Here is a 57671-nt window from a genome sequence, read left to right as displayed (position 1 = left end):
GCGATTCCGGCAGGGCGGTCAAGGCCAGTTCGAGCTTGCCGGCCGCGTGCTCGCGCGCCAAAAATTCTTCGAACAATAAGGCCTGCGCGCCCAGGGCCTCGGCGTCCGGGCCCAGGCCCATCACCAGGAATTCGTCGCGCAGGCTCAAGAGGCAGGACGGTTCCAGCCCGACCACCGGTACGCCGCGCGCCACGAACGGGCGCATCGCTTCCACCACGCGGCGCGCCTCCGCCTTGGCCTGGTCGACCAGGCCGCTGGCGAGATACGTGCGCCCGCAACAAAGGGGGCGCCCAGGCTCGGCGTCAAGCGCGGCCGGCCGCGCCACGTGCACCTTGTAGCCGGCCGCCTGCAGTACCAGCAGCGCGGCCGCGGCGTTCTCGCTCTCGAAGTAATTGTTGAAGGTATCGGCGAACAGCACCACGTCGGCCTGCTCCGGTGAGAGGATGGGCGCGGCCAGGCCGGCCATGAAGGTGTCCCTGCGCCAGGTCGGCAACGAGCGTTTTGCGGAAAATCCGAACAGCTTCTCGGACAATCTGGCCGCCCCCGGCAGCGTATCGCGCAGGTTGGCAATCCACGGCAGGCGCGCCGCCCATGGCGCCCAGCGCGGCAGGTTGGCGATGAGTTTGTCCTTGAAGGGCAGGCCGTGTTTTTTCTGCCAGTGGTACAGGAATTCGGTCTTCATGCGCGCCATGTCGACACCGGTGGGGCAGTCGCGCTTGCAGCCCTTGCAGCTGACGCACAGCTCCAGCGTATCGCGCATGGCCTGGGAGGTAAAACCGTCTTCGCCCAGCTGGCCGGACAGGGCAAGGCGCAGGGTGTTGGCGCGCCCGCGCGTCAGGTGCTGCTCGTCTTTCGTCACGCGGTAGCTCGGGCACATGGTGCCGGCGTCGAATTTGCGGCAGTGGCCGTTGTTATTGCACATGTCGACGGCCTTGGCGAGCCCGCCGGCCGGGTCGCCGCCAGCCCCTGGCGCCGTGCTGAGTTCCGTCACCGGATCGACCTGCACATTCCAGGCCGACCAGTCCAGCGCCGGCGTCAATGCCACCGGCTGGTAGCCCGGCTTGTAGCGGAACAGGGATTGGTCGTCCATGCGCGTGGCACGCACGATTTTCCCTGGGTTCATCAGCCCGGCGGGATCGAACAGGTCCTTGATCTCTTCGAAGGCGCGCAGCAGGCGCGGGCCGAACTGCCATGCCACCCATTCGCTGCGCACCAGGCCGTCGCCGTGCTCGCCCGAGAAGGCGCCCTTGTACTTGCGCACCAGTGCGCCCGCTTCGTCGGCGATGGCGCGCATCTTTTCGGCGCCGCCGCGGCGCAGGTCGAGGATCGGCCGCACGTGGAGCGTGCCGACCGAGGCGTGGGCGTACCAGGTGCCGCGCGTGCCGTAGCGTGCGAACACGTCGGTCAGGCTGCTGGTGTACTCGGCCAGGTGCTCGAGCGGCACGGCGCAGTCTTCAATGAAAGAGACTGGTTTGCCGTCGCCGCGCATGCTCATCATGATGTTCAGGCCGGCCTTGCGCACTTCCCAGAGTGCCTTCTGGGCGCCGGCGTCGACCATCTCGACCACGCTGCCCGGCAGTCCCAGCGTGGCCATCAAGGCGACCAGCCGGGCCAGGCCCGCGCGTTGCTCGTCCAACGATTCGCCGGCAAATTCCACCAGCAGGATCGCATCGGGCGCGCCGATCAGGGCGTGTTCGATCACCGGGCGGAAGGCCGGGTTGTCGCGCGCCAGCTCGATCATGGTGCGGTCCACCAGCTCCACCGCCACCGGCCCCAGCTTGACGATGTGGCGCGTCATTTCCATCGCCTGGTGGAAGGTGGGGAAGTTGATGACGCCGAGCGTTTTATGCTTGGGCAGGGGCAGCAGCTTGAGCGTGATGCGGCGGGTGGTCGCCAGCGTGCCCTCGCTGCCCACCAGCAGGTGGGCCAGGTTGACACTGCCATCCTGGGTGTAGGGCCGCTCGCTCTGGGGGTGCCAGATGTCGATGTTGTAGCCGCCGACCCGCCGCATCACCTTCGGCACCATGCGCGCGATCTCGTCATCCTCGCGCGCGGCAATCGCCCGCAGGCCCTCCATCAGCTCGCGCACACGCGGCGGCGCATCCCCCATGGCGCGTTCGTCCTGGAATCTGGCCTCGGTGCCGTCCGACAGCGTGGCGTCGATCGCCACCACGTTGTGCACCATGTTGCCGTAGGCGAGGGAGCGCGAGCCGCAGGAGTTGTTGCCGGCCATGCCGCCAATGGTGCACTGGGCGGCGGTGCTGACGTCGACCGGGAACCACAGGCCGTGCGGCTTGAGCCAGGCGTTCAGGTGGTCGAGCACGATCCCCGGCTGCACCGTCACCGTCATGGCGGCCGGGTCGAAATCGAGCACCTGGTTCAGGTATTTGCTGTTGTCGATGACCAGCGCTTCGCCCACCGTCTGGCCGCACTGGCTGGTGCCGGCGCCGCGCGAGAGGATCGGCACGCCCATCTCGCGCGCGATGGCGATGGCAAGCGATACATCGCGCTCGGTGCGCGGCACGAATACCCCGATCGGCTCCACCTGGTAGATCGAGGCATCGGTCGAATAACGCCCGCGCGATGCGGCATCGAACAAGACTTCGCCTCCCGTTTCGGCACCCAGCCGCTTTGCCAGTGATTGCCCATTCATTCGGGAAGCGAGGTGTTCGCTTAACTTGATCGGTGCCGCGGCGGGTGCATTCATGGGGGCTAGGGTTCCTGTGGGGCTTTCGATGCGCGCAGGTCGGCCACAACCGTGGCGCGCTTGGAGAGAAGGTGGCGTTCGAGGATCGCGTGCAGGGCAGGGCCGTCGCGCCGTTCGAGCGCGTCCAGCATGAGGCTGTGCTCCTTCATCGCCGCGTCCCACTTGTCCTGGTTGAAATTGGAACGAAAGCGCAGGTTCTGGATACGCGCGTTCAGGTGCAGGTAAGTGCTCGTCAGCACCGCGTTGCGGGCACTGGCGTTGATGCGGTCATGAATTTCGTGGTTGATCTTGTAGTAGGTCGCCAGGTCGCGCCGCGCATGCGCCGCCTGCATTTCGTAATGCAGCGCGCGGATCTCGACCACTTCGTCATCGAGGATGCGTTCGCACGCCAGCTGGCCGGACAGCGCCTCGAGTGCGCCCAGCACCTCGAAGGTCTGCTCGATGTCGGCCACCGACAATTCCGCCACCTGGGCGCCGCGGTTGGGCAGCAGTTCGATCAGGCCTTCGCCGGCCAGTACCTTGAACGCTTCGCGCAGCGGCGTGCGCGAGACCATCAGCTGTTCGCACAGCACCCGTTCGCCCAGCCGGGTGCCGGGCGCGAGGGTGCCCTCGATGATCATGTCGCGCAGTCGCACGGTGACGGCGGAAGCCAGGCCCTGACGGTCGATCACGGCCGCACGGGCTGGGGGTGGGAGTGTTGGTTCGCGCATCATGAAATATATTGTATACGATTTATTTTTAGGTCGATATTATTCTTCCAGGGCCGCTACTGCAACGCAGCACGATATTTTCTTGACTACGAAAATTTTAAGTATATTGTATGCAAACTTACTCGCCGCTTGAATTCATTTGACTGCGTCCCTACCAAGGAGTTGCAATGTTGAAGCTCAATTCTCACCCGTCCGGACGGCATTTCCTGCAGATCCCCGGCCCGACCAACGTCCCCGACCGCATCCTGCGGGCCATGGACTACCCCACCATCGATCACCGCGGTCCGGAGTTCCAGCAGCTCGGTAAAAAAATCCTGGGCGAGATCGGCCAGGTCTTCCAGACCGAACAGCCGGTGGTGATCTATCCGGCTTCCGGCACCGGCGCATGGGAGGCGGCGCTGGTCAATACGCTGTCCCCCGGCGACACGGTGCTGATGTACGAGACCGGCCACTTCGCCACCCTGTGGAAGAAGCTGGCCGAGCGGCTCGCGTTGGAACCCGAATTCATCGGCGACGACTGGCGCCGCGGCGCCGATCCGGCGCGGATCGAAGCGCGCCTGCTGGAAGACACGGGCCACCAGATCAAGGCTGTCTGCGTCGTGCATAACGAGACCTCGACCGGCGTCACGTCCGATATCGCCGCCGTGCGCCGCGCCATCGACAAGGCCGGCCACCCTGCGCTGCTGCTGGTCGACACGATTTCCTCGCTCGGCTCGCTCGATTACCGCCACGACGAATGGGGCGTGGACGTCACCGTGGCCGGCTCGCAAAAGGGATTGATGCTGCCGCCGGGCCTGTCCTTCAACGCGGTATCGCAAAAGGCGCTTGCCGCCTCGCGCACAGCAAAGCTGCCGCGCGCGTTCTGGGCCTGGGACGAGATCATTGAAGCCAACAAGAACGGCTTCTGGCCCTATACCCCCGCGACCAACCTGTTGTACGGCTTGTCGGAAGCCTGCGACATGCTGCTTGATGAAGGCATGCAGAACGTGTTCGCGCGCCACGGGCGCCATGCCGAGGCAACCCGCCAGTGCGTGCGCGCCTGGGGCCTGGAGATCCTTTGCCAGGACCCGGCTGAGTACAGCAACGTACTGACGGCGGTGGTCATGCCGCATGGCGCGAATGGCGAGCGCTGCAACGCCGATGCGCTGCGCAAGCTCATCCTGACGAATTTCAATATGTCGCTTGGCCAGGGCTTGAGCAAGCTGAGCGGTTGGGTATTCCGCATCGGGCACCTGGGCGATTTCAACGACCTGACGCTGATGGGAACGCTGGCCGGGGTGGAGATGGGCCTGGCGCTGGCCGGCGTGCCGCACCAGGCCGGTGGGGTGGCGGCGGCGATGCGCTCGCTCCAGGAGTCCGTGCCCGGCGCCGCACTGCAAAAGGCGGCGTGAACCGCAGCACCGGCATCCCAATCGTCGCAGCAGACAATAACAACGGCCACCGCCGAACAGGAGACAGTTCATGAACAGCCCCAACTTCAAGCTCAAGCATTCGCTCGCCATCACGGCCTTGGCCCTCTGCACAGGTCACGCCGCCGCGGCCCCATGGGAGCCCAGCAAATCGGTCGAGTTCATCGTGCCGTTCAGCGCCGGTGGCGCCACCGACAATATGGCGCGCTCTATCCAGGGCATCATCGCAAAAAACAAGCTGCTCAAGCAGCCGATCGTGGTGCAGAACAAGGCCGGCGCCAGCGGAGCGGAAGGCCTGCTCGACATCAAGAGTACGCCGGGCGACCCGCACCGGATCGTGGTCTCCTCGTCCGGCCTGTACACGGTGCCGCTGGCAACCGGGCTGCCGTTCAACTGGCGCGACCTGACGCCGGTGGCGATGGTGGCGCAGGACGAATTCGTCTTCTGGGTCAACAGCGAAACGCCGTACAAGACGCCGCTCGAGTATCTGGCCGAGGTGAAGAAGAATCCATCGAAGTACAAGATGGGGGGCACCAGCTCCAAGCGCGAAGACCACATCATCACCGCGCTGGTGGAAAAAGCGGCGGGCGTCAAGTTCGTCTACATCCCGTACAAAGGCGGCGGCGAGGCGGCCACCCAGCTGTCGGGCAAGCATATCGATTCGAACCCGAATAATCCGTCCGAATCGATATCGCAATGGCGCGCCGGCCAGCATCGCCCGCTGTGCCTGTTTGCCGACAAGCGCAGCACCTATACCGAAAAGGTGACCGCGACCCAGAGCTGGGCCGACGTGCCGACCTGCAAGGAGACGGGCCTGGATGTGCAGTACCAGATGCTGCGCGTCTTCATGTTGCCTGGCAAGGTCGCGCCGGAGGTGACCAAGTTCTACACCGAATTGCTGCAGAAGGTCGTGGCGACGCCTGAGTGGAAAGAGTACGTGGCAAAGAACGCCCTGAAGTCGACCATGATGGTGGGCGAGGAGCTGCGCGCCTATATGGGCAAGGACGAACAGAACCACCGCCAGATCATGAAGGCTGCCGGTTTCGTGGCACCGTAAGGCGCACCTTATGAGCAACCAGCAGAGCAAGCAGCCGAGCACCCAGGAAGACATCCACGGCAGCGTGGCGCCATCGGCGGCCGTCATCACCAAACGCACTGCCGAGATTGCGGTCGGCATCGTGGTCGCGGCCTTCGCGCTGCTGGCCATCGTGAGCAACTACCAGCTGGGCGCCGGCTGGGCCGAGGATGGTCCGGAGGCGGGATATTTTCCGCTGCGCATGGGCCTTGCCATCCTGTTGGCCAGCATCGTGGTCGTGGTCCAGGCGCTGCGCAAGAACGACGGCTCCGCGTTCATCGAGCATAACCAGCTCAAGCTGGTAGCGACCGTGCTGCTGCCGCTGATCGTGTATATCTCGGCGGTCCAGTTCATCGGCATTTACGTGGCATCGGCCCTGTTCATCAGCATCTTCATGTGGCTGGTCGGCAAGCTCAGCCCGACCAGGTCGGCCATCACGGGAGTGAGCGTCAGCCTTGCCCTGTTCTGGATTTTTGAAATCATGTTCACGGTGCCGCTCCCCAAAGGGCCGCTCGAACGCTTGTTCGGTTACTGATCGGATCTCCACATGGATGACTTCAATGCGCTGCTACAGGGTTTTTCGACCGTCCTGTCGTGGCAGAACACCGGGCTGATGGTCGTCGGCATTCTGCTTGGCATCGTGGTCGGGGTGCTGCCGGGGCTCGGCGGCCCGAATGGCGTGGCGATCCTGCTACCGCTGACGTTTACGATGAACCCGACCTCGGCGATCATCCTGCTGTCGTGTATCTATTGGGGCGCGCTGTTCGGCGGCGCCATCACCTCGATCCTGTTCAATATTCCGGGCGAGGCATGGTCGGTAGCCACCACTTTCGACGGTTACCCGATGGCGCAGCAGGGCAGGGCGGGCGAAGCGCTGACCAGCGCCTTCACCGGTTCGTTCATCGGCGCACTCGCCGGCGTGCTGATGATCACTTTCCTGGCGCCGCTGGTGGCCAAGTTCGCGCTTAGGTTCGGGCCGCCCGAATTCTTTGCGGTGTATTTCCTCACGTTTGCCAGTTTCATCGGCATGGGCAAGGAAGCGAAGGCGAAGATCGTCATCGCCATGTGCGTCGGCTTCGTGCTGGCGGCGGTGGGCCTCGATACCATTTCCGGGCAACTGCGGATGACCTTTGGCGCTCCGGTGCTGCTGCGCGGCTTCGACTTCCTGGTGGCGGTGATCGGCCTGTTCGGCATCAGCGAAATCCTGATGACCATCGAAGAAGGCCTGGCCTTCCGCGGCAAGAACGGCAAGATCGACCTGAAGGTGGTGTTCAAGACCTGGGCCAGCTTGCCGCGTCACTTCGCCACCTTGCTGCGTTCGTCGGCAATCGGCTGCTGGATGGGGATCACGCCGGGCGGCGCCACGGCAGCCTCGTTCATGGGCTATGGCGTGGCCAAGAAGTTTGCCCGCGACCAGGACAGCTTCGGCAAGGGCAACGTCGCCGGCGTACTGGCACCGGAAACGGCGGCACATGCGGCCGGCACCAGCGCCTTGCTGCCGATGCTGGCGCTGGGCATCCCTGGCTCGGCCACCGCCGCGGTGCTGCTCGGCGGCCTGATGATCTGGGGCTTGCAGCCAGGTCCGCTGCTGTTCGTCGAGCAGAAGGATTTCGTGTGGGGACTGATTGCCAGTATGTATCTTGGGAATATCTCGGGCCTGATCATCGTGCTGGCGACGGTGCCGCTGTTTGCCGCGATCCTGCGCATTCCCTTCTCGATCATCGCCCCGGCAATCCTGGTGATCTGCGCCATCGGCGCCTTCACGGTGCATAACGCGCAGTTCGACATCTGGCTGATGCTGGCCTTCGGTATCGTCGGCTACGTGTTCAAGAAACTGGACTATCCACTGGCGCCGCTGGTGCTGGCGCTGGTGCTGGGGGACCGGGCCGAGGACGCGTTCCGCCAGAGCATGCTGGCCTCGCGTGGCGGACTCGGTATTTTCTGGGCGAACGGGCTGGTCGGCACCATCATGACGCTGGCCGTGGCCGGACTGGGCTGGTCGCTGTTTGGGTCGCTGCGGGAGCGCTTCTTCCCGCGGGCCGCAGCGGCCACATGAACTGGGTGGCGCGGCGCTACACCTCATCGCCGCGCCAACCGACCCCTCCTTGATTCACCGCCTTACTGCGCCGCCGCATCCGCCCCTTCATCTTCCAGGTGCGGCGCCCCCAAGGCATGCGGCCGAATCAGATCCAGCCGCACCGTGTACTCCACGCCGCCCCTGAAACCATTCGCTGCAATCTGCCCCGCATCGTTGATCGCCCGGGGGAATGTGATGTTCCACCCCGACTTCGGATCGATCAGCGCATTCAGGCTCTGCATCCGCTTGCCGCGATAGAGGTAGGCGCCCAGGTGATTGCTCGAGCCGACCACGTGGCCATGGTTGTTGATGGCATCACCGACGCTGAACCGGTAGGTGCCCGGTGGACGCGTGTCGATCCTGACCGGGCGGCCTTTGCTGAATACGGTGGCCAGCGCTTCGCGGAAGGTCCCGGTCGCCGTGTAGCCGGCAACCTGGCCGCGGTCGTTGATGTCCAGGCCATAGTTGGGCGTGAAGCCGAAGTTGCCCAGGTTGCGCATCACGCCGGCGCGCCAGACAAAGGCGTGGAACGGCAGCTCCGGGAGCAGGAAGGTGCCCGACTCGCCGGTGACCTGGTTGCGGTTGTTGAGTGCCTCGACCTGGGTGATGGCGTTCGGGAACGGGAGCGTGCCGATGTTCTGGAACGTACCGCCTGGCGAGCGCAGGAAGCCGAACGGGGAGGGCCCGAAGGGGTCCGATGGGGGCGGGCCACCGGCGGCGAGTATATACCCGGCATTGTTGATGTCGACGTAGCGGGTGGCGCGGCCCGGAATGGTGCCGATGTCGCGCCGTGTGCCCTTGTAGTACACAAAGCCGCGCTGCTCGCCGCCGGAGTTCGTCCAGTTGCCCAGTACCTGGCCCTTGTCGTTGATGCCCACCACGAAGGTGGACGTGCCGCCCAGGGTCCCCAGGGGCACCGCGCCCTTGCCCCAGTTGACGAAGCTGCGGAAGGTGGTGGAACTGGTCGGATAGTTGCCGACAACGGCGCCGGCACTGTTGATGCCGGTGGGCGCGCTGTTGGCGGGGCCGACGATGGTGACGCGGTATTCGGCGTAGCCCGGGGACGCATTGGCCAGGCCGAACGTGAGCGACAGCGCCAACAGCGAGATGCGATTGCGTACTTGCATGAGAACCTCCAGAAGTTGCGGACGGCTGGGCAATGCGATGGCGCCCGCCGGAATGGAAACCCGCCATCGGGGTGACTTTTGGTACGGTAGACATCTGCGCTCGTCGGTTCGTTCAACGCACAGGCGCACAGCATTCACCGCGCCAATTGCCGGTCCTTTTTTCGCTGCTGCTCCTCAGTCCGCCTCCAGTTCCGGCGCCGCCAACAGGTTTGGCCGAATCAGGTCCAGCCGCACCGCATACGCCACCCCCTTGCGATACGCCGTCGCCGCAATCTGCCCCGCATCGTTGATCGCCCGCGGCGCAACGATGTTCCAGCCCGGCGCCGGGTCGATCAGCGCATTCAGACTCTGCATCCGTTTGCCGCGATAAACAAAGCCGGACAAGTGGTCGCTGCTGCCGACGACGTGGCCATGATTGTTGATGCCGGCGCCCGCGCTTGACCTGTCCTCGACCTTGGCAGGGCGCCCGTCGATGTTGATCAGGCGGCCATTGCTGTAGATGAAGGCGACCCGGCTGCGAAAGCCCGTCGGCACCGACATGTGGCCGGTGATCTGGCCGCGGTCGTTGATGGCCACGCCGCCGTTCGGTGCCCAGCCGAAGTCGCCCAGGTCGCGCATGACCCCTTTGGTCCAGGTGTAGGCGCGCAGCGGCTGGTCGGGCTGCGAGTAGGGACCGGACTCTCCGGTGACCCCGTTGCGGTTGTTGAGTGCCAGGGCGGTGTTCAGGGTCGGTGTGCCTTCCCAGTCCGGGACGTCCAGGTTGCCGATGTCCCTGAATTTGCCACTCGAGTCACGCAGGTAGCCACGGGAACCGTCCGGGGCGAATCGCGAGTCGCCTTTCGCGGTGATATAGCCGGCATTATTGATGTCGGTGTAGCGGGTGATCCTGCCGCGAATGGCGCCGATGTCGCGCTGCTTGCCCTTGGTGTAGATGAAGCCGTGCTGCTGGCCACCCCTGGTGGTCCAGTTGCCGAGCACCTCGCCCTTGTCGTTGATGGCGGCGGCGCTGCTCGAGCTGCCGTTCAGTGTGCCCAGGTCGACCAGGCCCTTGCCGCGGTTGAGGAAGCCGCGGGTGGAGGCGGCGCTGACCCGATAGGTGCCGACAACCACGCCTGCACTGTTGATGTCGGTGGCTTCGCTGTTGGCGGGCGCCACCACCGTAACCCGGTATTCGGGATAGGCGGGGGCGGCACTCGCCATGCCGAAGGTGAGCGACAGCAGGAACAGCGTCATACTTTGAGGTGCTCGCATTAGATTCTCCAGAAGTTGACGGCGGCCGGGCAAGGCAATGGCATCCGGCCGCCGCATCGGGCCCGCCACCTGGGCTGGTTTTTCACTGCTTCACCGGCCGCGCCACCTCGCGCGCCTGCGCCTCGGCGTGGGCCGTGGCATTCGCCGCCGCTACTGCCGGTGAAACGGCCGAGGCCGCAGCAATTTCCGCATCCAGCTCCACCGCCGGCGCCGTCACGGCACTTGGGCGGATCAGGTCCAGCCGCACGGCGTACTGCACGCCATTGCGGAAGGCGGTAGCTGCAATCTGCCCGGCATCGTTGATCGCCTGCGGCGCACTGATGTCCCAGCCCAGCTTCGGATCGATCAGCGCGTTCAGGCTCTGCATCCGCTTGCCGCGGTAGATGAAGCCGGACAGGTGGTTGCTGGTGCCGACAACGTCGCCGCAATTGTTGATGCCGGTGCCTGCGCTGTCCCGGTCCTCGGTAACAGGCCGGCGGTCGATGTCGACCAGGCGGCCATTGCTGTACACGAAGGCCGCGCGGTCACGGAACCCGGTCTGGAGCGCCGCGAAGCCGGTGACCTGGCCGCGGTCGTTGATGGCCGTACCGCCGTTCGGGGTGTCGCCCAGGTCGCCCAGGTCGCGGATCACACCCTTGTTCCAGATGAAGGCGCGCAGCGGCTGGTCCGGGAAGGTGAGCGGTCCGGACTCGCCGGCGATCTGATTCCGGTTGTTCAGCGCCAGGGCGTGGGTGAGGGTCGGCTCCTCGAAAGGCAGCTTGCCGATCTCCGTGAAATTGCCGGTCGGCGAGCGCAGGAAGCTGCGCGAACCGTCCAGGCCCGCGGCGGCGCCGATGGCGGTGACATACCCGGCATTGTTGATGTCGGTGTAGGTGGTGAACCTGCCAGGAACGATGCCGATGTCGCGCTGCCTGCCATAGGCGTAGATGAAGCCGCGTTGCTGGCCGCCGTTCGTGGTCCAGTTGCCGAGCACCTCGCCCTTGTCGTTGATGGCCACGGCATTACTGGACCTGCCGCCCAGCGTGCTCAGGTCGACCAGGCCCTTGCCCCGGTTCAGAAAGCCGTGGATCGACGTGGGGCTGAACGGATAGGTGCCGACGACGGCGCCGCTACTGTTAATGTCGGTTGCCGCGCTGTTGACGGGCCCGACCACTGTGACGCGGTACTCGGGATAGGCCCAGGCAGCGTTCGCCAGGCTGAACGCGCAGGTCAACAGGATTGCGGCGAAACACTTTCGGGTCGACATGATAATCTCCTTAAGAAACAAAGGCTTGGGCGTAATCGCGTGCTCGTCACTCAAGGTACGCCGTCAGCGTGGGGTGGGTTTGGCACTGCACAATGGGAGGGGGCGAGCTGGCGCCGGATGCCGATTCGATCCGCCTGCGCGTGGCCTGCGAGACGATGTTTTTTGCATAAACTACCAAAAGTGAGAATGTGTGATTTCTTATGGTCCACATTACTGGCACAATGGCATTCTCATCAGCAAGAGCCCAGGGCGCTGGAGTTACTTCCCATGGAAATCAATTCGCTGACCGGCGAGTTCGTGCGTGCGTCGAACGAAGACGCATTCCTGAAACACAAGCAGGACCAGACCCAGTCCTTGCTGGGCTTCACCCTGGTGTTTTGCACCGTCTTTTACCTCGGCTTTTTCGCTACCGACGTCGCCGCGCTGGGCTGGGGACCGGATACGCAAGCCCTGCTGGCGGCGCGCATCCTGGTGGCGGTCACGGCCGGCAGCTGCGCCTGGCTGGCGTATCGCCGCGCCATGTCGGTGCGCGGCACGCGCATTGCGGCGTCGATCGCCGAAAGCGTGGCGCTGGCGAGCTTCATGCTCATCTCGGTGCTGCGACCGGCCGAATTCCACTGGCACGCGATGTCGCTGGCGATCATGCTGGTGGTGGTCTACCTGTATATCCCGAATCGCCTGCGCTATGCGTCGATCCTGGCCGTTGGCGCGTCGGTGGCCTTCGTCGCGCTGGCCGACAAGTACAGCCAGATGTCGTATGCAGATACATTGACGATGGGGATGCTGCTGGTGCTGGTGAATACCTTCGGGTTCCTGGCCGCGCGCCGTTTCAACCACGTGTCGCGCGAGGAGTACCGCTCCTGGTCGGTGCTGAAACATGCGGCCGAGCGCGACCACCTGACGGGCTGTTTCAACCGCCGCTACCTGCACGAGCAGTTGATGAGCGACCAACGCAGCAGCGCCGCGCCCGACACCAACAGCCTGACCGTGGTCCTGTGCGACATCGATCATTTCAAGCGCATCAACGATACCCATGGACATGGCGACGGCGACATGGTCTTGCGCGGCTTTGCGCGCATCCTGCAGGCGGCAATACGCGAAGGGGTCGACACCGTGGTGCGTTATGGCGGAGAGGAATTCTTGATCGTCCTGCCGGGTACGGACCTGGCCGGCGGCATTCGGTTGGCCGAACGCCTGCGCGTCACGTTTGCCGCGACCGAAGTCGTGTCGAACGACGGTGCCACGCGGCTGCGCGCCACGGCCAGCTTCGGCGTCGCCACCCTCGACCTCGCACCGCTGGCCTTCGATACTCCGCTGCGCCGGCTGATTTCGGCTGCCGACGAGCTGATGTACCAGGCCAAGCGCAACGGGCGCGACCGGATCGAGTCGCTGCAGCTGGCCTGAACGTCCGCCTCAGGCATCAGGCAGCAAGTCGAGCCTGCCATGCCTGTCCAGCGCATACCGCTGCAAATCACTCGCCAGAAACAAATTTCCCTCGTAAGCCAAGCGCGCCTCGGCCTCGACGTCGGCCATCGACGGCCCATTGCCCACCTGCTGGTAGCGCGGACTGAAATGCGTCAGGACCAAATTCGGAACCCCCGCGTCTTGCGCGAAGGCAGCCGTGGCACGCGCCGAACTGTGCTGCGGGCCGGGGCCGACCTTCTGCAGCACCGCTTCGGTATATGTTGCTTCGTGCACCAGTACCTGGGCGTCCTGGGCCTGCGCGGAAAGCAGATCGGGGGTGTCGTTGTCGCCGGCGACGATGATCTTGCGCTGTCGCCGTCCCGGCAATAGGTAGTCGGCACTGCGCGCCACCCGGCAGTCGGGTAAATCAAGGTCTTCGCCGCGCTGGAGCTGGCCCCAGCCGGGGCCGGAAACGATTCCGTCGCGCTCGAGCTTGGCCGTATCGAGCCGGCGCTCGACGGCTTTCTCGACGAAGGTAAACGCGAAGGAGGGCACACGGTGCGACAGTTCGGTGGCTTCGACTCGAAAATCCGGCAGCGTGCCGATCGTCCAGCCCGGTTCGATGGCGGCGAATTCGAGAGAATAGGGCAGGCGCAGTTCGGTGCTTTCCATGACGCCGCGCACGAAGCGTTCCACCGCGGGCGGTCCGGCGATCAGCAGCGGCTCAGTCCGGTTGAGCAAGCCCGCACTGGCCAGCAATCCGGGCAGCCCGTAGCAATGGTCGCCGTGGATATGGGTAATGAAGATCGCGCGCAGGCCGATCGGCGAGTAGTGGGTGCGCAGGATGCGGTGCTGCGTGCCTTCGCCGCAGTCGATCAGGTACCAGTGTTTCGATCCCGTCGCCCGCAGCGCCAGGCCCGATACGTTGCGTGCGCGGCTCGGCGTACCGGAAGAGGTGCCCAGAAATTGCAGTTCCATCGTGTCGGTCCTCCTCCTTCGATTATGCGTGAACTGGACGAACGCGGCGGACAATTGCCGAGCAAATTAGGGTGCCCCGACAGTGAAAGAAAATTTCACGATCTTGCCTTATGGGAAATAAAATTTCATCAATTGCACTGTAGGACGATGCCTACAAACAACACTTGTTGGTTTTTGCTTGTCGTACATATATCTCAACGGTAGAATTTGATGATTAATTTTTCGTCAACTCGTTGTCAAGCCGGCGCGCTCAATGCCGGGTCTCCCCGGCCGATGTCTCTTCGAACCACTTTTTCCCTGCGTCCCTGGCGCGATGCCGGCGCCTACCTCCGGGCCAGCGTGCTGCGCAGGCTCGTCGTATTCCTGATCCTCGCGCTGCCGCTGGTATGGCTGGTCGTGGCGCATGAGCGCGTACAGCTCGACAATATCGCGCGCGGCGAGAGCAGCCGCAACGTCAGGAATCTGGCCCATGCGTTTGCCGAGGAAATACGCTCGAGTATTGTCACGATCGATCTGTCGCTGAGCCAATTGCGCCTGAGCTGGTTGCATCATCCCGAGCACTTCAACACCATCGTGACCGAGCTCAACAAGCACCTGGGCGGCCGGCTGCATGTCGACATCGTGGTCACCGACATTGAAGGGCGGCTGGTGTTTTCGAGTATCGCCGGGGTGCCGCGCTACCTCGACCTGAACGACCGCGAGCACGTGAATACGCACCTGCGCGGCGCGCCGGACGATCGCCTGTTTATCGGCAAACCGCTGAAGGGGCGGCTGTCGGGACAGTGGACGGTGCAATTTTCGCGACCCATCCTCGACGCGCAAGGCAAAGTGGTCGGGGTAATCGTCGCAGGCGTCGCGCCGACCTATTTTTCGCGTTTCTACAGCACGATCGATCTCGGTGCCGACGCCTCCATCGCACTGGTGCGTTCCGACGGCATCGTGGTCGCCCGTACGACCCAGGACCTGACCGTGCGCGACAGCGGCAAACTGTTGACCGGCTTTCCGTATGCGCCGGGCAGCGGGGCCGGCGGCAGCTTCCGGCGCGTCAGCAGGCTCGACGGTGTCGAGCGCCATTACGGCTGGCGCACGCTGGCCGAATATGGGCTGGTGGTGAATGTCGGCCAGTCGGTGATCGATGCCAGTGCGCGCTATGCGCAACAAAAACAATTGCTGGTCTATACCGGCCTGGTCGTGTCGCTGCTGCTGGCGCTGGCCGGCTGGGCCGCGGCCGTCGCAGCCGACCACCGCCGAGGCGCCCTTGCCTCGCTGGCGGCCGCCGAAGCGCGCTGGAAACTGGCACTGAACGCGAGTGGCGACGGTGTCTGGGACTATAGTTTCGGCACCGGCCTGGTGACCCTGTCGCCGAGCGCCCAGGGCATCGTCGATGCCGGGGGTACGCTGTTGCCCTTCGACCGCAACGCCTTCCGCGACATGGCGCACCCGGAAGACACGGCCGCCGTGCTGGATGCGCTCGACGCCCACCTGGACGGCACGACACCCGACTACACGGCGCAGTACCGCACCCGCCTGGGCAACGGCAACTGGCGCTGGATCCTGGCGCGCGGGCAAGTGGCCGAACGCGACGCTACCGGGCAGCCGCTGCGCATCGTCGGCACCGTCGCCGATATCGATGCCCGCAAATTGCAGGAAGACAAGATCCGCCACCTGGCGCACCACGACATGCTGACCGGTTTGCCGAACCGCCTGCTGTTCGGCGACCGCCTGCGCCAGGCGCTGCTGGCCGCCCAGCGCGAAGAGGTCAAGCTGGCCGTCATCTTCTTCGACCTCGACAAGTTCAAGCCCGTCAACGACAGCTATGGCCACGCCGTCGGCGACGTGCTGCTGCAGCAAATCGCCACGCGCTTGGGCGGCACGCTGCGCGCGTCCGACACGCTGGCCCGCCTGGGCGGCGACGAATTCGTCGTACTGCTGCCACGGGTGGCCAGCCCTGGCGACGCGAAAAAGGTCGCCGAGGACATTTTGCGCGACCTGAGCCGGCCCTTCATGACCGAAGGTTTCAGCGTGACCATCTCGGCCAGCCTGGGTGTGGCCGTGTATCCGGATTGCGCGCTCGACACCGACAGCCTGCTGCGCTGCGCCGATGCCGCCATGTACGAAGCGAAGCTGCATGGCGGCGCGCGCGTGGTCGAGCACGCCGCAAGCGAGCGCAGCGGCGCCGGACCCTCGATCGGGCGCGGCGACGCCTGAGGCCCACAGGGCGCGTCAGGCCGGCCGCACGCCCTGGATCACGAAGCCGCTGGCCGGCATGGCGGGCATGCGTGCCAGGCTGACGTCCAGATCCTGCTGCGGCACCTTGTAGTCGATCTCGGCCGCAAGCAGGCGCAGCGCCGATTTGGTGAGCTCGACCGTGACCGCTTCTCCCGGGCAGCGGTGGCCCAGGGCCGGATCGCCGCCGCCTTGCGGGATGACATCGAAGCCGCTGCCTTGCCGGCCCGCGAAGCGTTCCGGCCGGAACAGTTCGGCGTCCGGCCAGGTGCCCCGGTGATGGTTGGTGCCATACACGTCCAGCAAAACCCAGTCGCCCTTGTCGAAGCGCACTCCGTTCCATTCGAACGGGCCATTCGCACGTCCGCCGATGGCCGGGAAGAAGGGATAGTAGCGCCGCACTTCCTCGACGAACATGTCCAGCGCGGTATCGTCGCCGCTCGCCAGGCGCGCGCGCCACTCCGGGTACGCGTGCATGGCAAGCGCCCCGAAGACGATGTAGCGCGCCACCGCCACCACCGGGCGCAGCAGGTTCAGCAGTTCGACCGTGGCATCGGCATTCGACAGCACTTCACCGTCGGCGTCCCGGTGAAAGGCGATGACGGCCAGCGGGCTGGCCGGGTCGGTCGGACGGCCGGCGCGCACGGCCAGGATGTGTTCGCGCGCCCATTGTTCGGTATGGCGGCGCAGCGACTTGCCGAGCCAGTTGCGCGGGCCCACGGCGCCGGCGCCGTCGATCATGGCGGAGAATTCCGCGGTGCGCAGCACTTCCTCTTCGACGCTCGCCAGTGGCACGCCGGCCCATGCACAGGCGGCGCGGCAGAGCACCGCCTGCGCTTCCTGGATCAATACCTGCCGCCGCTGGCGCGGCCAGCGTTCAAAGCGCACGCGCCACTCGCGCTCGGCCAGGGCGACCAGGCGCGCGCGCGACTCGGGCGTGTGCAGCGACATCAGCATCGCCTTGCGGACCCGGTGCATCGCGCCATCCTGCATGTGCGCGCTGCCATGGCCTTGCAGCAGGGCCAGCGCGGTCGGCGGAATCGCGCGCTGGCGCGTGAAGCGTCCCGGCTGGTAGAACATGCGCGCCGCCGCCTCGCCGCGCACGCAGACCACGCGGCGCAGCATCAGGCGCGTGCTGAACATGTCCGAACCGAGTTCGTCGCAGCGGTTGCCGATAAAACGGTAGCCTTCGCCGAGCAGCGCGGTCGTGTTGTCGACACCGGGCGCCTGGGGGATGGCGCGGTGCACGGGCAGGGCGGTGGAATGGGGCGCGTTCATGAGTGGTCTCCTTTTAACCCGAGTGTGCCAGAGGGGACGTGTTCCGAATGTGCGTTGGCGTCCGCAGGGCAGGCTTGTCGTGTTTTACACAACAATGCACGCCCGTGGCCGGGCGTCTTGTGGCGCATCAGGCGCGCGCCGCGGCGCGGCGGGAACCGGAACGCTCCCGGCGCGTTCCAAGCCTGTAGCCGGTGCCGATGGTTCGCCGGTTTGATCAGGAGATTTCATGAGTCCTTACCGCAAGCGCTTGCCCCAGCTCGCCGGCCGCCTGTTCCTGGCCGACGCCGGCCTGGAAACGGTGCTCTTGTTCCAGCAGGGTTTCACGCTGCCTTCGTTTGCCTCCTTCGTGCTGCTGCAGGACGAGCACGGCCGCGAGGCGCTGCGCAATTACTTCGAAGGATATGCCCGCCTGGCCCAGTCGCAGGGCACCGGGCTGGTACTCGACACCCCGACCTGGCGCGCCAACCCGGACTGGGGCCAGGCGCTCGGTTACGACGCCCTCCGGCTGGCCGACGCCAACCGGGACGCGGTGGCACTGCTGGCCGACGTACGCGCGGCCTACGATACCCCGGCCACGCCGATCGTCATCAGCGGTAACCTGGGCCCGCGCGGCGACGGCTACCGGGCCGGCCACCGCATGTGTGTCGCCGCCGCGCACGACTACCACCTCGCGCAAATCGCCACCTTTTCCGGCACCGAGGCCGACATGGTATCCGCCTTCACGATGACCTATCCCGACGAAGCGATCGGCATCGTCGACGCCGCCGCGGCTTGCGAGATGCCGGTTGCCATTTCTTTTACCTTGGAAACCGATGGCCGCCTGCCATCGGGCGACGCCTTGTCGGAAGCGATCCTGCGGACCGATGCCGAGACCGGCAGCTATGCCGCCTATTACATGGTCAATTGCATGCATCCAAGCCATTTTGAGCCGGCATTGGCCGAGAAAGGTCCCTGGCGCGAGCGCCTGCACGGGCTGCGCGCGAACGCCTCGCACCGCAGTCACGCCGAACTCGACGAGTCGACCGAACTCGACGATGGAAACCCGGAAACGCTGGGCGAAGAATACCTTGCGCTGCACAAGACTTTGCCGCACATGAATGTGGTCGGTGGATGCTGCGGCACGGACGAGCGCCATATCGCGTCGATTGCACGGCACCTTACCGGAAGGGCGGCGCGCGCCGGGCCGTCGCCGTGACGGGCTCGCTTAATGCGTCGCCGGTGTCGCAGGAGGCGCGGCCGCGTCCGCCTGCGCAGTCGCGCGCGGCAGGTAGATGCTGATGGTCGTGCCTTCGCCGGGCACGCTGGCGATGCGGATGTGGCCGCCGCTCTGGCGCACGAAACCGTGTGCCATCGACAGGCCGAGGCCCGTTCCCTTGCCTTCGGGTTTGGTGCTGAAGAAGGGTTCGAAGGCACGCTCCATCACCTCCGGCGACATGCCTTCGCCGCTGTCGGCGACGGCGATCAGCACATAGTCGCCAGGCGTCAGTTCCGAGTCGGAGGCAGCGAAGGCCTCATCGATCGTACGGTTTTCCAGCGCGATCGTCACCTTGCCCGCGCCGCCCATGGCGTCGCGCGCATTGATGACGAGGTTGAGCAGGACGTTTTCCAGCTGGTTCGGATCGACCAGCGTGTTCCACAGGCCGTTTGTACCCGCCAGATCGATCGCGACCGCTTCGCCGGCGGCGCGCTGCAGCAGGCTGTCCATGCGATCGAGCAGGATACCGATGTCGACCAGGCTCGGGTGCAGGGGCTGGCGCCGCGCGAAGGCCAGCAGCTGGGAAGACAGTTTCGTGCCCCGGTCGACCGCGTCGAGGATGCCGCGCAGGCGCTTCTCGCTGTTGTTGGCCGACCGCTGCATCAGTTGCACGTTGGCGCTGATGATGTGCAGGATGTTGTTGAAGTCGTGTGCCACGCCGCCGGTGAGCTTGCCGACCGCCTCGAGCTTTTGCGCGCGTGCCAGCGCCATGCGCGCCTCGATCAGGCCCTGCTTGCGCAGCTCCTCGCGCGCCTCGGCTTCGCGCCGCGGGGTAATGTCGCGCAAGAAAGCGCTGGCCCCGTAGCCGACCTCGACGGGCAGGGCGGCGACCACGATTTCCACGGGCACGGGGTGGCCGTCGCGGTGGCGCGCCACCACCTCGGACGGCTCGCCGATCACGAGCGGCTCGCCGGCCTGCGTAAATTGCGCGAAACCGCGTTCGCCGGGCACGCGCTGTTCCGGCGGCACCAGGAGTTCGCCGATCTCGCGTCCCAGCGCTTCTTCGCACGTCCAGCCGAACTGCTGCACGGCGCGCGGGTTCCAGTCGGTGATGCGCCCGCCCGCATCGATGGCGATGAAGGCGTCGTAGGTATTTTGCAGGATCAGGTCCATGCGCATGCGCTCGGCGTCGATGCGCTCGTAGGACTGGCGCAGCTCGAGCGTCATCGCGCGCGCCAGCCGCACGGCGCGGCGCCGTTCGCTGGCCAGCAGCCAGACCACCACGCTCAGCAGGAAGCCCAGGCTGATGCCGGTGGCCGCGATCACCTGCGGCCGGCGCGTGTCGAGGCGCGCCTCGAAGGAGGGCGAGGAGGCGATATCGACCAGCCAGGGGCGGCCGGAAATGGTCAGCGGCACCGTCTGGCGGTACAGCGGCTGGCGCCAGGCGACGGCGTCCTGCGACTGAAACAGCAGGGCTTCCGGATCGGCACGCGCGCCATCGTAGAGCGCCACCTGCAGGTCGTCCGCGTGGGCGCCGCCGATGCCGCGCATCAGGTCGGCCATCCGGAACGGCGCATATACCCAGCCGGCGATCGCGGCGCGGCGCTGTTCGATGGCGCCGACCGGCTCGTCCTTGCGGTAGACCGGCACATACATCAGCAAGCCGGGCTGGGCGTCGCGGCCTTCCTGCACCAGCACCACCTTGCCCGACAGGGCGGCGCCGCCGCTGTCGCGCGCGGCCTCCATCGCGGCGCGGCGCACCGGTTCGCTGTACATGTCGAAGCCGAAGGCGCGCAAGTTGCTCCCGGTGAAAGGTTCGATATGGGTGATCGAGGTGGCGACGCTGCCAGTCGGTTGCGGGTGCACCTCGTAGCTGCGAAAGCCCTGCGCGCGCAGGGCCGCTTCGTGCGCCGCCAGCTGTCGGCCCGGGATGATGCTGGCAATGCCGAGCGCCTGGATGCCGGGGAAATGTTCCTGCAGATTCTGGGTCCGAAAATACTCGGCGAAATCGCGGCGGTCGATGTCGACACTGCCGCGCACGAAGCCCCGTGCGCCGCGCAGCACCTGCTCGTAGACGCCCATCCGGCGCACCGTCGTGTTGACGAGGTCGCGCGCGCGGTAGTCGAACTGGGCCGCGAGGTCGGCTGCCGCATCGCGCCGCGCGCTATTCCATGCATTCCAGGTAATGCAGAGCGATACGAGCAGTACCAGGCCGGTGAGTATCAGGGGTCCCCACCCCTGGCGCTCGGGTGCGCCCGGAATGGGGATGGTCTCGTCGGGGTCTGGATGCGGCATGTAGTCGGGGTCGCTTTGCGGCCGCTGGGCGGCAGGGAGGGTGAGGGGCCTCGGCAACCTGCACCGAGACGCTCTAGGATACGTCGCCAAGCGCTGCGAGGGCGCACGGATGCAGTCGGGTCCGGCGGCCTTGGCCGATGGTTTTGCGTGCATAATACAATATCCGCAGTGCTACAATCGGCCGCCGCAATCTCACCACTGCCCATGCCTCCCCTCCATCCGATCCTGCACCGCCACTGGCTGCCGTGCGCGTTCATCGGCGCGCTCCTGCTGGCGCTGCTGTGGGGCGCGCTGGCGCCGCTGCGCACGCCCAGCCAGGAACGCAGTTTCACGTTTCCGGCACCTGGCCGGGCCCAGGCCGCAGGCCCGCTGCCTGGGCGTGCGCTGGCGCTGCCGCGCGAGATCCGCCTGACCCTCGGCGTGCAGGATGTCCTGCTGCTGCGTAACCTGGACCGCCAAGCCCATGTATTCGGTCCGCTGCACCTGCTGCCCGGCCAGGAGTTTCGCCTGCCCTTCGAGGAGGCGGGCGCGTATGCCTATGCCTGCCCGGACGTGGCCGGCGGAAGCTTGACGGTGCGGGTGGTGCGCCTGCCCGACCCCGGCTGGGACCGCTTGCGCTGGCGCTTGACAGCATTTGCCCAGGCGCTGCGCACGCTGCCTTTGGTGGCGCCGCAAAGCTAGATTTCCAGCCACTTTCACCGCGTTACGCATGGCCTCGATATTGCTGCGCAGTCTGTTCGCAATCGTGCTGCGGTCCGCCGGGTGATTCTGTCATGATGGGGCATGGCCACGATTTCCCTTCCATTGTTCCCACTGAGCACGGTGCTGTTCCCGGACGGGGTGCTGCCGCTGCAGGTGTTCGAGGCGCGCTACCTCGATATGGTCAGTCGTTGCCTCACCGATGACACGCCGTTCGGCGTGCTGCTGCTGACCCAGGGTCATGAAGTGCGCGCGCGTGGCGGGCAGCCCGAACGCTTCCTCGAGAGCGGCACCCTTGCCACCGTCTGCGATACCACGTCCACCACGCCCGGCCTGCTGCAGGTGGTTTGCCGTGGCGGCGCGCGCTTCGAAGTCAAATCGTCGCAACAACGACTGAACGGTTTGTGGGTGGCCGAGGTCGAACTGGTCGAGGACGACCACGCCGTGCGCATTCCCGCCGAGCTGCAGGGCGCATCCGACGCGCTGGACCGGGTGCTTGCCTCGCTGCACGATGTGCCACAGGAACGCTGGCCAGTACAGCCGCCGTTCCGCTTAGACGATTGCGGCTGGGTCGCCAACCGCTGGTGCGAACTGTTACCGTTGCCGAACACCCAGAAGCACAATATGCTCATGCTCGACAACCCGGTGATCCGCCTCGAGCTGCTGCACGATGTGCTCGACGAACATGGCTTGATCACCTCTTAGCCACTGCCATGAAATTTTCCGACGAACTCTTGATTGCATTCGTCAACGGCGAACTGGCCGAGCCGGCCCGTGCAGCGGTCGAACGCGCGCTGCGCGCCGATCCGGCGATTGCCGCCCGCGTGTCCCAGCTGCGGGCCCGGCGCAGTCGCGTCTACGGCGTGGTGGCGGGCGGGCGCGACGGCGGCACCCATGCGCATGCGCACGGTGCACCAAGCGGCGCGAAGGTGGTGCAGCTCGACATGGTCCGCGCGGCGCGCCATGGTCTGCTGCCAACGCCGGCGCCACCAGCACCCACCTGGACGCCGCGCCACTGGAGCGCGCTGGCCGCGGCGCTGGTCGCGGGAACGCTGGCGGGCGGCTTCGGCTGGCATGCGTGGCAGGGCGAGGCGGAACTGGCGTCCCTCAGCGGCGCCGACGGCGCGCTGGTCGCGCAAGGCCATCTGGCCTCGGCACTGAGCGCGCAACTGGCCAGTCCCGGGCCCTCGGGGCGGGTGCGCATCGGCATCAGTTTTCTGGCCAAGGATGGTAAGTATTGCCGCAGTTTTGTCATGGACACGACCGCCGGCCTGGCCTGCCACGAGGGCGGGGCATGGAAGATTCCGGTGCTGGCCCAGGGCGCGGCGGGTGCGGCCTGGATGGATGGCAGCGGCTTGCCGCCGGCCGTGCTCGATGCGATCGACGGGCATATCGCCGGTGCGCCACTCGGTCCCGCCGCCGAGCGTGCCGCGCTGGCCCGCGGCTGGAAACGCGAAGGCTAGCTACTCCGGTTTTGTATAAAAAATGCTCCGGTTTCGGAGTGCCCGTTTGGTGCGGCCCGCGCCTGGCCAGCATGCCCCAGGCTTGGTGCGCGCACGATTCCATATACACTGCCGTGGATTTGAGGTAACCTGTAGGGCGATATATTGTGTCTCTACGTCTGCGCTGTCGGTGTTGCCGGCGCAACGTGCCCATCGAGCCGGCCACTGGCCGTGCCCCAGCCGGCGGCCCGCCCGCCCCTCCAGGAGTTGTCACTGCCGGCCACGCCTGCTGGGCCCGCGCGGTCGCACGTAGAGCAAATTGAATTTCAAGGAGTCGAAGCATCTGCCGCAAGCAGGTGACCGAGCTTCTTCATGCGGAAAGAATAATGTCAGAATTACCGATGAGTACCGAAGCCGCGGCTGTCGAACCGAACGTGACCTTTGCCGATTTCGGCCTGGCGCCTGAAATCCTGCGCGCGCTGCTTGATCAGGGCTACGTCCATCCGACCCCGATCCAGGCCCAGGCGATTCCGATCGTGTTGCAGGGCCGCGACGTCATGGGCGCCGCCCAGACCGGTACCGGCAAGACCGCCGGCTTCTCGCTGCCGATCATCCAGCTGCTGCTGGCCCACGCCAGCAGCAGCATGTCGCCGGCACGCCACCCGGTACGCGCACTGATCCTGACGCCGACGCGCGAACTGGCGGTGCAGGTGGCCGAGAACGTGAAAGCCTATTCGCGCCACACGCCGCTGCGCTCGACCGTCGTGTTCGGCGGCATGGACATGAAGGGCCAGACCCTCATCCTGAAAAGCGGCGTCGAGATCGTCATCGCCACCCCTGGACGCCTGCTCGACCATATCGAACAGAAGAACGTCAGCCTGGGCCAGGTGCAGATGCTGGTGATGGACGAAGCCGACCGCATGCTCGACATGGGCTTCCTGCCCGACCTGCAGCGCATCATCAACCTGCTGCCGAAGAAGCGCCAGAACCTGATGTTCTCGGCCACCTTCTCGCCGGAAATCAAGAAGCTGGCCAATAGCTTCCTCGACCAGCCGGTGCTGATCGAAACGGCGCGCAGCAATGCCACCGCCGAGAAGGTAACGCAAATCGTCTACAAGGTCGAGGAAGAGCAAAAGCGCGACGTCGTCGAATTCCTGATCCGCCAGCGCGAACTGAAGCAGGTGATCATTTTCTCGAACACCAAGATCGGCGCTTCGCGCCTGTCGCGCCACCTCGAGCAGACCGGCATCAAGGCCTCGGCGATCCACGGCGATAAAACCCAGCAGGAACGCATGGCCGCACTCGAGGCCTTCAAGCAGGGCGAGGTCGAAGTGCTGGTGGCGACCGACGTCGCCGCGCGCGGCCTCGACATCTCCGACCTGCCGTGCGTGATCAATTACGACCTGCCGTACAACGCCGAGGATTACGTGCACCGCATCGGCCGTACCGGCCGCGCCGGCGCTTCGGGCGACGCATTATCCGTGTACACCGAGAAGGACGAGCGCCTGCTGGTCGACATCGAAAAACTGATCAAGCAGAACATCACCCGTGGCGAGCTGACCGGCTTCGTGGTACGTCCGCGCGGCCGCGACGCCGAGCGCGGCGAGCGTCCCCAGCGCACCGAACGCCCCGAGCGTAGTGGCGAACGCAGCGAACGCCCGCCGCGCCGCAGCGAGTCCGACGTGCGCACCGAGCGGCCCGCGCGCAGCTACGGCGCCGGCCCGCTGCCGCGCCGCGAGAAGGTCGATCCGTGGTTCCTGAAGCCGTACGAGCCGACGAATGCGCCGCGTCCTGACGCCAACCAGAACCTGACGGGTGCGCCCGCCAAGCCGAAGCAGAAGATCGCCGCCTTGCTGGGTGGGTTGCCGAAGCCGCAGCCGCAGTAAACGCAGCTGCCTGGCAGAGGGGAAAAAGGCGACCGCATCAGTGCGGTCGCCTTTTTCGCTGACGGCCCTGTCACTCGTGCCAGTCGTGCACGAGTTTCAATAAATATTCCCCATACCCGCTGCGTGCCAGCGGCGCAGCCAGGCGCTGCAACTGTGCGCTATCGATATAGCCCTGTCGGTAAGCGATCTCTTCGGGACAGGAAATTTTCAGGCCCTGGCGTTTCTGGATCATTGCAATGAATTGTCCGGCATCGAGCAAGGAGTCGTGGGTGCCGGCGTCGAGCCAGGCGGTGCCGCGGCCCAACACCTCGACCTTCAACGCCCCTTGTTCCAGATAGGCCCGGTGGATGTCGGTGATTTCGAGTTCGCCCCGTTCCGAAGGCAGAAGACCCGCGGCGATGTCGCATACCGTATTGTCATAAAAATACAGGCCGGTGATCGCGTAATTCGACTTGGGCCGAAGTGGCTTTTCTTCCACGCTCACGGCCCGGTGCGCGTGGTCGAATTCGACGACCCCGTAACGCTGCGGATCGTTGACGTGATAGGCGAAGACGGTAGCGCTACCCGTGCGCTGCGTGGCGGCGCGCAGCTTGCCGCCGAGATCGGTGCCGTAGAAAATATTGTCGCCGAGAATCAAGGCGACTGGTGCGCCTGCCAGGAATTCGCGTCCCAGGATCAAGGCCTGCGGCAGCCCATCGGGCGAGGGCTGCGCAACATAGCTGAGCTTCATGCCCCACTGGCTGCCGTCGCCCAGCAGCTCCTGGAACTGCGGCTGATCGTGCGGCGTCGTGACGATCAGGATTTCGCGCAGGCCCGCCAGCATCAGTGTACACAGCGGATAATAAATCATCGGCTTGTCATAGATCGGCAGCAACTGCTTCGAGACGGTGGTCGTGATCGGATGCAGGCGGGTACCCGATCCGCCGGCCAGGATGATGCCTTTGCGTGGCAAGTCGCTCATTAGCCGATCTCCTCTTGCGTGTCGCGGTGCGCGTAATTGGTATCCATCCAGCCGAGGTAGTCGCCGGACTGCACATGGCGCACCCAGTCGTCGTGCGCCAGGTACCATGCGACCGTCTTGCGGATGCCGGTGTCGAAGGTTTCAAGCGGCTTCCAGCCGAGCTCGCGCTCGATCTTGCGCGCATCGATGGCATAGCGGCGGTCATGACCGGGGCGGTCCTGGACGTGCAGGATCTGTTCGAGGTAGCTGCCTGCCGCCTTCGGAGCGAGTTCGTCGAGCAGGCCGCACAGCTTACGCACCACGTCCAGGTTCGCCATCTCGTTCCAGCCGCCGACGTTGTAGGTGTCGCCGCAGCGGCCCGCTTCCAGCACGCGCCGGATCGCCGCGCAATGGTCGGCCACGTAGAGCCAGTCGCGTACCTGCTGGCCGTCGCCGTAGACCGGCAAGGATTTGCCCTGGCGCGCGTTGGTAATGACCAGTGGAATGAGCTTCTCTGGGAATTGGCAGGGGCCGTAATTATTCGAGCAATTGGTGCTCAAGGTCGGCATGCCGTAGGTGTGGTGCCAGGCGCGCACCAGATGGTCGGCGGCCGCCTTCGATGCCGCATAGGGACTGTTCGGCGCATATGCCGTGGTCTCGGTGAACGGCCCCTCGTCAGGTCCCAGCGTGCCGTAGACCTCGTCGGTCGACACCTGAAGGAAGCGGAAGGCGCGCTTGTCTTCCCCGGCCAAACCCTGCCAATGCGCGCGGGCCGCTTCCAGCAACGTGAAGGTGCCGTTCACGTTGGTGGTGACAAAGTCGCGCGGGCCGTGGATCGAACGGTCGACATGGCTCTCGGCGGCGAAGTTCAGGATCGCGCGCGGCTGGTAGCGAGCCAGCAGGCCGGTCACGAGCGCCGCATCGCAGATATCGCCCTTCACAAAGACGTGACGCGGGTCGCCCGCCAGCGACGCCAGGTTATCGGGGTTGCCCGCGTAAGTCAGTTTGTCGAGGTTGAGCACCGGTTCGTCGCACTGCGCCAGCCAGTCGAGGATGAAATTGGAACCGATGAAACCTGCGCCGCCTGTCACTAAAATCATTCGAATGCTGCCTCATGGTGCCGGGTCCGGGCGGTGCGCCGCGTAGCGCTGCCATTTTACGCCCCGGCGCGCCAATGTGTAACCCGGACGATATTGGCACGCCCGCTGGCCTCGGCCGTGATGCGTCGGCAAAATCGCCCGCACCCGCGCCAGCAGCGCTTCTTGCCGATACGGCTTGCCGAGGATGTCGAACCGTTGCCCGTTCACGCTCCTGCAACGCTGTCTGATTGGCGCAAAAACGGCCCGATTGAAATGTGGGTTTCCAGCTTTAATTTATTGTCGGCTATCAAAGAAACTGGCGAGCAGAATTCGCATCTGATATCATCGATATCCAAGCAAATAAGACGAAGTAACGCAATGACTCGCATACCCGAATTTGAAAAAGCCCTCTCTGGTAAAAAAGTACTGGTTACCGGTAGCACGGGTTTTACTGGTGGGTGGGCGTGCTTGTGGCTCAAGTCGATTGGTGCCGAGGTGCGGGGCTTTTCCCTGGCGCCGGAAACGGCGCCTTCGCTGTACGATGCAATCGCGCTCAAGGACGATATCGAGACGATCATCGCCGATATTCGTGACTACGACGCCGTTTATCAGGCCGTCGAAGCCTTCGCGCCGGATCTGATCCTGCACCTTGCCGCGCAGCCGCTGGTGCGCCGCTCCTATCGCGAGCCCGTATCGACCTTCGCCGTCAACGCACAGGGAACTGCCCATGTGCTTGAGGCGGCGCGTCACGTGAAGAGCGTGCGCGGCGTGGTCTGCATCACCACCGACAAGGTCTACAAGAACAACGAATGGGCGTGGCCGTACCGCGAGAACGATCCGCTCGGCGGCAAGGACCCGTACAGCGCGTCGAAGGCTGCCGCTGAAATGATTATCCAGAGCTATGCCGCATCCTATCCGTGGGCGACGGGTGAAGGCCCTGCGATCGCGACCGCGCGCGGCGGCAACATCATCGGCGGCGGCGACTGGTCCGAGGACCGCTTGATTCCCGACTTCGTACGCGCGGCCGTCAACGGCCAGTCGATGACGCTGCGTTATCCGGACGCTACCCGGCCGTGGCAGCACGTGTTGGCGCTGGTGCACGGTTATCTGATGCTGCTCGCCGGACTCATTTCCGACGATCCGGGCCGCTACGCAAAAGCATGGAATCTGGGTCCGCAGGACCTGAAGCATTACTCGGTGCGTGACGTCCTGGAGTTGATGAGCGCACATTGGCAGCGCCCGAACCTGGAATACATGGACAATCCGCTGCCGGAAGCGGGCGCCCTGGCGCTCGACAGTTCGCTGGCGCGCAACCAGCTTGGCTGGCTGCCTGCATGGGACACCGATCGCGTGGTCACTGAAACGGCCGCCTGGTATCGCGATTACTATAAGGATCCGTCCGCCGCGCGCGAACTTACCTTGAGGCAGATCGATGCCTGGCGCAAGGATATCCAGGAATGATTTTCATTATCGGTGGGCGGGGCCGCCTCGGCCAGGCAATTGCACGCCAGTACGGTGCGGACAAGGCCGTGTGCGTCGAGCGCTCCCTGTACCAGGATTGGGCCGGGCCGGGGGCGCAGGGCGCGATCGACGATTTTTTCGCGCCGCTGGCTGGACGCGATGCGACGGTATTCGTCACTGCGGGCCTGCTCGATCCGAAGCTGGATCCGGACGCGTTGTGGCAGGTGAATGTAGAACTTCCTCGCAACATCATTGAGGGCGGCATTCGCCATCGCGTCAAAGTCACGACTTTCGGCACCGTGATGGAAACCCTACTGGCCGATCATAATCCCTACATCAGGAGCAAGGTCTCGCTCGGCCAGTACGTCGCCGAACGTGCGGCCGCCGGGGAGCGGGTATCCCATATCCGCGTGCATACCTTGTATGGCGCGGGGATGCCCAGCCCATTCATGTTCCTTGGGCAAATGCTCGCAGCCCTGGAGCAGCGCGTGCCATTCAGGATGACGCTTGGCAAACAGCTGCGCGAATACCATCACGTCGATGACGATGCGTGCGCCATCCGGGTTCTCGACGAGGCCGCGGCGCTTGGCGTGCTCGACCTGAGTCATGGAGCCGCGGTCAGTCTGGGCGAGCTCGCCCGCACGGTATTCGATGCCCGTGGTGCCGAGGACTTGCTGCAAGCCGGTGCGCTTCCCGAGCCACGCGACGAGAACTACACTACTGTATTTACCCGGCATCCACTGCTGGCGCAGGTAGCGTTCCGTGAAACACTTCCCGCCGTTGTTGCATATCTGGAAGAATGCGCCGCGGTGCGTAGAAATACATAATGATAGGAGTTTCACAAATGCAACGGGACAGGAAGCCGTTGATTTCGATTACGGTGCCGGTACTGAACGAATCGGGGAACATGGATGCGCTCTATACGCGCCTCTTCGCGCTCGGCGAAAAAATGCGCGACCGCTGCGACCTCGAATTCGTTTTCTCCGACAATCATTCGGACGATAATACTTGGGCGCTGCTGACCGAGCTTGCTGCCAAAGACCCGCGCGTGAAGGCAATCCGTTTCTCGAAAAACGTTGGATTCCAGCGTTCGATCTTGGCCAATTATTTGCATACTCGGGGTGATGCCGTGATGCAGATCGATGCCGATTTACAAGATCCACCCGAGCTCCTCGAAACCTTTTTCGAGAAATGGCAGCAGGGTTACCAGGTCGTGTACGGCATCCGCCGCAAGCGGCCCGAGTCCTGGTTACTGCGCAATTTCCGCCGCATGGGCTATTGGGCGATCGACAAAGTCAGCGAGCACCCAATCCCGCGCGACGTCGGCGACTTCCGACTGGTCGACCGCAAGGTCATCGATGCCGTCGCGAAGATCCGTACCTCGAACCCCTACCTGCGCGGCATCATCGCGGGCCTGGGCTTCAACCAGACTGGGGTGGTGTATGACCGCGATGCACGCGTGGCGGGTGAAAGCAAGTTCAATGTTTCGCGCCTGATCCAGCTGGGACTGACTGCGGTGTTCAACCACTCGGTCGTCCCGCTGCGCGCTGCCTCCTTCCTCGGCTTGATCATTCTTGGAATCAGCTTTATCGGCGCCCTGTATTATCTGGTATTGCGCCTGTTCCATCCCGAACTGCCGCGCGGCCTTGCCAGTATCCATGTCCTGGTCTTATTCGGCATCGGACTCAATTCCTTTTTCCTGGGAATTATTGGGGAATACTTGCTGCGCATTTACCTTGTGGTACGTGCCGATCCGATAGCGATCGTCCAGCACAGCCTCAATTTTTCCGTAACAGAACTCAAACTTTAATTAGGCTTCGTAACTATGAAAGCAGTTATTCTTGCTGGTGGTCTTGGAACGCGTATTTCGGAAGAGTCCGATACGAAACCGAAGCCAATGGTGGAAATCGGCGGTAAGCCATTGCTGTGGCACATTATGAAGAATTATGCCCATCACGGCATCAACGACTTCGTGATTTGCCTTGGTTATAAAGGTTATGTCATCAAGGAATTCTTCTTCAATTACTACCGTCACGTGTCGGACATGCGGATTGACCTGAAGACGGGCGAACATACCATCCTGAACAGCCAGTCGGAAGACTGGCGCATCACGCTGGTCGATACCGGCCCGGAAACGATGACCGGCGGGCGCCTAAAGCGCGTCGCCCCCTACCTCGACAACGAAGCCTTCTGCATGACCTATGGCGACGGTTTGTCGAACATCGACATCAGCGCCGAGCTGGCCTTTCACCGCACTCACGGCAAGCTCGCGACGGTCGCTGCAGTACAGCCGCCGGGACGTTTCGGTGTCCTGAATATCGACGAGCAAATGGGTGTGAGCAGCTTCGAGGAGAAGCCGAGCGACGAAATCGGCTGGATCAACGGCGGCTTCTTCGTGCTCGAACCACAAGTGATCCAGTACATCGAAGACGACACGACGTCATGGGAACGCGCTCCGCTGGCCAATCTGGCCAAGGACGGCCAACTGGCGGCGTTCCAGCATACCGGCTTCTGGCAGCCCTGCGACACTCTGCGTGACAAGCGCGAGCTCGAAGCCCTCTGGGCCGACGGCGCGCCATGGCGTGTCTGGAACCGTGAATGACTGAAGGCAAGAAATCGCCCGGCTGGCTGAAGCACGCGGCCGGGGCGCTGATCACCATTGCCTGCGTCATCGTCATCGCACGCCAGGTCAAGCTAGCCGATGTACTCGATGCAATCAAGCATTTTGAATGGCCCTACTTGGTCTTGGCGATCGCCTTCCTGGCCGGTGGCTACCTGCTCAGGATTGTGCGCTGGTCGCTGCTGCTCGGCGCCACCGGCGCTCCAGTACGCTTTGGCAATTGCGTGGCGCCGTTCCTTGGTTCAATCGCCCTGAACAACGTTCTGCCATTGCGTCTTGGCGACCTGGTGCGGGCATTCGTTTTTCCGGCGGCGATGGGCGTGCCCAGGACGACGGCGACCAGCAGCCTGGTCATGGAACGCCTGATCGACCTGATGACCTTGCTATGCTGCCTGGCGATCGGCCTGTTCGCGATCCGGACCGCGCAAGTACCGCCGATGTTGTCGGAATCGGCGCTGACGCTGGCCGTGTTGGGTGGACTGGCGCTCGTGGCCACTTTTCTGTTCAGCGGGATGCTGGCGCGCATGTTGGCCAGTGCCGGCGCGGGCCGTCCGAACGGCGACAAGCTGGGCAAGGTGATGGCCGGAGTCAGCGACTTGCTGCTCGGCTTCGAGGCGATGTCGCGGCTGCGCGTGCTGGCCACGACGCTCGTCATGTCGATGCTGATCTGGGTCGGAGAATCCGGACTGTTCTATTTCATGATGCTGGGCTGCGGCCTGAACGCTACGCCATCGATGGCCTTGCTGGTGATGGCGATTGCCACCTTGTCGACGCTGGTGCCTTCATCGCCCGGTTATGTAGGACCTTTCCACCTGGCCGCATTTACCGCCATTTCGCTGGTGGGTGGCACGGCAGCGCAAGCCGGGAGCTTCGCTGTCCTGTGTCACCTTGCTCTTTGGCTGCCGACGACGCTGGCCGGGGCGACCGCTATCTTGTTGCGGCCCGAACTGTTCCGTCGCGCCCGCGTCGTAACGCGTGCCGAACTACCAATTAACTGAGTAACGAATAATGAATAAATATGATGTAGTAGTGGTGGGCGGCGGCTTTACAGGCCTCACCGCAGCCTATGTGCTGTCGAAGCAGGGCAAGCGCGTTTGCGTGCTCGAAGCCGACAAGACCCCTGGCGGCCTGGCTGGCACCTTCGAGTTCACCGACGGCGTGACCCTGGAAAAGTTCTACCACCACTGGTTCAACAACGATGTCTACGTCCCGGAACTGGTCAAGGAACTGGGCATGGAAGGCGACGTCATCCTGCTGCCGACCCGCACCGGCATGTATTTCAACGGCCGCATGTGGAAGCTCTCGACCCCGCTCGACCTGCTGCGCTTCAAGGCGCTGTCGCTGGTCGACCGCATCCGCCTTGGCCTGTTGGTGTTCCAGGTTCGCAAGATCAAGGACTGGAAAACGATCGAGCACCTGAGTATTCGCGAATGGCTGGAAAGCCTGGCCGGCAAGAGCGTCTACAAGATTGTCTGGGAACCGCTCATCAACTCGAAATTCTCGGTCTACGCCGAAGCCGTTAACGCGGTCTGGATGTGGAAGAAACTGGTACTGCGCGGCAGCACCCGCAACGACAAGGGCGGCGAGGAACTGGCCTATTTCAAGGGCGGTTTCGGCCGCCTGGCCGAAGCGCTGGCATCGGCGATCCGCGCCAACGGCGGCGAAGTGCGTTACGGCGCCGCGGTCACCGGCATGGAGACCGAAGGCAAGAACATCAAGGCCGTGCGTACTGTGCAGGGCGAAGTGGCGGGCGACAAGTTCCTGTTCACGCCGTCCTTCCCACTGATTGCCGACATGTTCGAAGGCAAAGCGCCAGCTGACTGGCTCACCAAGCTGCGTCGCGTCAAATACCTCGGCAACATGTGTCTGGTGCTGCGTCTGAGGCACAGTCTGTCGGAAACCTACTGGCTCAACGTGAACGACCCGGGCTTCCCGTTCGTCGGCGTCATCGAGCACACCAATTTCGACAAGCCGGAAAACTACAAGGGTTCGCACATCGCCTACCTGTCGCGCTACCTGGCGACGGAAGACCCGGTCTGGGCCTACACTGACGAGCAATATTGCGACTTTGCTCTCGGCCACCTGAAGCGCATGTTCCCCAAAATGGACAAGTCGTGGGTACAGGAATATGCGGTATGGCGCTCGGAGTACGCGCAGCCGGTCACCGAACGTAACTATTCGGAATACGTCCCGGGGCAGGAAACGCCGTACGAGAATGCGTTGATCTCGACCATGGCCCAGATCTATCCGGAAGACCGCGGCACCAATTACGCGATTCGCGAAGGCCGCCGCATCGCCGCAGTGCTTGCCTAAGCTAGTCTCCGTGCGGTATGCAGTTCAGGCCGGCTTGAAATTTTAGAGTACAACCAGCGCTAACTACGTACTGCGCAGCTGTCTTTTTCTTCACGACGGCAAGAAACGAAAGGGCGCCAGGTATGCGCTCCTTTCGTTGTCTCCGCGCCCGAATTGCGTCGCTTTCTCCTCTAACTTCATTAGTCCATGAACTCTTCATCCAGCCCTTCAGCGCTGCGCAAGCCATTCGCTCCCTATTTTTGTCTTGTCGTCGGGCTGGCACTTCTATTCGGCATCCTCGCGTTCGGCCCCAAGATCCGAGTGGGCGACGCTTCGGAGTACTATGGCTTGTTCTATGCTTGGGATGTGACGCACAGGCCATGGATGAGCGCCCAGGCCTACGCTGCCTACGACGCTTTGTTTCGCTCCAGTACAGTGAATGGCATGATCCCAGTAGACATGCTTGCCAACGCATTTCCGGCGCTTCGGATTGGCCCTACATCGGACTTTAACCATTTCTGGCTCTACAGTTTTCTCGCGTTTTTGTGCGCAAAAATAGCTGGCATGGTTGGTCTTCAGTTGGGTGCGCATCAGAGCTTCCTGCTGCTGCATTTCCTGCTTGCTAGTCTCACACTCAGTCTGGCGTACCGTTTTCACGGCTGGCGTGGTGCGCTGGCTGCCGGCCTCATGCTGTTTGGATCACCAGTGTTCTGGTTCGTCAACAAAGTCCATACTGAATGGATGACTGTGTGCCTGGTTCTCAGTGCCGTGATCGCACTGACGGCGCGACACTACTTGCTGGCAGCACTGATGGTGGCGCTGGCGGCTCCCCAGAATCCAAGCTTCGCACTCATCGCATGCATCCCCTTGTTCTACCGAGCGGTACTGCAGCGCAGCCGTTCCTATACACCGGCGGAAGTTGTCATGGTGGTAGCGATAGTCGCCGCCGTGGTGATACATCCAGTTTATTACTTCAGCCGGTATGGAGTACCCACGCCGCAGTTACTCGCTGGGGGGGCCGAGCTCGGACGGAACCTGTCGACTTTCTATATCTGGATAGTGGATCCAGATCTTGGCCTGCTTTCGAACTGGCCGCTCGGTTTGCTGGTAACGCTGAGTGCGCTTGCGATGTGGGCGGTCTCGGCACGGCGCGCTACCGCCGCACGCCTGGATTGGCCGTGGTGGACATTCCTGCTCGTCTACTTGCTGCTGAATTTCTTCGCGCATTCGTCAACCACCAACCTGAACTCCGGGGCAACTCCCGGCCTGGCTCGTTATGCGTTGTGGTATCTGCCGCTGGGGTTTCCAGTCTTCCTGTGGGTCCTGCAACGCTTGGCCCCCCGCACTTGGTCATTCTACCTCGCTACTGTGTTGACCTTTATTTTGCTGGTTGTTTCAGTCAGGGTCAACGATCCACGCAAGTCTGAGCATTACTGGACTCCGTCGATCCTGTCGAGTTTCCTGCAGACGCACCTACCAAGAGTTTATAATCCGCCGGCAGAAGTTTTCATCGAGCGCTTTTCCGGCGCGGGCGAGAACGTGTATGCCCTGCAGTTGCTCGCCGTCGTCGGTCCCGACTGCCGCAAGGCTATTGTCACGCCGGGCATCGACCGCCATGGGGCGCTGGCCCCGGCCCACTGCAGGTTTGAAAAAGCGAAACTCGACGCCTATGTCGACGCGAAGTTGGCACCGAGCGACAAGGCCGATACGAACCCGTACTATGTGCAGCTCGAACCGGCGCTCGATAAACTCTTGCGCCTCACAGTCGCCCCCGGTCCGCACGCCACGCGCAACGGCGGTGACGGCAACGTTTTCCTGACTCAGGGCTGGAGCGCTCCCGAAGAATGGGGTATCTGGTCTGACGGCAACCTGGCTGAACTTGTGTTCCCCTGCGATGAGGACCAATACTACGGTCCCAACAAGCCGTTTTCGGTGTCGCTGAAGCTCCGACCTTTCATGAATCAAAGTATCTCCATCGTTGGAAAGGGCGGGACCTTGTGGCACGGCCCGGTCACGGCTGTCGACCAGCTTGTGCGCTTCGACGTGCCGGTCGAGCATTGCGACAACGGAAAGTACCGCCTTCAAATCGCGATTCCCGCTGCGGTTTCTCCTTTGGAAAAGGGCATGTCGACCGATCCTCGCCGACTTGGTGTGGGGCTGTCAGCTCTTGAAATTACGCGTAGCGCGGCAGGAGCCGCGAGCGATAGCGGGCGGTAATACGTCCTAGTCGTATTTTTTATTCCCAGACATTTTTCGCAAAGGTAGAAATGAATACCGAATCCGGTACAGTAATTGAAGACGGGCAGCGCAGTAGCCAGGAGAGCAGGGCCGGCATTGGCCAACTCGCCGATGCCGATGCTACGCACTTGCTCGGAGCGCATGGCCCGCTATTTTTCCGGCTTGGCTGGGTGTATTTGCTTGCACCCACTGTGATCGTGCTGATTACTTTCCAACGCATCGAGATTGGCATCGCCATTGCGCTCGCTGCGGTCGCTTCAAGCGTCGGCGCGCTACGTTGGAGCGGCGCCGTGGCGAGAGTGCCCGGCGCTTCGCTGCTGTCGACCTGGCCCTACATGATCGCGAGCGGAACGATCCTTTGGCTATCGGGGATGTTGCCGCCTTTCGGCGAGAACTCGGACTGGCTCAAGCACTTTGCCTTGTTTAATGAATTAATTGAGCAATCCTGGCCCCCGGTAGTTCCAGGAAATTCGGGTTTCGCGACGCTGCGCTATTCATTGAGCTGGTACGTGGTGCCTGCACTGATCGCAAAATCGTTTGGTACCGAATGGCTGAGCTTGGCGATCTTTTTGTGGAGCACTCTCGGACTTTACATCGCACTCGTTTTCGGTTTCGGCACGCGAGCGTGGAGTGTTGCCCAGCGCTTTACTATCTGTATTGTATTCCTGCTTTTTAGTGGTGCCGATATCATCGGTACACATCTTGTCGGCGTCACGCAGTCGACGCCTCTGCACTTTGAATGGTGGGCCGGCTTCGGCCAATTGTCCTCCACGGTTACGGGCCTGTTCTGGACGCCCCAGCATGCGATCCCGGCTGCCCTGGCGACCTTTATGGTACTGCGGTTTCCCGAGCGGTCGTTGCGTGCGGGAGGTGTGCTGACGGCGGCGATTGCAGTCTGGTCGCCGTTTACCGCAGTCGGCCTGGTACCCCTGTTTCTATGGGCAGGGGTGCGCAGTGGCTATCGGCACATTTTCAGCTGGATCAACCTGCTGACGGCCCCGGTGCTGCTGCTCTCCGCGGCGTACTTCCTGACGCGGGGCGCAGCAGGCAGCATCCCGTTCGGATTCATCTGGTCGGTCAGTCATGTCGATGTCTTGCTCTGGTTCGAATTCGTCATGGTCGAATTCATTGCCATCGCGCTCGCGCTGCTGGTCTTACGTGAACGCTCGACCCAACTGATCGCTGTTGCTGCCGGCTTTTTGCTTGTTCTTTCGCTGTGCAGCGGTGGCGCCTACAACGACCTTCTCATGCGCAGTTCGCTGCCGGCACTCGCCTTACTCGCACTGCTTGCTGCGGTGGCAGTCGTCAGCGCGCCCAACGACCTGCGCAAAGCACCCTTGGTAATATTTCTGGTCGTCGGTTTGGTGACGCCGCTCGGCGAAATTATGCGTGGTTTTATGGCACCACGCCTTGAAGCAACACGTAAAGCACGGCTCCAGGACATCATCGGCGGCAAAGCGAGCAACCTCGAGGCCCAGTATCTCGCGCCCTTGGCCCAGGATGAAATGAATATTGTTGTGGTGGCGCACCTCGCTGAAATGGGGCTCGAACCTTTCGGGATTGCCGAGGTCGATCCGGTGCGTCGCCACATCGTCGCCGACACATATACCGATGGTGGCTTGATGTCGAAGGAATTCAGACTGCCGGCTGGCCTGTACGAGATCGATGCCACGCTCAGCTGGGACGTAACGGCACCGGTTGCCGACAAGAATGGTGGCCATCTATCGCTTTACGGAATGCGATTGCTGGTACCGATTTTGGGTAAAGGGATGAACAAAAAGGTATCGGCTTTCGTCCGGTTGGACGGTAAACCGTTCAGGATAGCCCTCGGATTGGGCGGCTGGAGCAGCGGCAAGGGCTTTATCGAAGTGCATAACCTTGAGCTTCGTGCAGTGAGCGTCACCAAAGCACACTAGTGCGTTTTCGGAGGCATTGCCCAGCGCCTGCCGAGCGGGTGCGGGAATGGCCTCTGATGTTGAGTAGCGCAGCGCCTGCTGCGGTAATACACGTTGTACCTTTAACCAGCAAGCCGTGCAACTCTGTGGGTCGGGATGGCCGGTGAGCACGTGCCGGTAGCCTTGGCCCAACCGGCTTGACAGAATCGGTGGTAACTGTGCCCTTTAAGCCGCCGCGCGATCCGTGTCGCGCTCCAGTCCCCCGTTCGCGCCTTTATCGGGTGCAGTGTTGCTCAGCACCTTCAAAAGGCATTCGGCATTCTGGCGCCATGTATGCCAGCGCATCGCGCCTGATGAGGGAATCTGGTCGGCGGCGCGGAGCTGCAGCCAATGGCGAACCGCATCGGCAAGGGCGCTCGGCGACATGCCGTCGAAATAAAGGGCATGTTCTTCCGCGACCTCGCGAAATACAGGAATGTTGCGTGCCAGGACTGGCAGTCCATAGCGCGCTGCCTCGATCAGCGGCAGCCCGAAGCCCTCGCCTTCGCTCGGCGCCAGCAGGCAGGTGCTGTTGCGGTAGATCGTCTCGAGCAGAAGGTCGTCGACGCCGCGCAGCCAGAGCAGGCGATTGCCCGCTTCCGGATGATTCTGCAGGCGCCGAAGGATTTCCGGGATCGTACGCCGTTCGGACTCGGGCAAGCCCTTCCAGCCTTCGTTGCCGACGATGACTAGGTTGACCTGCTCGCCGGCGTTCCATAATTCCTCGAACGCCGCCAGGCTTTGCAGGTGTCCCTTGCGCGGCTCGATCGTGCCGACCATCAGGAAGCTCGGGCGCCCCGCAAGCGTAGCCGCCATATCGTTGGCCGCCGCCGCGCCGCCAACTAGGGCAGCGCCGTTGTCGATGTCGGCGCCCAGGTGCAGTGGTACGAATTGCAGCGCGCGCTGCGGCAGGTCTGGTTGCCGGCCGAGCCACTCGCGCGCTTCGTCGGCCACGGCACGCGAGATGCTGAGCAGACGGTCGGCATGGGTGGCGATGCAACGCAGCCAAGCCGCGTGGGTCGCTTCCGCCGTGCGCGGGAAGAATTCGGGACGCAACACCGGCAGCAAGTCGTAGATCAGGAAATTCATCGACACGCCATGCGTGCGCAGTTCGGTGTATACGCCGGCACGCGCCGCCTCGACAATGGCGGCCGGCGCGAAGTCGGCGCAGTAGAAGACGTCGCCGGGCTGGAAGTCGATCGGAGAGTCGTGCAGAGTCGGCGCGGCGATTCCCATCAGGTCGAGCGCGTAACGGCGCGCGTAGCGGTAATGCCAACGGTTGCCTTCCGTGCTCAGGTAGACCGGCTCGACGCGCAGGCCGTGCTGACGCATCTGCAGCAGTTCGAGAAGCTGGGTGCGGACGACGCGCTCGATCCCTGTGCGTAAGTCGTGCTGGACGATTGTCGACACGTCGACCAGAATTTGGCGCGGCGCCAGTGGGTTCGGGGCGCGGGCAATCCCTTCGGCAAGGGTGCGCAGCGCGTGATCATTTGCGCGCAGCGCCGGCAGGTTCCTGAGCGCACGCAGCAGTGTGGGGCGCTGAACCTGCGCCTCCGCATGCGCCAGGTCGAGTGCCTCGCGGTACAGTGCGGCGCAATGGTCTGGCCGGTACTGGTTGCGCAGGACGTCGCGCGCACGCTCAGCCAGTTCGCCGCGCCGGCGTTCATCGAAGCGCAGCGTCTCGAGCGCTTCCACCAGCGCCAGCAGTTCGAAACGATCTGGCAGCATCCAGACCCCATCGGTCGGCAATGCCGCCATCGAGCCATTGGCGTTGACGATTGTAGCCAGGCCATAGTTCATCGCATCCAGCACGGCGGCGGACGTTTCTCCGCGCGATGTGCTGCGCAACTGCACGGCAACGTCGGCCGCTTGTAGGTAAAGGTGGTAGGTCGCCTCGTCCGCCCAGCCAGTGATGCGGATTCGGCATTCGGCGCCGGCGTCCTCGATAGTCGCGATCAGGCCCTCGCCGAATTCGCCGGCCGCGTTCGCCCCGACCAGTACGAGCTCGCAGCTGGCGTCGCGTTGCAGGCCCGAGGAGAGCCAGGCGCGGACGAGGGTGTCCGTCAGCTTGGTCGGTCCGATATAACCGAAACTACAGACCAGGAAGACGTCGCTGGCGATGCCAAGCGCAAACCGCGCGGCTTGGCGGTCCTGTAGCGCCGGCGCCGCGCGCGGCAGCGGCACCACGCTCCAGTTGTGCGCTGCGTCCTCGCCATACCATTCGCGCGCCAGTTTCTGTGCGTGCTGGGAATGCACGATGATACGCGTGGCGCCTTCGAGGACTTCAAGATTGCAGGGGAAGTCGTCCATTGTCGCCGCGTGCCCTCCCGGGATCTGGCCGGCTTTCAGGCCGACGAAACCGTGCGAGTGGAACAGGGCATCGTTCCAGCCATTCGGAAAACCGCCGGTCATTTGTTCGTAAGCCAGCACATTACTCAGGAAAAAATCGTGCAGGACCACGACGCCTGGATGTTCGCGTAGCAACGCGAACATGCTGCTGTGGTAGGGACTGTTACCGAATTGATAGAGAATCTGGTCGAACTCGTGGGCGTGGTCGGCAAACCAGGAGATTGGGTGCCGCGGCAGGGCAGCAAGCGCTAGCGGCAGTTCGGCCTCCTGCTGTTGGGTGATCAGTTCGATCTCGAAATCGTCGAGCATCGCCGGTAGCAACTGCACCGCGTAGTCGGCAATGCCGGTGCGTTCGGGCGGCAGCGGCGAGACAAAGGCGAGGCGGCGCCTGGCGCGCGCCGGCTTCGGCGCCGGCTCGTCCGCGATGCTGGCGGTCGCGAGAGCAGCCAGCAAGGATGAAGCCGCTTCGTCCCATCGTGGGGGCGCCAGACGCAGCAGACGCTGCGGCGCCAGTTCGGCGCTGACGACGGCGTGCGTGGCTGCGTCCATAACCAGGACCAGGTGCGCGGCGCGTAACAGTTCCAGGTCGGGCGCCAAGTGATGGTCGAGCAGCGCGACGATGCGTGATGCGAACGCGAAGCGGCCGGGAAGCACCAGGCCTTCACTCTTGCCGGCCGCGTCCGCGTCGAGAACGACGGCATTGGCCCTGAGCTGGGCGATCGTGAAATCGCGCGTTAGCTCGCTAGCTTGGCGCCGCTCCTCGTGCGCTAGGCTGTCCGGCCCGGCCACGCTGTGGAAGAGGCGGATGCGCTCTGCCGGAAGAAGGTTGGCGAACTGCTCGCGTAGCGCCGCGGCGCCAGGCAGGGCGCCGTTCAGCAGGAGGAATATCGTGTGCGTTTCGGGTGTGCGAAGCAGGGCACGTGCCAGCTCCAGCATATACCGGCCCCGTCCGTCTTCGTGGCCGTGGAGCTGGGCGGCCTGTAAATCGATAACGATACGTAGCAATCAATCCTCGCTTTTATTTGTCTTCAGGAGTTCCCGGTAGACGGCCAAGCTGCGCGGCGACATCTGTGCGGTCAACGGATCAGCCGGCGCCTCGACGCCGACATCCTCATGTGCGGGGGCATGCAGCACGCGTAACATGCGCGTGTGCAGGCCGGGGAAGCGGGCTACGAGCGTGCGCGCCATGTGCTTGAGCGCGGGGCTGCGCAAGATCAGCCGCAGCAGGCGGCGCAGCAGGCCAAAAGCGCCCTGGCGCAGGCGCTGTACGAGCCGCGTGCGTGCTGCCTGCTGGCGCAGGCGCCCGAACAGGCGAGCCAGGCGGGTGCCTAGCGGGGCGCTATGCTGCTGTGCTTCGGCCAGTTGATGGCGCAATGCCGCCGCTTCAGCCTCGGCGTGGGTGAGGCGCGCTTCGATCCAGGCGACGTGCTGGGCCAGGCGAGCACTTTCTTTATCGCTGACGTCCTGGGCTTGGACGAGTTCACGGATACGCGAATTCAGGCGTGACGCCGTGCGTTCGCCCTGGACGTACGTAGCAGCTTCGATCTGCGCGACACGGCCAGCCAGCCCGGTCTGCCCGGTTCCTAGCTGGGCCAGTTCGACAGCCATCGAATTGCGTGCCGCTTCGCCGTGCGCGAGGTCGTTCATCAGGCTGAGGTTGGAGGTCCGCAACTGTGCGATTGTGGCTTCGAGTTCGCCAGTGAGCGCAGAGCCTTCCTGTTGCGTAACCCGGTCGGACAGCGCGTGCAGGGCTGCCCCGACCTGCGCCAGCCCGGTTTGCGCCCCGGCCTGCTCCCGTTCGTAGCGTTCGCCAAGGGCGCGCAGGTCTGCCCCGACCTGCGCCAGCCCGGCCTGCACGCCAACCTGCTCTCGCTCGTAACGGTCGCTGAAGGTGCGCAGCTCTGTTCCGACTTGCGTCAGGATGGCCTGCGCCTCGTCCTGCTGTTGCTGATAGCGTTCGGCGAGGGCATGCAGGTCGATTCCGCGCGGGGTGGAGAACAGGGGGGCGAACAGGGTCATGATTTCCGCCGGGCCGCCCTTCTGGCCGACCACGCTGTAGTCGGGACTGGCTCCGGCGAGTACGTCGAAGAGCCGGGGCGCCGCCGCCTCATGCAGGCGTGGGTCTTCCTGCAGGCGCAGCACGGCGTGGCGTTCGAAACCGCCGAATTCCACGGCGAAGGCAAGCAGCTTCGGCGACAGTGGCCGCAGGTGGGATGGATCGTCGTAGAACGACGAGCTGCCGACCACTAGGTTTTCCGGGTTCGGCGTTTCCAAGATCAATAGGCCGCCCGGGCGCAGCGCACGCAGCGCCTGCGCGATCAGGACCAGCACTTGGTCGAACGAGATGTGCTCGACCAGGTGAAAAGCGGACACCACGGCGAGACTGCCGTCCGGGGTGGCCGCCAGGGCCGCCATGGCGTCCTCATTGGCCACATTCAGGCCGCGCTCGAGGCAGGCAGCGAGCATGCCGTCGTCGAGGTCGACCCCGCGTGCGGCGAAGCCGGCCTCGCCCAGCAGTTCGAGCCATTCGCCGCGTCCGCACCCGAGATCGAGGGCGGGCGCAGGCTTGCCCTGTGCAAGTGATTCGAGGAACGGCAGGTAGACGCGCAGGCGTTCCTTGATCAGGGCGCGGCTGCCGCGGTAGCGGTCTTCGAAAGCGCGATAGAAGAAACCGCTCATCGCGCGATCTCCAGTTGGGGTTCAAGCCAGGTAGTGCCCACAAATGGCTTGCGGTTCATATTCGTAACAATAAAGAGGAAGGCCAAGTCGCGCCATTCGTAATTGTCGGCCAAATGGGTTTCGCTGCTGGTCAGCGCGGTCGTGATGGAATAGCTGCCGTCGCCTAGGTTGAGGGGGAAGGCAAAACGGAATTCGATACGCTCGCCCGCCTGGACATTGGTCAGCACCCGCTCGAGGTGATAGGTGTTGGTGCCGAAAATCGGCTGGCCAAGCCGGTCCTTGATCATGTAGCCCAGCACCAGGCGCGGAAGCGATGCGTTCACCTGCACGGCCACGCGCAAGGTCACTCCCTCGCCGACGTTGACCATCTCAACCGGGGCACCATTCGCGTCCTCGAGCGTGATTGCGGTCACTGTCGCCTCGCCGGTGCCGGAGGTGGTCTGGACCCGCCCCTCGGGCGTGGCGACTTGGGACACGGTCGAGTTCTCGCGCTCGGCGATGAGCGCATTGTAGTAGTCCATCACTTCTTCCGGCGCGCCTTGCTTTGCTAGGTGTCCACCGTCGAGGAGTAGGGCGCGGTCGCAGATCGCCTGCATGGCAACCCGGTCATGGCTGACGATCAGCAGCGTAGTGCCGAGTTCCCGGAACTGGCGAATGCGTTCGAAGCTGCGGTGCTGAAAATACGTATCGCCGACCGACAGCGCCTCGTCGACGATCAGGATATCGGGCCGGCGCGCGGTGGCGACGCTGAACGCCAGGCGTACCTGCATGCCTGACGAATAGACGCGCACCGGCTGATCGATGTAGTCGCCGATACCGGCGAACTCCTCGATTTCCGGCATCAGCGAGTCGATTTCGGACATGGTCAGGCCGATCAGCTGGCCTGCCATGTAGGCGTTCTGGCGCCCCGAGAATTCGGGATGGAAGCCCATACCCAGCTCAAGCAGCGCGGCGACACGCCCATGCATCGTCACCTTGCCGGTCGTCGGCTGGGTGGTGCCGGTGATGAGTTTCAGCAGCGTGCTCTTGCCCGCGCCATTGATCCCGATAATGCCGACCGCTTCGCCCGGCGCTATCTGGAAGCTGATGTCGCGCAGGATCCACTTCAGGTCATGACGCTGCTTGCGGCTTGGCAGCATCCATTCCTGGAGACGGCCCCAGCGTGTGTGATATTTCTTGTAAGCCTTGCCAAGGTGGGAAACGAGGATGCTGCCCATCATAGTTCATCCACCATTTCACCTGCACGTTTGCGGAACAGCTGCAGGCCCAGCACGCAGCACAGCGCGGCCAGCACCGTGACCGGCCCCAGGCTGGCCCAGTCGGGCGCAGCGCCGTGCAGGAGAATCGCATGGTACGCCTGCACCACGGCCGCCATCGGGTTCCAGATCAGCAGGTCGCGCACCTCGGCCGGCAGCGCCGTCACCGGGTAGACGATCGGGGTAAACCAGAACCAGAACTGCAGCAGGATTGTGAAGAACTGCCCGACATCGCGGAAGAAGACGTTGAGCACGCCGATGATGATCCCCAGCGAAATGGCGAACACGACCTGGATCAGCAACACCGGAAGCAGCGCCAGGTAGATCCAGCCGGGGAAGGCGCCAGAGAACACGAGAAACAAGGTGAACAGGGCAAACACGATGCCGAAATTCACGCAAGCATTGAGCACGACGATGATCGGCAGGCACAGTCGCGGAAACTGGAGCTTCTTGAGCAGGTTGCCGTTTTCGATGAACACCGTCTGGCTGCGCCCGGTGATCTCGGCAAACAGCGCCCAGGTCAGAGTCCCGGCGCACAGGTAGATGCTGTAGCTGAACGGAGAACCCAAGCCGGGTAGACGGGTCCCCATTACCTGCGAGAACACGATGGTATAGACCAGGATCATCGCGAGCGGATTGAGCACCGTCCAGGCGGCCCCAAGCATCGAATTGCGGTACTTGGTCTGGAACTCACGCTTGACACTGCCGCTAATGAAACCGCGGTAGCGCCAGACGCTACTAAAAAGCGCGGAGGAAATCATGCTGCGACGCCCCCTGCTGGGGACCGTAGGGCACTAACCAAAAGCAGGATCATAAAGCAGGACCATGAAACATGTTGGACAGGCCGTCACGGGCGCGTACATCTGGCCGGCAAGGGTGCCGTCCCGACAATCGTGCCTTGGCAAGGTTTTCGCGCCGAGCGGAGAAGCCTGGAAATTAAACAACGATTATAACACGACAGTATGGGCCGGCCTGCGGACTTGCCAGTATTGTAACAGCTGCGCGGCAGCGCGGTCTCAGGCCGCCTTGCCGGCGCAATGCGGACACGACATCTCATACACATATTCCGGCGCCAGTTGCTGCCTCGGCGTCACCACCGCGCGGCAGGCGAAGCACTGCACGGTCTCGGTCGGCTCGAGCTTCGGATTGAGGGCGGTGCGGTAGTCGAACACGAAGCAGTCGCCCGTGTAATGCGCGCCGCCGACTTCCTCGAAATACTTGAGGATGCCCCCTTCGAGCTGATACACGTTGTCGTAGCCGGTTTCCTGCATATGGATCGCCGCCTTTTCGCAGCGGATGCCGCCGGTGCAGAAAGTGACCACGGTCTTGCCGGCGAAATCGTCCTTGTGGGCGGCGATCACTTCCGGGAATTCCGTGAATTTCTTGATCCGGTAGTCGACGGTATTCGTAAACGTGCCGACGTCGACTTCGAAATCGTTGCGGGTGTCGACCATCACCACCGGCTTGCCGGCGTCGTCAACGCCCTGGTCAAGCCAGCGTTTCAGGGTCTTGGCGTCGACTGCCGGTGCGCGGCCCAGTTCGGGCCTGATCAGCGGCATGCGCATCGTGATGATCTCTTTCTTGATCTTCACCAGCATGCGCTTGTGCGACTGCTCGCCCGACAGGCTTTCCTTGACCTCGAGATCGGCCAGGCGCACGTCGCCCCGCACCCAGGCCAGGTACTGGTCGATCTGCGCGCGCGGGCCGGAGACGAACATGTTGATGCCTTCCGGCGTCAGCAGGACAGTACCCTTCAGGCCCAGCTCGTTGCACAGCGCCGCGTATTGGGCGCGCAACGCGTCGAGGTCGTCGAGCGTGATGAATTTATAAGCAGCGATATTGATGTGGGGGCTAGCAGGGGACATGGCGGCACAGTGCAAAAGACAGGCCGACATTATAGTGCAGGCGGCTGTCTCATTGCGCCGTTGCAAAATTGCAACCGAGGCCGCGGCCGCTCCGGCAAGGTAAAATACGGCCATGACATCCCCGACCTTCACCCACCTGCGCGTCCACTCCGAATACTCGATCGTGGACGGCCTGGTCCGCATCGACGACCTGGTCGGCGTTGCCGCCAAGGACAAGCAACCGGCCCTGGCCGTCACCGACCTGGCCAACATGTTTTGCATGGTGCGCTTCTACAAGGCGGCGCGCGGCAAGGGGATCAAGCCGATCATCGGTGTCGACGCCTGGATCACCAACGACGACAACCGCGAGAAGCCGTCGCGCCTCCTGATCCTGGCAAAAAATCACACGGGCTACCTGCAATTGTGCGACCTGCTGTCGCGCGCCTGGCTCACCAACCAGTACAAGGGCCGTGCCGAGCTGCGGGTTGAATGGCTCGAAGCATTGGCCGCATCGAGCTCGACGCTGGAGCCGGACGCCGACCAGGCGAACGGCCTGATCGTGCTGTCGGGCGCCTGTTTCGGCGACGTCGGCCAGGCCATCGACAATGGCGACATCGAGCGCGCCGAACGCAATGCCGCGCGTTGGGCGCGCATCTTCCCGGGCCACTTCTATATCGAGATCCAGCGCGCCGGTGCCAGTAACCAGGAGCAGGCAGTGCGCCATTCGGTGGCGCTGGCCGGGCGCCTCGGGCTGCCGGTGGTGGCGACGCATCCGGTGCAGTTCATCAGCAAGGATGAATTCATCGCCCACGAAGCGCGCACCTGTATCGCCGAAGGCGAGATGCTGGCCAACGCCAAGCGCGTGCGCCGCTTCAACGAAGAGATGTGTTTTAAGACGCAGGCCGAGATGGCGGCGATGTTCGCCGACCTGCCGGGCGCGCTCGCCAATTCGGTCGAAATCGCCAAGCGCTGCAACGTCGTGCTCACGCTCGGCAAACCGCAGCTGCCGGACTTCCCGACGCCCGCAGGCATGACGATCGACGAATTCCTCGTGGCGGAGTCGCAAAAAGGCCTGGTCAAGCGCCTCGAACACCTGTACCCGGACCCGGTCAAGCGCGAGGAAGCGCGCCCGCGTTACGAAGAGCGCCTGAAGTTCGAGACCGATACCATCAACAAGATGAAGTTTCCGGGCTACTTCCTGATCGTGGCCGAATTCATCCAGTGGGCCAAGGACAACGGCGTGCCGGTGGGGCCGGGCCGCGGCTCGGGCGCGGGTTCGCTGGTGGCCTACTGCCTGCTCATTACCGACCTCGATCCGCTGAAGTACAACCTGCTGTTCGAGCGCTTCCTGAATCCTGAACGCGTCTCGATGCCCGACTTCGACATCGACTTTTGCCAGGAAAACCGCGACCGCGTGATCCAGCACGTGAAAGACCTGTACGGCCGCGATGCGGTCTCGCAGATCGCCACCTTCGGCACCATGGCGGCCAAGGGCGCAATCCGCGACGTCGGCCGGGTGCTCGATTTCGGCTACAACTTCTGCGACGGCATCTCGAAACTGATTCCGTTCAAGCCGGGTAAGCCAGTCTCGATCGCCGAAGCGATCGAAGAAGAGCCGCTCCTGAAAGAACGCCTGGAGAACGAGGAAGAGGTCAAGCAGCTGCTCGAGCTCGCCCAGCAGGTCGAGGGCATCACCCGCAACATCGGCATGCACGCGGGCGGCGTGCTGATCGCGCCGGGCAAACTGACCGACTTCTGCCCCTTGTACTCCCAGAGCGGCGACACCGGTGTGGTCTCGCAGTACGACAAGGACGACGTCGAGGCCGTGGGCCTGGTCAAGTTCGACTTCTTGGGTCTGACCACGCTGACGATTCTCGATCGCGCGGTGAACTACATCCGCGCGCTCGATCCCGTGGATGCCGAATTCAATCTCGAAACCCTGCCGCTGAACGACCGGCCGTCCTATAAACTGCTGTCGGATGCGAAAACGGTCGCGATCTTCCAGCTCGAGTCGCGCGGCATGCAGGGCATGCTCAAGGATGCGCGTCCCGACCGCTTCGAGGACATCATCGCGCTGGTCGCCTTGTACCGTCCGGGCCCGATGGACCTGATCCCCGACTTCTGCAAGCGCAAGCACGGCGAGAAGTTCGACTATCCCGATCCGCGCACCGAGTCGATTTTGTCCGAGACCTACGGCATCATGGTCTACCAGGAGCAGGTCATGCAGATGGCGCAGATCGTCGGCGGCTATTCGCTGGGCGGCGCCGACATGCTGCGCCGCGCGATGGGTAAAAAGAAGGCCGAAGAGATGGCCGAGCACCGCGAGATTTTCCGCGCCGGCGCCGCCAAGGATGGCCTGTCGACCGAAAAGGCCGACGAGATCTTCGACCTGATGGAAAAGTTCGCGGGCTACGGTTTTAACAAGTCGCACGCGGCGGCGTATGCGCTGCTGTCGTATCACACGGCCTACCTGAAGGTGCACCACACGGCCGCCTTCATGGCAGCGAACATGTCGCTGGCGATGGAAGACACCGACAAGATCAAGATCCTGGTCGAGGACTCGCTCGATGTCTGCCGTCTCACATTGCTGCCGCCGGATGTGAACGAATCGCAGTTCCGCTTCACACCGGAAGGCGAGCCGAAATCGGTCACGGGCAAGCAGGTCACGAATATCCGCTATGGCCTGGGCGGTGTAAAAGGCTGCGGCCAGGGCGCGATCGAGGCAATCGTCGCCGCGCGCAATGAAGGCGGCAAGTTCAAGGACTTGTTCGACTTCTGCAAGCGGGTCGACCGCAAGCAGATCAACCGCCGCACGATCGAGTCCCTGATCCGCGCCGGCGGGATGGACTGCTTCGGCGTCGACCGCGCCATCCTGCTCGCCTCGGTCGCCTTCGCGATGGAAGTGGCGGGGCAGGAGGCGGCGGCAGCGAACCAGGTCAGCCTGTTCGGCGGCGATGATTCGGATCTGGTCGCGCCGCCGGAATACGTGAAAGCCGTGCCCTGGACCGACCGCCAGAAGCTGTCGGAAGAGAAGACCGCGCTCGGCTATTACCTGTCGGGCCACATGTTCGACATCTATGCCGGGGAAGTGCGGCGCTTCGCACGCACCCGCCTGCAAGACCTGGAACCGTCGCGCGAGCCGCGCATGCTGTGCGGCGTGATCACGGGCGTACGCACCCAGATGACCCAGCGCGGCAAGATCCTGATCGTCGCGCTCGACGACAAGACGGGCGTGGTCGAGGTCACGGTTTACAACGAAGTGTTCGAGGCGAATCGCAACGCGTTCAAGGAAGACGAATTCCTGCTGGTGGTCGGTAAAGTGTCGGAAGACCGCTTCAACGGCGGCCTGCGCATCACGGCGGAAAAGGTGTACGACCTGGCCAGCTCGCGCATCCAGTACGGCCACAAGCTGGAGATGGACCTGGCGTGCACGGTGAGTCCTGCAAAAATCGCCGAAGTGCTGGTGCCGTATAAACACCCGGACGGCCTGCCGGTCAGCCTGCGCATCAAGCCGGCCAATGTCGACTGCATCCTGCAGCTGGGCGACGAGTGGCGGGTGGCGCCGTCGGACGCGCTGAAGTACGCGCTCGAGATGACGCTGGGGGCGAAGGACGTGGCGGTGGAGTATTGAGTCGCTTGACGCGATTCATCCCTGCATGGCCCCTGATCGCAAGATGATGTCGCCCTGCGCCCGGGGTACCTGAGCGAGCAGGGCGCGCGCCACGGCGACGGCCGTGATCGGCCGGTAGTGGACGGGGATGAGCGGGCGCAGTACGCCTGCCAGCAGGGCACCGAAGCGCTCGCCAGGACGCGCCGCTTGCCCGAGCGCGCCGCGGTCGCCGATCAACAGCGATGGCCGTGCGATCACGACGGCCTCGAAGCCCAGTGCTTTCACCGCTTCTTCGAGTTCACCCTTGACCCGGTTGTAGAACACGCGCGAATGCGTGTCGGCGCCCATGGCGCTGACCAGGCCCAGACGCCTGGCGCCGGCCTTGACGCCGGCCCGCGCGAGCGCCAGGTTGGCATCGACATCCACCGCGCGAAACGCCGCCTGGCTACCGGCCACCTTGATCGTGGTCCCGAGTGCCAGATACATCTCGTCGATGTCAGGCAGGGCGGGCAGGGCGGTGAAATCGACGACGTGCACTGTCAGCTTCGGGTGTGCCGTCCGGAGTGGACGCCGCGCCAGCACATGCACCGCACTCACCGTGTCGTCCGCCAGCAGGGTGCGCAGGATCTCTTGCCCCACCAGGCCGGTCGCCCCGGCCAGCAAGGCCCGGCGCGACGTTCGGGTGGAGGAGGGGGCCGGGCTGTGCGTGTTGTCCATGCCCGGTCCAGGCTCAGGCAGCCGGCAGCTTGTCCGTCGCGACGGGCAGCGTGTGGAGGCCGTGCTCGCGCAGGCCGATCGCCGCCTGCGTCGTCCTGTTCGCGATCCGCTCGAGCACGATGTGCTGGTTGCTCGAGGCCTGGTCGCGCTTGGCTTCCTTGTGCCACAGGTGGAACACCTCGGTCGCGTAGGCGCCATCCTTGCGCATCACGCCCGCGTGAAACAGACGCGCGACCGCGTCCGAATCTTCGTAGCCCCAGCCGCGGAAGCTCTCGTCGAATCCGTTGACACGTTCCAGGTCGCTGCGCCAGAAGGCCATGTTGCAGCCCTTGATGCGGCGGAAGCTGAAGCGGTGGCGCCGGCGTCCGGCATCGGGCAGTTTTATCAGCAGCTGGGCGGCCTTGCCCAGGCCACCCTGGAAGCGATAGCGCAGCTTCTCGCCCAGGCTGAGCGACTGCAAGTCGATGCCCTCGCCCAGCACGCGCGCGCTGAAGGCCGGGCTGAGCAGGATACGGCTGCCGGTGACCATGTAACCGGGTTCGGCCAGCTGACGGTGGCGCGCGATGAAGTCGTGCTGCGGCACGCAGTCGCCGTCGAGCGTGACGATGTAGTCGCCGGTCGCGGCCAGGATACCGTTGTTACGCGATTCGGCCAGGCGAAAGCCGTCGTCGGGCTGCCAGACGTGGCGCATCGGTACCGGCGCGCGCGCGCATAACTCCTCCACCAGCGCCCGGGTCGGCTCCCCCGAGCCATCGTCGGCGATGATGATCTCGAAATTGCGGTCGCTCTGCCGGAAACACCCTTCGATACAGGCGCGCAAGGCTTGCGGCCAGTTGTAGGTTGCGATGACGAGGGAAATACGGGTGTTGTTGTTCATGTCTGCGCCGGCCACTCTGGAAGAGCGCCTATTGTGCAGTGCCGCGCCGCGCCGCGCAATGTACATAGAGCGCCCCTGCGAGCAGGAGGAACCAGTAGGCTTCGGTCGGGTCCCACAGCAGGCTGTTGAATAGCGAGGTGACGCCGTAGACCGCCAGCAACAGCGCCAGCGAGTCGGCCGCCATGTCATGGCGTGCGAGCGCGGCGCGGGCCAGCGAGACGAGCAGGGCCAGGTACAGCGCTACCCCCGCCACGCCGAGTTGCACCGCCAGCAGCAGCGGCTCGCTGTGGGGCTGGTTGCGCACGTGCCGCACGTCCTGGATGCCGTGCCAGATGCGCAGCGCCTCGGGCTGGTAGAGGGTCGCATACGAGCCGGTGCCATGGCCGAACAGGGGGCGCTCGGCCACCGCCTGCGCGCCGACCCGCATATAGCTCATGCGCACGCCGTTCGGCGAGGCTTCGATCTTTTGCGTCACTTCCGTCACGAGCGCGTCGGTGCGGGCCTTGAAGTTCGGCGAGACCAGGTAGGCGCCGGTAAACACGAGCGACATCGCGGCAGCGACAAGCGCGGTGCCCAGCACGGTCACGCGGGCGCGCAGCAGGTACAGTGCGAACACACCGACGAGCAGGCCGACATAACCGGTACGGCCGTTACCGATCAGGATGGGCACGGCGAAATAGAAGCCTAAGGCGATGGCGACGACGCGTGCGCGCGTGCTGCGTGCATAGGTCGCGGCCAGGAAGCTGGCGCAGGCCGCGAACGACAACAGGATGCCGATTGTGATGTGGTTGCGGAACACAAACGGGTCGCTGGCGTCGCCGACGCGCCACCAGCCAAGGCTCGATGTCGGCATCGCATGGAGCACCGTCAGGTACACCGAGGTGGCCAGCACCGCGCAGCCGGCCAGCGACCAGCGCAGCGCGCGTGCGGACAGCGCGGGCGCGCGCCAGCACAGGCACAAGGCCAGCGGCAGCACCAGCAGCTTGGCGTACTTGCGTATCGCATTCTGCAGGTCTTCCTCGGGGGCGATCGACCAGGTACTGCCGAGCAGGATCATTCCCAGCAGCGCCAGCGCCAGCAATGCCGGCGGCGAACGCAGCGGACGCGCGAGCGCGGGCGTCGTCGCCAGCGCCAGGACGAAGGCGATCAGCGTCAGCCCGACGAACACGTTCGTCAGCGCGGTCGAGAAGGGCACGCTGAAGACCGCCAGCAGCAATAACTGGCGGGCCGACCGTTCGATCAGGCCGGCAGGGTCGGTAGGTTCGATGGGGGGAGTGCCGAGGGGCGGAAACCAGGACTGCATCTTTTTCCTTGTAGAAACGAACGACGGCCATGCTTCGATGCGTCCGCCGTTAAAATCCCGTGCATTGTACCTTAGGCAATTAGCCGATCCTTGGCCGATCCGGGCGAACCCACGCCGTCGCGCCCGAGGCCGAGTATGCGAAAATGGCGAGTTGACCGTCCTTCAAGGGCGGGCTGGATACCTGCGGCGCCGCACGGCGCGGCGCCACCGCGAGAAGAGCAAATTGGATAACAGTGTCATCGTCAAGCGCCTGTGGGCGTTCATCAAACCTTATCGATCGCGCGCCTTCATGGCGCTGCTGGCGATGGCGCTCACGGCCGCGACCCAGCCGCTGCTGGGCAAGGCCTTGCAGCTGTTGCTGGACAAGGGTTTCAAGAACAAGGTCGAATTTTCCTTGTGGCTGATCCCGGGCGTCCTGATCTCGATCTTCGTCCTGCGCGGGATCGGCACCTTTGCCACCGCTTACCTGAACAACTGGGTCATCAGCCGGGTGCTGAACGACTTGCGCGCGAAGCTGTTCGACCGCTTGCTGCGCCTGCCGGTGGCGCGCTTCCATGAAGAGTCGACCGGCAAGATCATCAACACCGTGATCGGCGACGTGCGCCAGGTGGTCGACATGATCAACTCCGTGTTCATTGCCTTTGTGCGCGACACGCTGGTGGTGATCGGCCTGCTCGGCACGCTGCTCTACCTGAACTGGCGCTTGACGCTGGTGGCCATCGTGGTGATGCCGCTGACCGCCGTCATCGTGCGCACCACGACCAAGCGCCTGCGCCACCTGCACCGCGAAAACCAGCGCGTGACCGCCGAAATGACCCAGGTGGTCGAGGAAGCGGCGCGTGGGCACCAGGTGATCCGCGTATTCTCGGGCGAACGCTACGAGCGCCAGCGTTTCGATACGCGCAGCGAGGCACTGCGCGGCTTTTCCCAGCGCAGCACGGTGGCCTTTGCCGCCACCGCGCCGGTGACCCAGATCGCCACCTCGATGACCCTGTCGCTGGTGATCGTGCTGGCGATCCGCGCGAACATGACGGTCGGCGAATTCACCCAGTTCGTGACCATGATGCTGATGCTGCTCACGCCTTTGAAGTCGCTGGCTGAAGTAAACGGCCCGATGCAGCGCGGGATCGCCGCCGCCGAAACCGTGTTCGAGATGATCGACTCGCCAGTCGAGCAAGACACTGGCACGCGCGAACTGGTCAAGGCCACCGGCCACCTGCGCTTCGAGAACGTGCTGTTCCGCTATCCGAACACGCCAAATGCGGCGCTGCAAGACGTCACGCTCGATATCCAGCCGGGCCAGACGGTGGCGCTGGTCGGCATCTCGGGCGGCGGCAAGTCGACCTTCGTCAACCTGATCACCCGCTTCTACGACCCCGAAGGGGGGCGCATCCTGCTCGACGGCGTGCCTTACACCGAGCTGAGCCTGGTCAGCCTGCGCGCGCAGCTGGCGATGGTGAGCCAGAACGTGGTGCTGTTCGACGACACGCTGGCGGCGAACATCGCCTATGGCGTGGAGCGCATCGACTACGAGCGCCTGGCCGCGGCCGTCAAGGCGGCGCACCTGACGGACGTGGTAGCGCGCCTGCCGGACGGCGTCGAATCGATGATCGGCGAGAACGGCATGCGCCTCTCGGGCGGCCAGCGCCAGCGCGTGGCGATTGCACGGGCGATCTACAAGGATGCGCCGATTCTGATCCTCGACGAAGCGACGTCCGCCCTCGACAACGAATCCGAACGCGCCGTGCAGGCCGCGCTCGACACCCTGATGGCGGGCCGCACCACGATCGTCATCGCGCACCGCCTGTCGACCATCGAGCGCGCCGACCGCATCGTGGTGATGGAGCAGGGCCGCATCGTCGAGCAGGGCACGCACGATGTGCTGCTCGCGCAAGGCGGCATGTACGCCAACCTGTACCGGCTGCAGTTCGCGGCCACGGCGGTCGAAAAATGACCGGGCGCACCCTCGTCATTTCGCCGAACTGGATCGGCGACGCGGTGATGGCGCAGCCGCTGCTGCAGCGCTTGAAATCACAGCATCCGCAGCGCCCGATCGATGTGCTGGCGCCGCCCTCGGTGGCGCCGGTATGGCGCGCGGCGCTTGAGGTCGACACCGTTCTCGAAACCCCGTTCCGGCACAAGGCGCTGCAGCTGCGCGAGCGCTGGAAGTATGCGCAAGTGCTGCGTGCGCGCGGCTACGTCGATGCCTACGTCCTGCCGAATACCCTGAAATATGCGCTGATTCCCTGGCTGGCCGGCATACCGCGCCGGGTCGGCTACAAGGGCGAGATGCGCTATGGCCTGGTCAACGTGATGCATCACGACGATGCGCCGCCGCGCCCGATGGTGCCCTTCTATGCGGCGCTGGCGCTGGCGCCGAATGCGGCTCTGGTGCCGGCGCCGCGCCCGCGCCTGCAGGTGCCGCCCGAGCGCATCGCCGCCGCCTGCGCCCGGCTTGGCGTGGAGGGCGACAGGCCGCTGGTCGTGTTCGCGCCCGGCGCCGAGTTCGGCCAGGCCAAGCGCTGGCCGCCGCGTCACTTTGGCGCGCTGGCACAGGCCATCGTCGCGCAGCATGGCGGCGCGCACATCGCGCTGCTTGGCTCGCCGAAGGACCGCGACACCTGCGACGAGGTGCTGGCATGTGCCGGCGCGGCGGCGTCTTCGATGCTCAATCTTGCGGGCCGCACGCAGCTTGACGAAGCGATCGCCCTGATCGCCCGCGCCAGCGCGGTGGTGGCCAACGATTCTGGGCTGCTGCACATTGCCTCGAGCCTGAACCGGCCGGTGATTGCGCTGTACGGCCCGACCGACCCCGATCACGCGCCGCCATTTTCCGACATCGCGCGGGCGCTGTCGCTGCGCATCGAATGCTCGCCCTGCCGCCAGCGCGAATGCCCGCTCGGGCATCACGATTGCATGGAGAAGATGGACGCGCCGATGGTGTGGAAAGAGTTGGGGCCGATGCTGGCCAAGTAGGACGGTCGGGTGTTTTTGGGCACGAAAAAACCGCGTGGGCTCAAGAGCCCACGCGGTACGGCGGCAGATCAGCCGAACAAACAATCAGCGCCCGTAATGCGCCGCTTCCCCCACCATCTCGCCATCGTCGACCGCGTGTTCCTCCAGTGCTTTGAGATAACGCGCCAGCGCGTCCTCGAGCGAAGGCAACAGCATGCCGCGTTCGCTGCCCAGCGCCGAGTAATGCGGACGCACCGCCACATAGCCCAGTTCCGCCGCCGGACGCTCTTCCAAAGCGCGCGGATCGACGCCGGCCACCTCGCAGGCCTTGCGCGCCAGCTCGGCCCAGGTCACGGCTTCCCCGTTCGATAGATGCCAGACGCCGCGCTCGCGGTCGATCAGGAGATCGAGGCTGACGTTGACCAGGTCCGGCACATAGGTCGGCGTCACCACCAGGTCGTTCGAGGCCGTGAACGGCTGGCCGGTTTTCAAGGCAGCCAGCGCTTGCGTGACGAAGTTGTGCTTGTCCCACGGGCCGAAGAAGGAGCTGCTGCGAATGACGAGTGCCTGCGGATCGGCTTCCAGCACGCGGCGCTCCGAATCGGCCTTGCTACGGCCGTACACGCCCAGCGGCGCGACCGTGTCGGATTCGACATACGGCGTGTCCTTGCCGCCGTCGAACACCAGGTCGCTCGAGAAGGTCATGAAGCGCAGCGCGTGGCGGATGCAGGCCAGGGCCAGCACCGTCGGGCCATGCGTGTTCCCGTTCATGCAGCCTTCGACATCGATTTCGGCCTCGTCGACCCGCACATAGCCGCCGGCATTGATGATCGCCCACGGTTTGAAGCGTTGAATCGCCGCTTCGACCGAAGCCGGGTCGGTGATGTCCATCTCCTGGCGCGTCAGCACATGGTGCGCCAGGTTGCGCTTTTCGCAGATGCGGGCAAAGGCCGAACCGAGGGTGCCGGTGGCGCCCGTGATCAGGATCGGCTGCACATGGTGCGACTTGAACTGGCTGCGCACCGCGATGTCGGCCACCGCCGTACGCGTGGCCACCGGTTTGCACAGGAAGCGGCCCGGCCGGCGCCACCAGCCCTCGCCTTGCAGCACGGGATTCGACAGCGGACGGCCGCTGGCCAGTTCGCGCATCAGGTTCGCCACTGCCGTCGGACGCGGTGTCGGCCCGCGCACGTCGAACGGACCCGGCTCGTAATAGCCGCGGCATTCGGTGACCAGGCAATTCCAGTCGTAGGAGCCAAGCAGTGACCAGACCGTGACGGCGCGAATATCGGCGCCGCCGGCTTTGGTCTTTTGCGCGGCATTCCAGATCTCGAGCAGCCAGCGCAGCTGGTCTTCGCGGTTGGCGTCGATGTGGGCTTCGGTGACCGCGATCGGCAGGCCGTAGCGGTCCCAGGTTTCCTGCAGCAGCGGCCCGATGCCGGGCGTCGGCGTGGCCAGGGCGCGCGGGGTCTCGATGTCGGCATGCACGCAACCGTCGTAGTCGTGGACGCGGTCCTTCGGATAGCGTTCGGTACGGTGGTCGAGCCAGCGCTCGCTGGTGGCGTAATAATTGACGCCGATGATATCGGGCGTGCAGGTGTTCTCGCGGAACCAGAGCAGTTCCTCGGGCGTGGCGCCCGATTCCAGCAGGTAGGTCCACAGCTTGTGCTCGGGGTCGACCTTCCCGCACAGGACGTCCCAGGCCAGCCAGCGCCGTTCGTTGAAGAAATTCGCCAGCGATGCCATTTCGGGCGTGCCATAGGTCTTCGACAGGTCGTCGGTCTGTACCAGTTGCGCATCCGGATTGACGGCGCGGATCGCGCGCATCGACAGCACGGTCGCCTGGCACTGATTGAGCAGGGCGCGCACGAAGATCGTGTGGCTCCTGCCGTGCGGGTACCAGACGCCGGCCAGACCGGAGAAGCGCGCTGTCGTCAAGGGTTCGTTGACAGGCGTGTAGTACGCGACCCACGGGTAGCGCCGGGCTACCGCGCCGGCGTACTCGGCGAGCTTTTCCGGGAAGGCCGGGTCGACCAGGCTGGTATGTTCAGGGCCGCTGCCATGGTGGATCAGGCCGACGATGGGCGTCACGCCCAGGCGCTGCAGCGCCGGCAGGCGTGCGTCCGACCAGGACCAGTCGGCCTGTTCGATGCCGTTTGGCGCCGTGCGTTCCCATAGCACCGGATAGCGGATTGCCTTGATGCCGAGCGAAGCGAAGCGCTCGATATCCTCCACGCGCTCGGCGTGGCCATTGCGGTCCATTTGACTAAAATAACTGTCACCTACACGGTTCACCGTGCATTCGAGTCCACCCCAAAGCGCCAGCTCGGGTGCGGTAACTGGCTGGATCTTGTTGTCGATTTTCATGAGACATACCCGCTATTTATGAGACAGGCCCTAGCCTAACGGCCCGGCGCGGCCTGTTATGTGAATCGGCTAACATATAGGGGACATTTCGGACTAGTCCTACTTTTTGTCTTCTTATCCATTTCCTCTGCTAAATATCTGCTAT

The 57671-nt window shown here is 64.1% G+C and carries 42 protein-coding genes (2 of these 42 running past the window's edge); 23 read left to right on the top strand and 19 right to left on the bottom strand.

Annotated elements, in window-relative coordinates; genetic code table 11:
- Both ACHAC9_RS04135 and ACHAC9_RS04130 read right to left on the bottom strand, forming a co-directional pair.
- Positions 1-2653, bottom strand: the 5' portion of a protein-coding gene (locus ACHAC9_RS04135) for an FAD-binding and (Fe-S)-binding domain-containing protein (RefSeq protein ID WP_435758082.1). It extends 332 nt beyond the left edge of the window; only the first 2653 of its 2985 coding nucleotides appear in the window; it begins with the start codon at positions 2651-2653; its stop codon lies off the left edge, out of view.
- A gap of 59 nt (positions 2654-2712) precedes the next feature.
- A complete protein-coding gene (locus tag ACHAC9_RS04130) occupies positions 2713-3420 on the bottom strand; it encodes a GntR family transcriptional regulator (protein ID WP_435757430.1) in 708 nt (235 codons plus the stop codon).
- Between the two features lie 164 nt (positions 3421-3584).
- Here ACHAC9_RS04130 and ACHAC9_RS04125 point away from each other — a divergent pair, with 164 nt between their 5' ends.
- The 4 genes from ACHAC9_RS04125 to ACHAC9_RS04110 all read left to right on the top strand — a co-directional run bounded on the left by ACHAC9_RS04125 (position 3585) and on the right by ACHAC9_RS04110 (position 7957).
- Positions 3585-4808, top strand: coding sequence for a pyridoxal-phosphate-dependent aminotransferase family protein (locus ACHAC9_RS04125; protein ID WP_435757428.1), 1224 nt, complete (start codon positions 3585-3587; stop codon positions 4806-4808).
- 70 nt (positions 4809-4878) lie between these two features.
- Positions 4879-5883: a Bug family tripartite tricarboxylate transporter substrate binding protein gene (locus ACHAC9_RS04120; RefSeq protein ID WP_435757426.1), complete on the top strand. Its 1005-nt coding sequence runs from the start codon at positions 4879-4881 to the stop codon at positions 5881-5883.
- A 10-nt stretch (positions 5884-5893) separates the two neighbouring features.
- The gene (locus ACHAC9_RS04115; RefSeq protein ID WP_435757424.1) at positions 5894-6436 is read left to right on the top strand and encodes a tripartite tricarboxylate transporter TctB family protein; all 543 of its coding nucleotides are present in this window, start codon (positions 5894-5896) and stop codon (positions 6434-6436) included.
- Positions 6437-6448: 12 nt separating this feature from the next.
- A complete protein-coding gene (locus ACHAC9_RS04110; RefSeq protein ID WP_435757423.1) occupies positions 6449-7957 on the top strand; it encodes a tripartite tricarboxylate transporter permease in 1509 nt (502 codons plus the stop codon).
- A gap of 62 nt (positions 7958-8019) precedes the next feature.
- Here ACHAC9_RS04110 and ACHAC9_RS04105 read toward each other — a convergent pair whose 3' ends face one another.
- From ACHAC9_RS04105 to ACHAC9_RS04095, 3 genes are all read right to left on the bottom strand, one after another.
- On the bottom strand, positions 8020-9105 hold the full coding sequence (locus ACHAC9_RS04105; RefSeq protein ID WP_435757421.1) for an HAF repeat-containing protein: 1086 nt from the start codon (positions 9103-9105) through the stop codon (positions 8020-8022).
- Positions 9106-9279: 174 nt separating this feature from the next.
- Entirely contained in the window at positions 9280-10356 is a 1077-nt protein-coding gene (locus ACHAC9_RS04100; protein WP_435757419.1) for an HAF repeat-containing protein, read from the bottom strand.
- 82 nt (positions 10357-10438) lie between these two features.
- Positions 10439-11602, bottom strand: a complete 1164-nt coding sequence (locus ACHAC9_RS04095) for an HAF repeat-containing protein (RefSeq protein ID WP_435757417.1) — start codon at positions 11600-11602, stop codon at positions 10439-10441.
- Positions 11603-11869: 267 nt separating this feature from the next.
- Between ACHAC9_RS04095 and ACHAC9_RS04090 the strand changes: the two genes are divergently transcribed.
- Positions 11870-13006, top strand: a complete 1137-nt coding sequence (locus ACHAC9_RS04090; protein ID WP_435757415.1) for a diguanylate cyclase — start codon at positions 11870-11872, stop codon at positions 13004-13006.
- A gap of 9 nt (positions 13007-13015) precedes the next feature.
- Here the strand turns inward: ACHAC9_RS04090 and ACHAC9_RS04085 are convergent, their stop codons facing one another.
- Positions 13016-13984, bottom strand: coding sequence for an MBL fold metallo-hydrolase (locus ACHAC9_RS04085; protein WP_435757413.1), 969 nt, complete (start codon positions 13982-13984; stop codon positions 13016-13018).
- A 273-nt stretch (positions 13985-14257) separates the two neighbouring features.
- On the opposite strand from ACHAC9_RS04085, the gene ACHAC9_RS04080 reads away from it, so the two are divergent.
- Positions 14258-16192, top strand: coding sequence for a diguanylate cyclase domain-containing protein (locus ACHAC9_RS04080; RefSeq protein ID WP_435757411.1), 1935 nt, complete (start codon positions 14258-14260; stop codon positions 16190-16192).
- Between the two features lie 15 nt (positions 16193-16207).
- Here ACHAC9_RS04080 and ACHAC9_RS04075 read toward each other — a convergent pair whose 3' ends face one another.
- Entirely contained in the window at positions 16208-17488 is a 1281-nt protein-coding gene (locus ACHAC9_RS04075) for a cytochrome P450 (RefSeq protein WP_435757409.1), read from the bottom strand.
- 226 nt (positions 17489-17714) lie between these two features.
- On the opposite strand from ACHAC9_RS04075, the gene ACHAC9_RS04070 reads away from it, so the two are divergent.
- Positions 17715-18683 (top strand): homocysteine S-methyltransferase family protein, encoded by a 969-nt coding sequence (locus ACHAC9_RS04070; RefSeq protein ID WP_435757407.1) that lies wholly within the window; start codon positions 17715-17717, stop codon positions 18681-18683.
- A gap of 9 nt (positions 18684-18692) precedes the next feature.
- Here ACHAC9_RS04070 and ACHAC9_RS04065 read toward each other — a convergent pair whose 3' ends face one another.
- Positions 18693-20978, bottom strand: coding sequence for a CHASE domain-containing protein (locus tag ACHAC9_RS04065; protein ID WP_435757406.1), 2286 nt, complete (start codon positions 20976-20978; stop codon positions 18693-18695).
- Between the two features lie 204 nt (positions 20979-21182).
- On the opposite strand from ACHAC9_RS04065, the gene ACHAC9_RS04060 reads away from it, so the two are divergent.
- From ACHAC9_RS04060 to ACHAC9_RS04045, 4 genes are all read left to right on the top strand, one after another.
- The gene (locus tag ACHAC9_RS04060) at positions 21183-21659 is read left to right on the top strand and encodes a hypothetical protein (RefSeq protein WP_435757404.1); all 477 of its coding nucleotides are present in this window, start codon (positions 21183-21185) and stop codon (positions 21657-21659) included.
- Between the two features lie 102 nt (positions 21660-21761).
- The gene (locus tag ACHAC9_RS04055; protein WP_435757402.1) at positions 21762-22382 is read left to right on the top strand and encodes an LON peptidase substrate-binding domain-containing protein; all 621 of its coding nucleotides are present in this window, start codon (positions 21762-21764) and stop codon (positions 22380-22382) included.
- Between the two features lie 8 nt (positions 22383-22390).
- Positions 22391-23140: an anti-sigma factor family protein gene (locus ACHAC9_RS04050; RefSeq protein ID WP_435757400.1), complete on the top strand. Its 750-nt coding sequence runs from the start codon at positions 22391-22393 to the stop codon at positions 23138-23140.
- 380 nt (positions 23141-23520) lie between these two features.
- A complete protein-coding gene (locus ACHAC9_RS04045; RefSeq protein WP_435757399.1) occupies positions 23521-25005 on the top strand; it encodes a DEAD/DEAH box helicase in 1485 nt (494 codons plus the stop codon).
- 70 nt (positions 25006-25075) lie between these two features.
- On the opposite strand, the gene rfbA is transcribed toward ACHAC9_RS04045, so the two are convergent.
- Positions 25076-25966 (bottom strand): glucose-1-phosphate thymidylyltransferase RfbA, encoded by an 891-nt coding sequence (gene rfbA, locus ACHAC9_RS04040; RefSeq protein WP_435757397.1) that lies wholly within the window; start codon positions 25964-25966, stop codon positions 25076-25078.
- Complete coding sequence (gene rfbB, locus ACHAC9_RS04035; RefSeq protein WP_435757395.1) at positions 25966-27045, bottom strand: dTDP-glucose 4,6-dehydratase; 1080 nt, start codon at positions 27043-27045, stop codon at positions 25966-25968. The genes rfbA and rfbB overlap by 1 nt, the downstream gene beginning before the upstream one ends.
- 93 nt (positions 27046-27138) lie before the next feature.
- On the opposite strand from rfbB, the gene rfbG reads away from it, so the two are divergent.
- The 8 genes from rfbG to ACHAC9_RS03995 all read left to right on the top strand — a co-directional run bounded on the left by rfbG (position 27139) and on the right by ACHAC9_RS03995 (position 37551).
- Complete coding sequence (gene rfbG / locus ACHAC9_RS04030) at positions 27139-28485, top strand: CDP-glucose 4,6-dehydratase (RefSeq protein WP_435757393.1); 1347 nt, start codon at positions 27139-27141, stop codon at positions 28483-28485.
- Complete coding sequence (locus ACHAC9_RS04025; protein WP_435757391.1) at positions 28482-29312, top strand: NAD-dependent epimerase/dehydratase family protein; 831 nt, start codon at positions 28482-28484, stop codon at positions 29310-29312. Before rfbG ends, ACHAC9_RS04025 begins: the two co-directional genes overlap by 4 nt.
- Before the next feature lie 38 nt (positions 29313-29350).
- Positions 29351-30295, top strand: a complete 945-nt coding sequence (locus ACHAC9_RS04020) for a glycosyltransferase family 2 protein (RefSeq protein WP_435757389.1) — start codon at positions 29351-29353, stop codon at positions 30293-30295.
- A 15-nt stretch (positions 30296-30310) separates the two neighbouring features.
- The gene (gene rfbF, locus ACHAC9_RS04015) at positions 30311-31087 is read left to right on the top strand and encodes a glucose-1-phosphate cytidylyltransferase (protein ID WP_435757387.1); all 777 of its coding nucleotides are present in this window, start codon (positions 30311-30313) and stop codon (positions 31085-31087) included.
- Positions 31084-32103, top strand: coding sequence for a lysylphosphatidylglycerol synthase transmembrane domain-containing protein (locus ACHAC9_RS04010; protein WP_435757385.1), 1020 nt, complete (start codon positions 31084-31086; stop codon positions 32101-32103). The genes rfbF and ACHAC9_RS04010 overlap by 4 nt, the downstream gene beginning before the upstream one ends.
- A 10-nt stretch (positions 32104-32113) precedes the next feature.
- Positions 32114-33418, top strand: a complete 1305-nt coding sequence (locus ACHAC9_RS04005; RefSeq protein WP_435757383.1) for an NAD(P)/FAD-dependent oxidoreductase — start codon at positions 32114-32116, stop codon at positions 33416-33418.
- A 186-nt stretch (positions 33419-33604) separates the two neighbouring features.
- Positions 33605-35614: a DUF7024 domain-containing protein gene (locus ACHAC9_RS04000; RefSeq protein WP_435757381.1), complete on the top strand. Its 2010-nt coding sequence runs from the start codon at positions 33605-33607 to the stop codon at positions 35612-35614.
- Between the two features lie 50 nt (positions 35615-35664).
- The gene (locus tag ACHAC9_RS03995) at positions 35665-37551 is read left to right on the top strand and encodes a hypothetical protein (RefSeq protein ID WP_435757379.1); all 1887 of its coding nucleotides are present in this window, start codon (positions 35665-35667) and stop codon (positions 37549-37551) included.
- Between the two features lie 204 nt (positions 37552-37755).
- Here the strand turns inward: ACHAC9_RS03995 and ACHAC9_RS03990 are convergent, their stop codons facing one another.
- The 5 genes from ACHAC9_RS03990 to ACHAC9_RS03970 form a co-directional block, all read right to left on the bottom strand.
- A complete protein-coding gene (locus ACHAC9_RS03990) occupies positions 37756-40923 on the bottom strand; it encodes a glycosyltransferase (protein ID WP_435757377.1) in 3168 nt (1055 codons plus the stop codon).
- Positions 40924-42597 carry a methyltransferase domain-containing protein gene (locus ACHAC9_RS03985; protein ID WP_435757375.1) on the bottom strand — a complete coding sequence of 558 codons (1674 nt, stop codon included), beginning with the start codon at positions 42595-42597 and terminating at the stop codon, positions 40924-40926.
- Entirely contained in the window at positions 42594-43814 is a 1221-nt protein-coding gene (locus tag ACHAC9_RS03980) for an ABC transporter ATP-binding protein (protein WP_435758080.1), read from the bottom strand. Before ACHAC9_RS03980 ends, ACHAC9_RS03985 begins: the two co-directional genes overlap by 4 nt.
- The gene (locus tag ACHAC9_RS03975; RefSeq protein WP_435757373.1) at positions 43814-44614 is read right to left on the bottom strand and encodes an ABC transporter permease; all 801 of its coding nucleotides are present in this window, start codon (positions 44612-44614) and stop codon (positions 43814-43816) included. Before ACHAC9_RS03975 ends, ACHAC9_RS03980 begins: the two co-directional genes overlap by 1 nt.
- 255 nt (positions 44615-44869) lie before the next feature.
- Positions 44870-45718 (bottom strand): sulfurtransferase, encoded by an 849-nt coding sequence (locus ACHAC9_RS03970; protein ID WP_435757371.1) that lies wholly within the window; start codon positions 45716-45718, stop codon positions 44870-44872.
- 112 nt (positions 45719-45830) lie between these two features.
- Here ACHAC9_RS03970 and dnaE point away from each other — a divergent pair, with 112 nt between their 5' ends.
- Positions 45831-49328 carry a DNA polymerase III subunit alpha gene (gene dnaE / locus ACHAC9_RS03965; protein ID WP_435757369.1) on the top strand — a complete coding sequence of 1166 codons (3498 nt, stop codon included), beginning with the start codon at positions 45831-45833 and terminating at the stop codon, positions 49326-49328.
- A 15-nt stretch (positions 49329-49343) separates the two neighbouring features.
- Here dnaE and ACHAC9_RS03960 read toward each other — a convergent pair whose 3' ends face one another.
- The 3 genes from ACHAC9_RS03960 to ACHAC9_RS03950 form a co-directional block, all read right to left on the bottom strand.
- A complete protein-coding gene (locus tag ACHAC9_RS03960; RefSeq protein ID WP_435757367.1) occupies positions 49344-49970 on the bottom strand; it encodes an NAD(P)H-binding protein in 627 nt (208 codons plus the stop codon).
- A 67-nt stretch (positions 49971-50037) separates the two neighbouring features.
- Positions 50038-50901, bottom strand: a complete 864-nt coding sequence (locus tag ACHAC9_RS03955; RefSeq protein ID WP_435757365.1) for a glycosyltransferase family 2 protein — start codon at positions 50899-50901, stop codon at positions 50038-50040.
- A 28-nt stretch (positions 50902-50929) separates the two neighbouring features.
- The gene (locus ACHAC9_RS03950) at positions 50930-52204 is read right to left on the bottom strand and encodes an O-antigen ligase family protein (protein WP_435757363.1); all 1275 of its coding nucleotides are present in this window, start codon (positions 52202-52204) and stop codon (positions 50930-50932) included.
- Between the two features lie 223 nt (positions 52205-52427).
- On the opposite strand from ACHAC9_RS03950, the gene msbA reads away from it, so the two are divergent.
- Positions 52428-54158, top strand: a complete 1731-nt coding sequence (msbA, locus tag ACHAC9_RS03945; protein WP_435757361.1) for a lipid A export permease/ATP-binding protein MsbA — start codon at positions 52428-52430, stop codon at positions 54156-54158.
- Positions 54155-55180 (top strand): lipopolysaccharide heptosyltransferase II, encoded by a 1026-nt coding sequence (gene waaF, locus ACHAC9_RS03940; RefSeq protein ID WP_435757359.1) that lies wholly within the window; start codon positions 54155-54157, stop codon positions 55178-55180. The genes msbA and waaF overlap by 4 nt, the downstream gene beginning before the upstream one ends.
- 84 nt (positions 55181-55264) lie before the next feature.
- On the opposite strand, the gene ACHAC9_RS03935 is transcribed toward waaF, so the two are convergent.
- Entirely contained in the window at positions 55265-57526 is a 2262-nt protein-coding gene (locus tag ACHAC9_RS03935) for a family 1 glycosylhydrolase (protein WP_435757357.1), read from the bottom strand.
- Between the two features lie 106 nt (positions 57527-57632).
- On the opposite strand from ACHAC9_RS03935, the gene ACHAC9_RS03930 reads away from it, so the two are divergent.
- Positions 57633-57671: the 5' portion of a hypothetical protein gene (locus ACHAC9_RS03930; RefSeq protein ID WP_435757355.1), read on the top strand. 336 nt of this gene lie beyond the right edge of the window; the window shows 39 of its 375 coding nt (coding positions 1-39); the start codon lies at positions 57633-57635; its stop codon lies off the right edge, out of view.

The organism is Massilia sp. CMS3.1 (assembly GCF_051262535.1).
GTDB lineage: Bacteria > Pseudomonadota > Gammaproteobacteria > Burkholderiales > Burkholderiaceae_D > Telluria.
The sequence above is the reverse complement of the archived record's forward strand: the minus strand, read 5'-3'. Positions and strand labels throughout refer to the sequence as shown.

Excerpts from the sequence above, each read along its gene's own strand:
- ACHAC9_RS04130 (WP_435757430.1), bottom strand. The coding sequence starts at position 3,420 with ATGATGCGCGAACCAACACTCCCACCCCCAGCCCGTGCGGCCGTGATC.
- ACHAC9_RS04125 (WP_435757428.1), top strand. The coding sequence starts at position 3,585 with ATGTTGAAGCTCAATTCTCACCCGTCCGGACGGCATTTCCTGCAGATC.
- ACHAC9_RS04120 (WP_435757426.1), top strand. The coding sequence starts at position 4,879 with ATGAACAGCCCCAACTTCAAGCTCAAGCATTCGCTCGCCATCACGGCC.
- ACHAC9_RS04115 (WP_435757424.1), top strand. The coding sequence starts at position 5,894 with ATGAGCAACCAGCAGAGCAAGCAGCCGAGCACCCAGGAAGACATCCAC.
- ACHAC9_RS04110 (WP_435757423.1), top strand. The coding sequence starts at position 6,449 with ATGGATGACTTCAATGCGCTGCTACAGGGTTTTTCGACCGTCCTGTCG.
- ACHAC9_RS04105 (WP_435757421.1), bottom strand. The coding sequence starts at position 9,105 with ATGCAAGTACGCAATCGCATCTCGCTGTTGGCGCTGTCGCTCACGTTC.
- ACHAC9_RS04100 (WP_435757419.1), bottom strand. The coding sequence starts at position 10,356 with ATGCGAGCACCTCAAAGTATGACGCTGTTCCTGCTGTCGCTCACCTTC.
- ACHAC9_RS04095 (WP_435757417.1), bottom strand. The coding sequence starts at position 11,602 with ATGTCGACCCGAAAGTGTTTCGCCGCAATCCTGTTGACCTGCGCGTTC.
- ACHAC9_RS04090 (WP_435757415.1), top strand. The coding sequence starts at position 11,870 with ATGGAAATCAATTCGCTGACCGGCGAGTTCGTGCGTGCGTCGAACGAA.
- ACHAC9_RS04085 (WP_435757413.1), bottom strand. The coding sequence starts at position 13,984 with ATGGAACTGCAATTTCTGGGCACCTCTTCCGGTACGCCGAGCCGCGCA.
- ACHAC9_RS04080 (WP_435757411.1), top strand. The coding sequence starts at position 14,258 with ATGTCTCTTCGAACCACTTTTTCCCTGCGTCCCTGGCGCGATGCCGGC.
- ACHAC9_RS04075 (WP_435757409.1), bottom strand. The coding sequence starts at position 17,488 with ATGAACGCGCCCCATTCCACCGCCCTGCCCGTGCACCGCGCCATCCCC.
- ACHAC9_RS04070 (WP_435757407.1), top strand. The coding sequence starts at position 17,715 with ATGAGTCCTTACCGCAAGCGCTTGCCCCAGCTCGCCGGCCGCCTGTTC.
- ACHAC9_RS04065 (WP_435757406.1), bottom strand. The coding sequence starts at position 20,978 with ATGCCGCATCCAGACCCCGACGAGACCATCCCCATTCCGGGCGCACCC.
- ACHAC9_RS04060 (WP_435757404.1), top strand. The coding sequence starts at position 21,183 with ATGCCTCCCCTCCATCCGATCCTGCACCGCCACTGGCTGCCGTGCGCG.
- ACHAC9_RS04055 (WP_435757402.1), top strand. The coding sequence starts at position 21,762 with ATGGCCACGATTTCCCTTCCATTGTTCCCACTGAGCACGGTGCTGTTC.
- ACHAC9_RS04050 (WP_435757400.1), top strand. The coding sequence starts at position 22,391 with ATGAAATTTTCCGACGAACTCTTGATTGCATTCGTCAACGGCGAACTG.
- ACHAC9_RS04045 (WP_435757399.1), top strand. The coding sequence starts at position 23,521 with ATGAGTACCGAAGCCGCGGCTGTCGAACCGAACGTGACCTTTGCCGAT.
- rfbA (WP_435757397.1), bottom strand. The coding sequence starts at position 25,966 with ATGAGCGACTTGCCACGCAAAGGCATCATCCTGGCCGGCGGATCGGGT.
- rfbB (WP_435757395.1), bottom strand. The coding sequence starts at position 27,045 with ATGATTTTAGTGACAGGCGGCGCAGGTTTCATCGGTTCCAATTTCATC.
- ACHAC9_RS04025 (WP_435757391.1), top strand. The coding sequence starts at position 28,482 with ATGATTTTCATTATCGGTGGGCGGGGCCGCCTCGGCCAGGCAATTGCA.
- rfbF (WP_435757387.1), top strand. The coding sequence starts at position 30,311 with ATGAAAGCAGTTATTCTTGCTGGTGGTCTTGGAACGCGTATTTCGGAA.
- ACHAC9_RS04010 (WP_435757385.1), top strand. The coding sequence starts at position 31,084 with ATGACTGAAGGCAAGAAATCGCCCGGCTGGCTGAAGCACGCGGCCGGG.
- ACHAC9_RS04005 (WP_435757383.1), top strand. The coding sequence starts at position 32,114 with ATGAATAAATATGATGTAGTAGTGGTGGGCGGCGGCTTTACAGGCCTC.
- ACHAC9_RS04000 (WP_435757381.1), top strand. The coding sequence starts at position 33,605 with ATGAACTCTTCATCCAGCCCTTCAGCGCTGCGCAAGCCATTCGCTCCC.
- ACHAC9_RS03995 (WP_435757379.1), top strand. The coding sequence starts at position 35,665 with ATGAATACCGAATCCGGTACAGTAATTGAAGACGGGCAGCGCAGTAGC.
- ACHAC9_RS03985 (WP_435757375.1), bottom strand. The coding sequence starts at position 42,597 with ATGAGCGGTTTCTTCTATCGCGCTTTCGAAGACCGCTACCGCGGCAGC.
- ACHAC9_RS03980 (WP_435758080.1), bottom strand. The coding sequence starts at position 43,814 with ATGGGCAGCATCCTCGTTTCCCACCTTGGCAAGGCTTACAAGAAATAT.
- ACHAC9_RS03975 (WP_435757373.1), bottom strand. The coding sequence starts at position 44,614 with ATGATTTCCTCCGCGCTTTTTAGTAGCGTCTGGCGCTACCGCGGTTTC.
- ACHAC9_RS03970 (WP_435757371.1), bottom strand. The coding sequence starts at position 45,718 with ATGTCCCCTGCTAGCCCCCACATCAATATCGCTGCTTATAAATTCATC.
- dnaE (WP_435757369.1), top strand. The coding sequence starts at position 45,831 with ATGACATCCCCGACCTTCACCCACCTGCGCGTCCACTCCGAATACTCG.
- ACHAC9_RS03955 (WP_435757365.1), bottom strand. The coding sequence starts at position 50,901 with ATGAACAACAACACCCGTATTTCCCTCGTCATCGCAACCTACAACTGG.
- ACHAC9_RS03950 (WP_435757363.1), bottom strand. The coding sequence starts at position 52,204 with ATGCAGTCCTGGTTTCCGCCCCTCGGCACTCCCCCCATCGAACCTACC.
- waaF (WP_435757359.1), top strand. The coding sequence starts at position 54,155 with ATGACCGGGCGCACCCTCGTCATTTCGCCGAACTGGATCGGCGACGCG.
- ACHAC9_RS03935 (WP_435757357.1), bottom strand. The coding sequence starts at position 57,526 with ATGAAAATCGACAACAAGATCCAGCCAGTTACCGCACCCGAGCTGGCG.